Origin of the sequence: Glaciihabitans sp. dw_435, from assembly GCF_018449675.1 — a bacterium.
Classification (GTDB): Bacteria; Actinomycetota; Actinomycetes; order Actinomycetales; family Microbacteriaceae; genus Glaciihabitans.
On record NZ_JAAVUZ010000005.1, the window covers coordinates 1 to 54,297 of the forward strand.

General features: G+C 65.5%; 63 protein-coding genes, 1 tRNA gene and 1 pseudogene (1 of these 65 only partly in view). 41 read left to right on the forward strand and 24 right to left on the reverse strand.

Annotated elements, in window-relative coordinates; translation table 11 throughout:
- Positions 1-58 precede the first annotated feature (58 nt).
- Entirely contained in the window at positions 59-649 is a 591-nt protein-coding gene (locus HB677_RS08490; protein ID WP_213815269.1) for a hypothetical protein, read from the forward strand.
- 426 nt (positions 650-1,075) lie between these two features.
- Here the strand turns inward: HB677_RS08490 and HB677_RS08495 are convergent, their stop codons facing one another.
- The 6 genes from HB677_RS08495 to HB677_RS08520 all read right to left on the reverse strand — a co-directional run bounded on the left by HB677_RS08495 (position 1,076) and on the right by HB677_RS08520 (position 8,733).
- The gene (locus HB677_RS08495; protein WP_213815270.1) at positions 1,076-2,035 is read right to left on the reverse strand and encodes a D-alanine--D-alanine ligase; all 960 of its coding nucleotides are present in this window, start codon (positions 2,033-2,035) and stop codon (positions 1,076-1,078) included.
- A 9-nt stretch (positions 2,036-2,044) separates the two neighbouring features.
- Positions 2,045-3,349, reverse strand: coding sequence for a PLP-dependent aminotransferase family protein (locus HB677_RS08500; protein WP_213815271.1), 1,305 nt, complete (start codon positions 3,347-3,349; stop codon positions 2,045-2,047).
- A 94-nt stretch (positions 3,350-3,443) separates the two neighbouring features.
- Complete coding sequence (trxA, locus tag HB677_RS08505) at positions 3,444-3,770, reverse strand: thioredoxin (RefSeq protein ID WP_213815272.1); 327 nt, start codon at positions 3,768-3,770, stop codon at positions 3,444-3,446.
- Between the two features lie 29 nt (positions 3,771-3,799).
- Entirely contained in the window at positions 3,800-4,765 is a 966-nt protein-coding gene (gene trxB / locus HB677_RS08510) for a thioredoxin-disulfide reductase (protein WP_213815273.1), read from the reverse strand.
- A gap of 151 nt (positions 4,766-4,916) precedes the next feature.
- Positions 4,917-6,575, reverse strand: a complete 1,659-nt coding sequence (gene murJ, locus HB677_RS08515; RefSeq protein ID WP_213815274.1) for a murein biosynthesis integral membrane protein MurJ — start codon at positions 6,573-6,575, stop codon at positions 4,917-4,919.
- Positions 6,568-8,733 (reverse strand): DUF6049 family protein, encoded by a 2,166-nt coding sequence (locus HB677_RS08520; RefSeq protein WP_213815275.1) that lies wholly within the window; start codon positions 8,731-8,733, stop codon positions 6,568-6,570. Before HB677_RS08520 ends, murJ begins: the two co-directional genes overlap by 8 nt.
- 102 nt (positions 8,734-8,835) lie before the next feature.
- On the opposite strand from HB677_RS08520, the gene HB677_RS08525 reads away from it, so the two are divergent.
- The gene (locus HB677_RS08525; RefSeq protein ID WP_213815276.1) at positions 8,836-10,290 is read left to right on the forward strand and encodes a CCA tRNA nucleotidyltransferase; all 1,455 of its coding nucleotides are present in this window, start codon (positions 8,836-8,838) and stop codon (positions 10,288-10,290) included.
- Between the two features lie 75 nt (positions 10,291-10,365).
- On the opposite strand, the gene HB677_RS08530 is transcribed toward HB677_RS08525, so the two are convergent.
- A complete protein-coding gene (locus tag HB677_RS08530; protein ID WP_213815277.1) occupies positions 10,366-11,463 on the reverse strand; it encodes an inositol-3-phosphate synthase in 1,098 nt (365 codons plus the stop codon).
- Between the two features lie 141 nt (positions 11,464-11,604).
- Between HB677_RS08530 and rpsF the strand changes: the two are divergent.
- From rpsF to HB677_RS08565, 7 genes and pseudogenes are all read left to right on the forward strand, one after another.
- Positions 11,605-11,967 (forward strand): annotated as a pseudogene (rpsF, locus tag HB677_RS08535) (30S ribosomal protein S6); the annotation flags it as partial.
- A gap of 93 nt (positions 11,968-12,060) precedes the next feature.
- Positions 12,061-12,573 carry a single-stranded DNA-binding protein gene (locus tag HB677_RS08540; protein WP_213815279.1) on the forward strand — a complete coding sequence of 171 codons (513 nt, stop codon included), beginning with the start codon at positions 12,061-12,063 and terminating at the stop codon, positions 12,571-12,573.
- A gap of 23 nt (positions 12,574-12,596) precedes the next feature.
- Positions 12,597-12,860 carry a 30S ribosomal protein S18 gene (gene rpsR / locus HB677_RS08545; RefSeq protein ID WP_213815280.1) on the forward strand — a complete coding sequence of 88 codons (264 nt, stop codon included), beginning with the start codon at positions 12,597-12,599 and terminating at the stop codon, positions 12,858-12,860.
- An 11-nt stretch (positions 12,861-12,871) separates the two neighbouring features.
- Positions 12,872-13,324 carry a 50S ribosomal protein L9 gene (gene rplI / locus HB677_RS08550; protein WP_213815281.1) on the forward strand — a complete coding sequence of 151 codons (453 nt, stop codon included), beginning with the start codon at positions 12,872-12,874 and terminating at the stop codon, positions 13,322-13,324.
- A gap of 406 nt (positions 13,325-13,730) precedes the next feature.
- Positions 13,731-15,113 (forward strand): replicative DNA helicase, encoded by a 1,383-nt coding sequence (gene dnaB, locus HB677_RS08555; protein WP_213815282.1) that lies wholly within the window; start codon positions 13,731-13,733, stop codon positions 15,111-15,113.
- Positions 15,114-15,174: 61 nt separating this feature from the next.
- Positions 15,175-15,801, forward strand: coding sequence for a DUF308 domain-containing protein (locus HB677_RS08560; RefSeq protein ID WP_213815283.1), 627 nt, complete (start codon positions 15,175-15,177; stop codon positions 15,799-15,801).
- Positions 15,798-16,079, forward strand: a complete 282-nt coding sequence (locus tag HB677_RS08565) for a hypothetical protein (RefSeq protein ID WP_213815284.1) — start codon at positions 15,798-15,800, stop codon at positions 16,077-16,079. The genes HB677_RS08560 and HB677_RS08565 overlap by 4 nt, the downstream gene beginning before the upstream one ends.
- 77 nt (positions 16,080-16,156) lie before the next feature.
- On the opposite strand, the gene purB is transcribed toward HB677_RS08565, so the two are convergent.
- The gene (gene purB / locus HB677_RS08570) at positions 16,157-17,542 is read right to left on the reverse strand and encodes an adenylosuccinate lyase (protein WP_213815285.1); all 1,386 of its coding nucleotides are present in this window, start codon (positions 17,540-17,542) and stop codon (positions 16,157-16,159) included.
- Positions 17,539-18,063, reverse strand: a complete 525-nt coding sequence (locus tag HB677_RS08575) for a low molecular weight protein-tyrosine-phosphatase (RefSeq protein WP_213815286.1) — start codon at positions 18,061-18,063, stop codon at positions 17,539-17,541. The genes purB and HB677_RS08575 overlap by 4 nt, the downstream gene beginning before the upstream one ends.
- A gap of 143 nt (positions 18,064-18,206) precedes the next feature.
- On the opposite strand from HB677_RS08575, the gene HB677_RS08580 reads away from it, so the two are divergent.
- Positions 18,207-18,476, forward strand: coding sequence for a hypothetical protein (locus HB677_RS08580; RefSeq protein ID WP_213815287.1), 270 nt, complete (start codon positions 18,207-18,209; stop codon positions 18,474-18,476).
- Positions 18,466-19,944, forward strand: a complete 1,479-nt coding sequence (locus HB677_RS08585; protein WP_213815288.1) for a hypothetical protein — start codon at positions 18,466-18,468, stop codon at positions 19,942-19,944. Before HB677_RS08580 ends, HB677_RS08585 begins: the two co-directional genes overlap by 11 nt.
- Here the strand turns inward: HB677_RS08585 and HB677_RS08590 are convergent.
- Positions 19,925-20,326: a phage holin family protein gene (locus HB677_RS08590; RefSeq protein WP_213815289.1), complete on the reverse strand. Its 402-nt coding sequence runs from the start codon at positions 20,324-20,326 to the stop codon at positions 19,925-19,927. The two genes, HB677_RS08585 and HB677_RS08590, sit on opposite strands and share 20 nt — an antisense overlap.
- A gap of 50 nt (positions 20,327-20,376) precedes the next feature.
- On the opposite strand from HB677_RS08590, the gene HB677_RS08595 reads away from it, so the two are divergent.
- The 8 genes from HB677_RS08595 (at position 20,377) to HB677_RS08630 (ending at position 28,178) form a co-directional block, all read left to right on the forward strand.
- The gene (locus HB677_RS08595; RefSeq protein ID WP_213815290.1) at positions 20,377-21,468 is read left to right on the forward strand and encodes a histidinol-phosphate transaminase; all 1,092 of its coding nucleotides are present in this window, start codon (positions 20,377-20,379) and stop codon (positions 21,466-21,468) included.
- A gap of 5 nt (positions 21,469-21,473) precedes the next feature.
- Entirely contained in the window at positions 21,474-22,598 is a 1,125-nt protein-coding gene (locus tag HB677_RS08600) for a thiamine pyrophosphate-dependent dehydrogenase E1 component subunit alpha (RefSeq protein WP_213815291.1), read from the forward strand.
- Positions 22,599-22,603: 5 nt separating this feature from the next.
- Entirely contained in the window at positions 22,604-23,578 is a 975-nt protein-coding gene (locus tag HB677_RS08605; RefSeq protein WP_255546453.1) for an alpha-ketoacid dehydrogenase subunit beta, read from the forward strand.
- Positions 23,579-23,592: 14 nt separating this feature from the next.
- Positions 23,593-24,954, forward strand: a complete 1,362-nt coding sequence (locus tag HB677_RS08610; RefSeq protein ID WP_213815292.1) for a dihydrolipoamide acetyltransferase family protein — start codon at positions 23,593-23,595, stop codon at positions 24,952-24,954.
- 104 nt (positions 24,955-25,058) lie between these two features.
- Positions 25,059-25,976: a metal ABC transporter solute-binding protein, Zn/Mn family gene (locus HB677_RS08615; protein WP_213815293.1), complete on the forward strand. Its 918-nt coding sequence runs from the start codon at positions 25,059-25,061 to the stop codon at positions 25,974-25,976.
- Positions 25,977-26,004: 28 nt separating this feature from the next.
- The gene (locus HB677_RS08620) at positions 26,005-26,853 is read left to right on the forward strand and encodes an ATP-binding cassette domain-containing protein (protein ID WP_307852536.1); all 849 of its coding nucleotides are present in this window, start codon (positions 26,005-26,007) and stop codon (positions 26,851-26,853) included.
- An 8-nt stretch (positions 26,854-26,861) separates the two neighbouring features.
- Positions 26,862-27,761: a metal ABC transporter permease gene (locus HB677_RS08625; RefSeq protein WP_213815464.1), complete on the forward strand. Its 900-nt coding sequence runs from the start codon at positions 26,862-26,864 to the stop codon at positions 27,759-27,761.
- Between the two features lie 9 nt (positions 27,762-27,770).
- A complete protein-coding gene (locus HB677_RS08630; RefSeq protein ID WP_213815295.1) occupies positions 27,771-28,178 on the forward strand; it encodes a Fur family transcriptional regulator in 408 nt (135 codons plus the stop codon).
- On the opposite strand, the gene HB677_RS08635 is transcribed toward HB677_RS08630, so the two are convergent.
- Positions 28,175-29,107 carry a cation diffusion facilitator family transporter gene (locus HB677_RS08635; RefSeq protein ID WP_213815296.1) on the reverse strand — a complete coding sequence of 311 codons (933 nt, stop codon included), beginning with the start codon at positions 29,105-29,107 and terminating at the stop codon, positions 28,175-28,177. The genes HB677_RS08630 and HB677_RS08635 overlap by 4 nt on opposite strands.
- 222 nt (positions 29,108-29,329) lie before the next feature.
- Here HB677_RS08635 and rpmB point away from each other — a divergent pair, with 222 nt between their 5' ends.
- From rpmB to HB677_RS08660, 5 genes are all read left to right on the forward strand, one after another.
- On the forward strand, positions 29,330-29,566 hold the full coding sequence (gene rpmB / locus HB677_RS08640) for a 50S ribosomal protein L28 (protein ID WP_213815297.1): 237 nt from the start codon (positions 29,330-29,332) through the stop codon (positions 29,564-29,566).
- Positions 29,566-29,733 (forward strand): 50S ribosomal protein L33, encoded by a 168-nt coding sequence (rpmG, locus tag HB677_RS08645; protein ID WP_213815298.1) that lies wholly within the window; start codon positions 29,566-29,568, stop codon positions 29,731-29,733. The genes rpmB and rpmG overlap by 1 nt, the downstream gene beginning before the upstream one ends.
- A 3-nt stretch (positions 29,734-29,736) precedes the next feature.
- Entirely contained in the window at positions 29,737-30,042 is a 306-nt protein-coding gene (gene rpsN / locus HB677_RS08650; protein WP_213815299.1) for a 30S ribosomal protein S14, read from the forward strand.
- 75 nt (positions 30,043-30,117) lie between these two features.
- Positions 30,118-30,405 carry an HU family DNA-binding protein gene (locus tag HB677_RS08655; RefSeq protein ID WP_213815300.1) on the forward strand — a complete coding sequence of 96 codons (288 nt, stop codon included), beginning with the start codon at positions 30,118-30,120 and terminating at the stop codon, positions 30,403-30,405.
- 169 nt (positions 30,406-30,574) lie between these two features.
- The gene (locus tag HB677_RS08660) at positions 30,575-32,560 is read left to right on the forward strand and encodes a cytochrome c oxidase assembly protein (RefSeq protein WP_213815301.1); all 1,986 of its coding nucleotides are present in this window, start codon (positions 30,575-30,577) and stop codon (positions 32,558-32,560) included.
- A gap of 9 nt (positions 32,561-32,569) precedes the next feature.
- Here HB677_RS08660 and HB677_RS08665 read toward each other — a convergent pair whose 3' ends face one another.
- A complete protein-coding gene (locus HB677_RS08665) occupies positions 32,570-33,541 on the reverse strand; it encodes a hypothetical protein (RefSeq protein WP_213815302.1) in 972 nt (323 codons plus the stop codon).
- 146 nt (positions 33,542-33,687) lie between these two features.
- On the opposite strand from HB677_RS08665, the gene HB677_RS08670 reads away from it, so the two are divergent.
- Entirely contained in the window at positions 33,688-34,974 is a 1,287-nt protein-coding gene (locus tag HB677_RS08670) for an ATP-dependent RecD-like DNA helicase (protein ID WP_213815303.1), read from the forward strand.
- Positions 34,975-35,103: 129 nt separating this feature from the next.
- On the opposite strand, the gene HB677_RS08675 is transcribed toward HB677_RS08670, so the two are convergent.
- Both HB677_RS08675 and HB677_RS08680 read right to left on the reverse strand, forming a co-directional pair.
- Positions 35,104-35,667: a hypothetical protein gene (locus tag HB677_RS08675; protein ID WP_213815304.1), complete on the reverse strand. Its 564-nt coding sequence runs from the start codon at positions 35,665-35,667 to the stop codon at positions 35,104-35,106.
- A gap of 37 nt (positions 35,668-35,704) precedes the next feature.
- Positions 35,705-36,109 carry a DUF4383 domain-containing protein gene (locus tag HB677_RS08680; RefSeq protein ID WP_213815305.1) on the reverse strand — a complete coding sequence of 135 codons (405 nt, stop codon included), beginning with the start codon at positions 36,107-36,109 and terminating at the stop codon, positions 35,705-35,707.
- 213 nt (positions 36,110-36,322) lie between these two features.
- Here HB677_RS08680 and HB677_RS08685 point away from each other — a divergent pair, with 213 nt between their 5' ends.
- Positions 36,323-36,862: a DinB family protein gene (locus HB677_RS08685; protein WP_213815306.1), complete on the forward strand. Its 540-nt coding sequence runs from the start codon at positions 36,323-36,325 to the stop codon at positions 36,860-36,862.
- Here the strand turns inward: HB677_RS08685 and HB677_RS08690 are convergent.
- The gene (locus HB677_RS08690) at positions 36,859-37,506 is read right to left on the reverse strand and encodes a dienelactone hydrolase family protein (RefSeq protein ID WP_213815307.1); all 648 of its coding nucleotides are present in this window, start codon (positions 37,504-37,506) and stop codon (positions 36,859-36,861) included. The two genes, HB677_RS08685 and HB677_RS08690, sit on opposite strands and share 4 nt — an antisense overlap.
- Positions 37,507-37,648: 142 nt before the next feature.
- Positions 37,649-38,014, reverse strand: a complete 366-nt coding sequence (locus tag HB677_RS08695) for a hypothetical protein (protein ID WP_213815308.1) — start codon at positions 38,012-38,014, stop codon at positions 37,649-37,651.
- Positions 38,015-38,220: 206 nt separating this feature from the next.
- On the opposite strand from HB677_RS08695, the gene HB677_RS08700 reads away from it, so the two are divergent.
- The 3 genes from HB677_RS08700 (at position 38,221) to HB677_RS08710 (ending at position 39,016) form a co-directional block, all read left to right on the forward strand.
- On the forward strand, positions 38,221-38,547 hold the full coding sequence (locus HB677_RS08700) for an ATP-dependent DNA ligase (RefSeq protein ID WP_213815309.1): 327 nt from the start codon (positions 38,221-38,223) through the stop codon (positions 38,545-38,547).
- Between the two features lie 2 nt (positions 38,548-38,549).
- Positions 38,550-38,768: a hypothetical protein gene (locus HB677_RS08705; protein ID WP_213815310.1), complete on the forward strand. Its 219-nt coding sequence runs from the start codon at positions 38,550-38,552 to the stop codon at positions 38,766-38,768.
- Between the two features lie 68 nt (positions 38,769-38,836).
- Positions 38,837-39,016, forward strand: coding sequence for a hypothetical protein (locus tag HB677_RS08710; protein WP_213815311.1), 180 nt, complete (start codon positions 38,837-38,839; stop codon positions 39,014-39,016).
- A 16-nt stretch (positions 39,017-39,032) separates the two neighbouring features.
- On the opposite strand, the gene sigK is transcribed toward HB677_RS08710, so the two are convergent.
- The gene (gene sigK, locus HB677_RS08715) at positions 39,033-39,608 is read right to left on the reverse strand and encodes an ECF RNA polymerase sigma factor SigK (protein ID WP_213815312.1); all 576 of its coding nucleotides are present in this window, start codon (positions 39,606-39,608) and stop codon (positions 39,033-39,035) included.
- Between the two features lie 280 nt (positions 39,609-39,888).
- On the opposite strand from sigK, the gene HB677_RS08720 reads away from it, so the two are divergent.
- A complete protein-coding gene (locus HB677_RS08720; RefSeq protein ID WP_213815313.1) occupies positions 39,889-40,050 on the forward strand; it encodes a hypothetical protein in 162 nt (53 codons plus the stop codon).
- Between the two features lie 60 nt (positions 40,051-40,110).
- Here the strand turns inward: HB677_RS08720 and HB677_RS08725 are convergent, their stop codons facing one another.
- Entirely contained in the window at positions 40,111-40,350 is a 240-nt protein-coding gene (locus HB677_RS08725; RefSeq protein ID WP_213815314.1) for a hypothetical protein, read from the reverse strand.
- 99 nt (positions 40,351-40,449) lie between these two features.
- Here HB677_RS08725 and HB677_RS08730 point away from each other — a divergent pair, with 99 nt between their 5' ends.
- Positions 40,450-41,277 (forward strand): LysR family transcriptional regulator, encoded by an 828-nt coding sequence (locus HB677_RS08730; RefSeq protein WP_213815315.1) that lies wholly within the window; start codon positions 40,450-40,452, stop codon positions 41,275-41,277.
- A gap of 185 nt (positions 41,278-41,462) precedes the next feature.
- On the forward strand, positions 41,463-41,600 hold the full coding sequence (locus tag HB677_RS18945) for a hypothetical protein (protein ID WP_374193808.1): 138 nt from the start codon (positions 41,463-41,465) through the stop codon (positions 41,598-41,600).
- An 8-nt stretch (positions 41,601-41,608) separates the two neighbouring features.
- Here the strand turns inward: HB677_RS18945 and HB677_RS08740 are convergent, their stop codons facing one another.
- Positions 41,609-42,886, reverse strand: coding sequence for a hypothetical protein (locus HB677_RS08740; RefSeq protein ID WP_213815317.1), 1,278 nt, complete (start codon positions 42,884-42,886; stop codon positions 41,609-41,611).
- A 109-nt stretch (positions 42,887-42,995) separates the two neighbouring features.
- Positions 42,996-43,069, reverse strand: a tRNA-Gly gene (locus tag HB677_RS08745).
- A gap of 55 nt (positions 43,070-43,124) precedes the next feature.
- Here HB677_RS08745 and dcd point away from each other — a divergent pair.
- On the forward strand, positions 43,125-43,721 hold the full coding sequence (gene dcd / locus HB677_RS08750) for a dCTP deaminase (RefSeq protein ID WP_213815318.1): 597 nt from the start codon (positions 43,125-43,127) through the stop codon (positions 43,719-43,721).
- Positions 43,722-43,917: 196 nt separating this feature from the next.
- Here the strand turns inward: dcd and idi are convergent, their stop codons facing one another.
- Positions 43,918-44,439 carry an isopentenyl-diphosphate Delta-isomerase gene (gene idi, locus HB677_RS08755; RefSeq protein ID WP_213815319.1) on the reverse strand — a complete coding sequence of 174 codons (522 nt, stop codon included), beginning with the start codon at positions 44,437-44,439 and terminating at the stop codon, positions 43,918-43,920.
- Positions 44,440-44,461: 22 nt separating this feature from the next.
- Between idi and HB677_RS08760 the strand changes: the two genes are divergently transcribed.
- The 7 genes from HB677_RS08760 to HB677_RS08790 all read left to right on the forward strand — a co-directional run bounded on the left by HB677_RS08760 (position 44,462) and on the right by HB677_RS08790 (position 50,123).
- The gene (locus tag HB677_RS08760) at positions 44,462-45,532 is read left to right on the forward strand and encodes a polyprenyl synthetase family protein (protein ID WP_307852539.1); all 1,071 of its coding nucleotides are present in this window, start codon (positions 44,462-44,464) and stop codon (positions 45,530-45,532) included.
- Positions 45,529-46,440: a squalene/phytoene synthase family protein gene (locus tag HB677_RS08765; protein ID WP_307852540.1), complete on the forward strand. Its 912-nt coding sequence runs from the start codon at positions 45,529-45,531 to the stop codon at positions 46,438-46,440. The genes HB677_RS08760 and HB677_RS08765 overlap by 4 nt, the downstream gene beginning before the upstream one ends.
- Positions 46,437-48,050, forward strand: coding sequence for a phytoene desaturase family protein (gene crtI, locus HB677_RS08770; protein ID WP_213815321.1), 1,614 nt, complete (start codon positions 46,437-46,439; stop codon positions 48,048-48,050). Before HB677_RS08765 ends, crtI begins: the two co-directional genes overlap by 4 nt.
- Positions 48,050-48,379, forward strand: coding sequence for a lycopene cyclase domain-containing protein (locus HB677_RS08775; RefSeq protein WP_213815322.1), 330 nt, complete (start codon positions 48,050-48,052; stop codon positions 48,377-48,379). The genes crtI and HB677_RS08775 overlap by 1 nt, the downstream gene beginning before the upstream one ends.
- Entirely contained in the window at positions 48,376-48,681 is a 306-nt protein-coding gene (locus HB677_RS08780; protein WP_213815323.1) for a lycopene cyclase domain-containing protein, read from the forward strand. The genes HB677_RS08775 and HB677_RS08780 overlap by 4 nt, the downstream gene beginning before the upstream one ends.
- Positions 48,674-49,615: a prenyltransferase gene (locus tag HB677_RS08785; RefSeq protein WP_218624599.1), complete on the forward strand. Its 942-nt coding sequence runs from the start codon at positions 48,674-48,676 to the stop codon at positions 49,613-49,615. The genes HB677_RS08780 and HB677_RS08785 overlap by 8 nt, the downstream gene beginning before the upstream one ends.
- Positions 49,616-49,709: 94 nt before the next feature.
- Positions 49,710-50,123 (forward strand): VOC family protein, encoded by a 414-nt coding sequence (locus HB677_RS08790; RefSeq protein WP_213815324.1) that lies wholly within the window; start codon positions 49,710-49,712, stop codon positions 50,121-50,123.
- 63 nt (positions 50,124-50,186) lie between these two features.
- Here the strand turns inward: HB677_RS08790 and HB677_RS08795 are convergent, their stop codons facing one another.
- The 3 genes from HB677_RS08795 to HB677_RS08805 form a co-directional block, all read right to left on the reverse strand.
- The gene (locus HB677_RS08795) at positions 50,187-50,627 is read right to left on the reverse strand and encodes a MarR family winged helix-turn-helix transcriptional regulator (protein WP_213815325.1); all 441 of its coding nucleotides are present in this window, start codon (positions 50,625-50,627) and stop codon (positions 50,187-50,189) included.
- A gap of 67 nt (positions 50,628-50,694) precedes the next feature.
- Positions 50,695-51,483 carry an isocitrate lyase/phosphoenolpyruvate mutase family protein gene (locus HB677_RS08800; RefSeq protein WP_213815326.1) on the reverse strand — a complete coding sequence of 263 codons (789 nt, stop codon included), beginning with the start codon at positions 51,481-51,483 and terminating at the stop codon, positions 50,695-50,697.
- Between the two features lie 40 nt (positions 51,484-51,523).
- A complete protein-coding gene (locus HB677_RS08805) occupies positions 51,524-52,873 on the reverse strand; it encodes an MFS transporter (RefSeq protein ID WP_213815327.1) in 1,350 nt (449 codons plus the stop codon).
- A 167-nt stretch (positions 52,874-53,040) separates the two neighbouring features.
- Between HB677_RS08805 and dnaK the strand changes: the two genes are divergently transcribed.
- Positions 53,041-54,297: the 5' portion of a molecular chaperone DnaK gene (gene dnaK, locus HB677_RS08810; protein WP_213815328.1), read on the forward strand. It continues 612 nt past the right edge of the window; 1,257 of the gene's 1,869 nt are visible here — the first part of the coding sequence; it begins with the start codon at positions 53,041-53,043; the stop codon falls past the right edge of the window.

A 54,297-nucleotide genomic window follows, 5' to 3' on the forward strand; every position in this document is an offset into this window, starting at 1 on the left:
CCTAGTTCGCCGTAGAGTGAGTGAAATCCGGTAGCGACGCCGGAGCGAGGCGGGTCTGATGAACGTGCACGCGCGGCAGGTAGTAGCGAGAGTAACGATGGCTGTGTTGGTGGTCGTTCTCGTGGTTGTCTGCTGGCTGCTGCTGGCTTCCCCTGCCGTCGGCAGCGAGTTGCTTGGCAATCTCATTACGGCGGCCTGGGTACTCTTCGCGGTCGCCGTGGTGATCCGGGTGGTTGTAGGCGGGCGCAAGGCGAGTGTGTCTGTCACTGCGCGTGTCGCCGAGCCGATTGAGGACCTGTATTCGGGACGGGTTCGGCAGGAGATTGAGCCTCGAGATCCGGGTGAGTACTCGGCGCACGGTACTCCCCCGCAATCCCACTCGCGCGAAGAACAGTGGCGACCCTGCTGGGGCGATGAGCGGTGGCGACGTGAGGTTGTGGGTTTGGGTCGGAACCCCTTACGGCAAGATCGACGCGGTCTGTGCGTTGGCTCCCCCATCGACATCATCCCCTATTCAATGGATAGGGGGCTTCGTCGCGGCGTGTTTCGGATGGGCTGGTGGGGCTTCATCGAACTTGGTGGCGTCGGTGAGGGATTTCCTGCGGCGGCGCGTGTTGGTGCGCTGAAGGTGGATACCGCGGGTGAGTAACGCTGTTCTGGGGAGTTGCTCTCGGCTGGGTGTCCAGTACGCGGTGCGAACACGTGCGCCGCGCTGGCAACGGTGGCGCGGAGACGACAGATGTTTCACGTGGAACATTGCTGCGGCGTGCTAGTCACGAGCTTTCGTCGGCCGGAGTGACGTCGTTGTACGGCCGCTCTGTGAGCTGGTGCCTATGGATGGGGCATGCCCGAGAGTGCGCGCCGTTGGGTGGCGGCATGGACTCGCGTTGCTGCGGACGAGGCTGGGACCTACGCAGAGTAAGCGCGTCAGAGATGCGAGATGCGAGATGCGAGATGCGAGATGCGTGGGGCGTGGGGCGTGGGGCGGCGAGGGCGTGGGGCGGCGGGGGTCGGTGGAGCGTTGGCCGCACGAATCAGAGGGGATGTTTCACGTGAAACATCCCCGTCAAAGCGGCTACTCGCTCTCGCGCACCGCGGCGTCGGCCAGGGCCGAGTAGACCCACCCGAGGTCGTGGCCTGCGGCTTCGAGTGCCTGCGGCATGAGGGACGTTTCCGTGAGTCCGGGAAGTACGTTGGCTTCCAGGAACCACGGGGTACCGTTCGCGTCGATGATGATGTCAACGCGGGAAAGGTGGCGGAGTCCCAGCGCGTTGTGAACGGTGATGGCCGCCGCTGCAGCCTCATGCGCCTGCTCTTCGGAGATGCGGGCGGGCGTGAAAAAGCGGGTCTCCCCCGCGTTGTAACGCGCTTCGAAGCTGTAGACGCCGGACAGGGGAACGATCTCCACTGCCGGGAGGGCAACAGGGCCATCTCCCGTGTCCAGGACACCCACGGCGATCTCGGTGCCGACGATCTTGCGCTCGATGAGGGCTACGTCCCAGTATGTGTACGCATCGACCATTGCGCGTGGAAGTCCAGCGGCATCCTCGACGAGGGTGACTCCCTGGGCTGACCCACCCTGGGCGGGCTTGACGACAACGGGGAACCCGAGCTCGTCAGCGATGGTAGCGAGAACGCTGCTGGCACCCAGTTCGCGGAAGGCATCGCGTGGAAACGTGATGGAGTGAGGCGTCGCCACGCCCGCGCGTGCGGCGAGCACCTTGGCGGTGGGCTTGTCCCAGGCGAGGCGAGCAGCGTCGGAGCGGGATCCGACGTACGGGATGCGCAGGAAGTCGAGAAGGCCCCGAAGGGCTCCGTCCTCACCGCTGGCGCCGTGCAGAGCTGGCCACACCACGTCGGGACGCGTGTCGCGGAGGTGGTCGAGCAGCGTGGCATCCGGATCCCGTAGTTCTACGGAGATACCGAGTTCGGCGAGGCTGTCGGCGACGCGACGGCCGGACCGGAGGGAGACATCGCGCTCGTGCGAAATGCCGCCGGCGAGGACAACGACTCGGGTGTAGTCGATCGAGTTCATGAGGGGGTCCTAGCCGAGGTTCGCGGGTGGGTTGATGATGTTGTGCTCGGCGCCGCGGAGATTGAGGGGCGCGGTCTGCGAGAAGGTGTTGAGAAGCTCGAGCTCACCATTGATGACGGTCGACAGGCGGCGGATTCCCTCGCGGATGTACGACGGCTCTGGGTAGCAGAAGGCGAGGCGAACCTTGTTGCGTCCTCCCCCATCGGCGTAGAACGCCGTGCCCGGTGTGTAGGCGACGAGCTCCTTCACCGCGCGGGGCAACATCGACTTGCTGTCGATGTTGTCGGGAAGAGTGAGCCAGATGTAGAAGCCGCCGGTGGGGGTCGTCCAGCTGAGATCGGGGAGGTAGTCCTCCAGTGCCCGCAGCATCGCGTCGCGTCGTTCGCGGTAGACGTCGCGGAAGGTGTTGATCTGGCCCTTCCAGTCGGCCGTAGAGAGGTATTCCGAGATGATCATCTGGGTGAACGAGCTTGGCGACAACACGGCCGCCTCATTCGCAAGAATGAGTTTTTCTCGGATAGCATGAGGGGCAAGAGCCCAGCCCACCCGGAAGCCGGGAGCAAGGGTCTTGGAGAAGGTGCCGAGGTAGACGACGCCATCCTCTTCCACCGACCGCATTGCGTGGGGCGGCGCTCCGTCGAAGTAGAGCAGACCGTACGGGTTGTCTTCGAGAACGAGAATGTCGTTCGAGCGCGCGATCTCGAGCACCTCGAGGCGACGCTCCCAGGTGAGGGTCACGCCGGCGGGGTTGCTGAAGGTCGGGATGGAGTACAGGAACTTGATGCGCTTGCCGTCGGCCTTCAGGCGGGCGATCTTCTGGCGCAGTGCCTCGGGCACGAGACCGAACTCATCCATTTCGACGTGCTCGACCTGCGCCTGGAAGGACTTGAACACGACCATTGCGGTGACGTAGCTCGGGCCCTCGGCGAGAACCACGTCTCCCGGGTCGATAAACAGCTTTGTAACGAGCTCCAGGGCGTGCTGGGAGCCCGTGGTGACCACGACGTCATCCACGTTGGCGCGGATGCCTTCCAGGGCCATTACCTCGAGGATCTGCTCGCGCAGGAGCGGCACGCCCTGGCCGGATCCGTACTGCAGAGCCTGCGGTCCCTTGTCGCGGATGACACGTTCCATGACACCCGACACGATGTCGGTGGGAAGCGCGGAAACGAAGGGCATTCCGCCGGCAAGCGAGACAACCTCGGGGCGGGAGGCAACGGCAAACAGGGCCCGGACTTCGGAGGCTGCGAGGCCGGCCGTGCGGTTGGCGTAATGTCCGTACCACTTGTCGAGGTTGTTGCCCTGGTTTGTCATTGGATTCCGTTCCCTATCGTGCGTTCAAGAATATGGGTTTAAAACAAAACGGCCGCCCAGACGAGTGTCTGGGCGGCCGTTTCCTTGTGTCTGATTAGACGAGGAACTCCGCCAGGTCGGCCTCGAGGGCCGGCTTGGGCTTTGCGCCGATAACGGTCTTGACGACCTCGCCGCCGCGGAAGACCTTCATGGCGGGGATCGACGTGATCTGGTACTTCATCGCCATCTCGGGGTTGTCGTCCACGTTGAGCTTGACGATCTTGATCTTGTCGGAGTGCTCGGAAGCAATCGCATCGAGGATCGGGGATACAGCCTTACAGGGGCCACACCACTCGGCCCAGAAGTCGACCATGATCGTGTCGCTGGAGTTGAGTACGTCGTCGACGAACGTGGCGTCGGTTACATCCTTGGCGCTAGACATTTGAATTCCTTTTTCGTTGGGGGGAGAGATTAAGCGGTGACAGAGACGGCTTCGACCAGCTCTGTGAGTTCCTTGGGGAGACCTGCGAGGTAGTGCTCGGCGTCGAGAGCGGCGACCGTTCCGGAACCGGCAGCCGTGACGGCCTGACGGTAGGTGGGGTCGATGACGTCGCCGGCCGCGAACACTCCGGGGAGGTTCGTGCGCGAACTGCGGCCGTCCACAGCGATGGTGCCGAAGCTGGTGAGGTCCAGCTGGCCGTGGACGAGGTGGGTGCGGGGGTCCGCGCCGATCGCGATGAACAGGCCACCGACGTTGAGCGTCGTCTCCGTGCCATCCACCGTGTCAATGAGGCCGAGGCCGTTGACGAGGCCATCTCCGTAGATGTGCTCAACGCGCTTGTTGAACACGAACTCGATTTTCTCGTTGGCGGCGGCGCGGTCAAGCATGACCTTGGAGGCGCGGAAGCTGTCGCTGCGGTGGATCAGGTAGACCTTGTCGGCGAACTTGGTGAGGAAGGTGGCCTCCTCCATCGCGGAGTCGCCACCGCCCACAACGGCGATCGTCTTCTTGCGGAAGAAGAATCCGTCGCACGTGGCACACCACGAGACGCCCTGGCCGCTGAGACGCTCTTCGTCTTCGAGGCCGAGCTTGCGGTACGCGGAACCAGTGGCGAAGATCACGGTGAGAGCCTCGTGAACGTCGCCGTTGCCAAGGGTAACCGTCTTGATGTCACCGGTGAGGTCGAGGGAAACGACGTCGTCGAGAATGATCTCGGTGCCGAACTTCTCGGCTTGCTCCTGCATCTTCATCATGAGGTCGGGGCCCTGGATGCCCTCGGCGAATCCGGGGTAGTTCTCCACCTCGGTCGTCTTCATGAGCTCGCCACCGGCTTCAACGGAACTGGCGATCAAGAGAGGCTTCAGGTTCGCACGCGCGGCGTAGATCGCAGCGGTGTATCCGGCGGGGCCGGAGCCGATAATGATGACTTGACGCACGTCTAACATCTCCTTTTAGAGCTTTTCCTAGGCGGTATAACCAATTGTATGGTCCGGGTATTCCACGCCGTCGGGGGTGCCACAGGTTAGCCGATGGGGATAGGCGCCGGCCGTGAATGCAGGCATTGATTCGGGATGACCCGGGCGCCAGTTATCGCCGGCGCAGGCGTGACGTGAGCGGAAGTATGAGGGCGCGCAGCTCCGGCGGCCGCAGCATGACCAGGACGACGAAGTACACGAGCGCCATGACGATGCCGACCAACGCCATCGAGAAGAGCGCGCCGAAGGTGCTGCCGACTGCGAAGCCGTGTTCGGCGAAACCGCCGAGGGCGGAAATCAGGGCGACGCCGACCGCCGCCGCGGGAACCGTGGCAAGCAGAAAGACGCTGAACTGGCGCACGATGAGGCGCCCGCCGAACCCGCCGATGCGCCGGCGCAGGATGAGCGCGGTGGTGAGTGCCTGCACTGTTCCGGCAATGGTGGTTACCCAGGCGATTCCTGCCGCGATCTGGTCGTGGGGCAGTCCGCTGACGAGTGCCGCACCGATGACGAAGATGACCGACTGCACGACCTGGATGAAGAACGGGGTGCGGGTGTCCTCGAGCGCGTAGAACGCTCGCTGCAGAACGAACAGGACCGTAAAGGGGATCAGCCCGGGGAGAAACGCGATGAGCACCTTCGCCATGGCATCGGTCTCGGTGAAGTCGTGGTTGTTGGCAAACAGAGAGGAGAACGGGAACGCCAGAACGATCAGCCCCACCGCGGCGAACACCATGATCAAACCGATGGTGCGCAGCGACGAGGAGATGTCGCGCTTCATCGACCGCAGGTCGCCGTCTTTGGCGTGGCCACTCATCCGGGTGAAGTAGGCCGTGGCCACCGACACCGTCACGATCGAGTGCGGAAGCATGAAGATCAGCCACGCAAACTTCAGTGCCGCGCTCGACGGATTGTCTGCCCCCGCCGAGGTGGCGACGTAGCTTTGCACCAAACCAGCTAACTGGGTTACAAGGATCATGCCGAAGGTCCAGGCCGCGGCCTTGCCCACCCGGCCGAGCCCCACACCGCGCCACTGGAACTCCGGACGGTACTTGAGCCCAGCGCGGCGCCAGAAGAGGAAGAGCACAAACGCCTGCGCGGCAACCCCGAGGGTGGCGCTGCCAGCAATGACCGTGATCATCCCCGGAGTCCACTGGCCGGCCGCGGCATCCGCGGGATTCATCCCCCCGAACGCGAGGTTGAAGATGAGAAGTCCGGCGATGGCGACGACGTTGTTGACGACGGGCGCCCAGGTGAACGGACCAAAGACCTTGCGGGCGTTCAGCACCTCGCCGAGCAGGCTGTACAGCGCGTAAAAGAGGATCTGCGGCAGGCACCAGTAGGCAAACGCTGTGGTGAGCGCGATTTCCGATGGGGAGTAACCACCTTCGCCGGTTACCGACTGCCGGGCGTACAGGTTCACCAGGAACGGCGCACACACGGTGGCGATGGCGGCGACCGCGACGAAGACGACGGCCCCGAGCGTGACGATGCGGTTGATGAATTTCTGGCCGCCATCGTCATGCATCCCGGCGCGGACGATCTGCGGAACGAGCACCGCGCTGAGCAGTCCCCCGGCGATGATCGCGTAGATGTTGTTCGGCAGCTGGTTGGCAACGGCAAAGGTGTTGGAGCCAACGCCCGAGTTACCCAGCGTCTGCGCGAGAACGTAGGCACTGACGAAGCCGAGCAGGCGGGAGACGAGGGTTCCGCTGGCGAGGAAGAGGCTCGCGCGACCCACGCCCGAGGAGGGAGCCGCCGGGCTACTCATGGGGCGTGGCATCGGTCGTCGCCTCCGGGGCATCCACTGTCCCGGCACGCCGGCGCCGCTTTCGGATCGTACGGATGATTCCGATGCCGAAGATCACGACGACGAACGCGCCGAAGATGACGGTGCCGAGCGACTCCCAGTCGGCGTGCACGTTCATCTTGATCTCGGTCGGTGTGCCGACGATGCGGCCGAGTTCGTCGGCCAGGGACACCGTCAGTTCCACGGTGCCGTTCGACAGCGACTGTACCGGGATCTGCGCCTTGTGCAGCGAACCCGGTTCGATGGTGATCTTGACCGACGGTTCGTCCACGGCGATGAGCGCGGTCTGCGGTCGAACCTGCACGTAGACGGTCACCGGCTGCGTGTAGGAATTGCTCACGCTCACCGGCAACGAGCCGCTCGAGTTGGCGAGCGTCACGGTGCTGCTCTCGGCAATTTTGACGGATGACACCATCGCCTGTGATTCGTCGAGGAAGGCGTCCGTGGCGGCGTCCCAGCCGTCCGGGTCATCCACCCAGGCATTGGACAGCAGCGACATCAACGCGAGCCGGCGCTCGGCCGTAAGCGCCAGCGGGTCTTCGACGATGGCGGAGAACCGGTTCTCGCGAACCTCGGCCGCGCGCATGAGGGTTGCCTGCGAGAGGCGGTCCGCCGTTTCGGGGCGGTCGGCGATGGAACCGGGGGACGATGCGCTGGTGATCGCGGTCTGCAGGCTCGTGCCGACGACCCACGGGTTCGAGTTCAGTGCCGCCAGCGTCTGCTCGAGACGGTAGCCGGTGGTGGGCCAGCTGCGCCCGACGGTGGCGAGCAGCGTGGGTGCTCCGGATCGTGCGACATTGCTGGTGATGGCAACCGCCGCGGAGAGGCGGGCGGTCGCGGCGCTCCAGTCGGCAAGTGAGGGGGCGGTGACCGCGTCGTTGAGAAGACCGGAGAGCGAGTCATCCGCCACCACAACGTTCGCCGTGTCGACGACGGCCGCGGCGTTCGCGAGCGGACTGCGTTGCGTCACGTTGCCGCTGGAGAGGATGACGGTGGATGCCCCGGAGTTGACCAGTGACTCCAGGTTCGACTTCGTGACCGCGTTCGCCGTGGGCCAGGAGACGCTGGGGATCGAGTAGTTCCACGCGAGGGCCTCCTGCAGCGTGGGCACCTGGGGCTGCGTCGGGTCAGCGGGCGCGGCCGGCGCGCTGCCGTCGGTGGGGGTCGGCTCGGGAGTCGCGAAGCGGCCGGCGTCGATGGCGAAGTCGAACGACGTCGGTTCGACGAGGGACTTGCCTCCCGCCTGCAGCATCAGGGTGGCGTCGGCATCCGCGTAGTTAAGGGGGAACGTGTCGTTGCTCACGAACCGGAGGCGCTCGACCCAGTCAAGGGCCGACTGGGGGGCAGCGGTGCCGAGCACCCGGATGGAGGCCAGGATGCGGGGGTCGACGCCGATCGTCACCCCCGAGCGGGCCATCGCGTTGAGCTGCGTCGTCAGCAAGCCATCCGGCGCCGTGTAGGACTCCAGGGTGGCTGCATCGATGAGACCCGACGTTGGAGCGGGTGTTGTGGGATCGACCACGGCGGTGGGCACCACGAGGGGCGCTGCGACGGCGAGTTTGACGACCTTCGAGCCATCCACTTTCCAAACAACCGCCGTGCGGGCCGAGCCGATGACGGCGCCATTGCTGACGACGCCGATGAGAACCGGGTACACACCGGCGGAGGTGAAGCCCAGCGACGATGCGGGCACGGCGAGCTGGATGGTTCGGGTTTCGTTGGGGTTGATCGCCGAAACTGTCTCGCGCGCTATAGAAGAGGGAGCGGAGACGGTGGCGTCCGTGGCGGCGAACCACGTGTCCAGCTGGTTGCGGGTGGTGAGGCGGGCGCGGTTGATCGACGCGGTGACCTCGGCGATCTGGATCGACGACGCCGACGAGTTCGCGATGGTGACGGTGAGGCGCAGCTGGTCGCCATCGGTGAGGGACCCGAGGTTGCCGGGGGTGACATTCACGGCAATGTCGTCACCGGTCGCGGCAGCGAGGGAGGTCGTCGAGGTGGCCGCCGGGAGGGCAGCGGTGGCGAGTGGGCTCGGCGATGCAGAAACGGGACCGGCGATCACTGTGCCGGCAAGGCCGAGCAGCAGGGCAATCGCCGCTCCAAACGGCTTAACGATCACGAGCTGACTCCGCAGAATCCTTCGGCCAGCATGGGGAGAGTCTATGGGCATCGTCCTGAAGGCTCGGTGAGGCCCGCTGCCCCTATGGCAAGCTGTATCACTATGGACAGCGTCGCTTCAGCAATCCAGCGACTGGACGACCTCGCTGAAACTCCGTCGATCGCGCTGCTGGCCTCCGCCTTCTCCGCGGCGGGCTTTGAGCTCGCGCTTGTGGGCGGCCCCGTGCGCGACGCCTTCCTCGGTCGCCCCGTCAACGACTTCGACTTCGCCACCAACGCGAACCCTGACCAGATTCTCGCGATCGTGCGTCCCATCTCCGAGGCGCAGTGGGACATCGGCCGCGACTTCGGCACGATCGGTGCGCAGGTGCAGGGCGAAAAGGTGGAGATCACCACCTACCGCGCGGACCTGTACGACGGCGAGACGCGCAAGCCGATCGTGGCGTTCGGCGACACCCTCGAGGGTGACCTCGTGCGGCGCGACCTCACGATCAACGCGATGGCCTTCCGCCTTCCCGAGCGCGTGCTCGTTGATCCCTACGGTGGATTCGACGACCTGCTCGCCGGACGCATCACCACCCCCGGCCCCGCCCACGTCTCGTTCGGCGATGACCCGCTGCGGATGCTCCGTGCCGCGCGCTTCGCGAGCAAGCTCGGATTCGCCGTCGACGACGAGACCGTTGCGGCGATGCGCGAGCTCGCCGACAAGTTGTCGATCATCAGCGCGGAGCGCATCAGCGACGAGTTCGGCAAGCTTTTGCTGACGGATGCCCCGCGCGCCGGCATCCGGTTGCTGGTCGAGACAGGCCTCGCCGACGTATTCATCCCGGAGATCCCCGCGCTGAAGCTGGAGATCGACGAGCACGCACACCACAAGGACGTCTACGAGCACAGTCTTACCGTGCTGGACCAGGCGATCAGCTACGAGAAGGCCCGCGGCCACTCCCCCGACCTCGTGCTGCGTCTCGCCGCGCTGCTGCACGACATCGGCAAGCCGGCGACGAAGAAGGTGGAAGCCGGCGGAGTCGTCAGTTTCTATCATCACGATGTGGTCGGCTCGAAGCTGGCGGCACGGCGGCTGAAGACGCTGCGGTTCGACAAGGACACCACCGCGGCGGTGGCCCGGCTCATCGAGCTGCACCTGCGCTTCTTCGGGTACACCGAGGGCGCCTGGACAGACTCCGCCGTGCGCCGGTACGTGCGGGACGCCGGCCCGCAGCTCGAGCGTCTCCACATGCTCACGCGGGCGGATGTCACCACCCGTAACCGTCGCAAGTCCGATCAGCTCGCGTTCGCCTACGACAACCTCGAGGAACGTATCGCGGAAATCGCGGAGGCGGAGGGTCTCGCGGCAGTGCGCCCCGACCTCGACGGCGAAGCGATCATGGCCATTCTCGGCATCAGCCCCGGACGCGAGGTCGGCGAGGCATACCGCTTCCTGCTCGACCTGCGCCTGGACGAGGGTCCCCTCGGCGCGGATGAGGCCGAAACGCGCCTGCGCGCCTGGTGGGCGGCCCGTGCGGCGGGAGATAACGCAGGTTCTGGCGGGAGTCGCTAGCAACTGGCGGGAGCTATGACTCCCTCCAGTCGCCAGTTTCTCCCGCCACCCGCTACTGCGGGGCCGGGCGTGGCGCTATGCGGCGGGGGCGTCCGCGTCCGCCACGGTGTTCTCGGCGATGAACGCCTCGAGCAGCTCGCGGGCGATGGGGTCGGGGTACTGCACGGCAGGCGACTTCATAAAGTACGCGGATGCCGCTTCGACCGGGCCACCGTGGCCTGCGGCCAGCGCCATTCCGGCCGCACGAATGGCATCGATGACGACACCTGCGCTGTTGGGCGAGTCCCACACCTCGAGCTTGTACTCGAGGCTGGTGGGAGCGTTGCCGAAGCCGTGTCCCTCGAGCCGAACGAATGCCATCTTGCGGTCGTTCAACCACGGCACGTGGTCGCTCGGGCCGATGTGCACGTTTTCGGGGGCGATGGTGGCGTCGATGTTGCTCGTGACGGCCTGCGTCTTCGAGATCTTCTTCGACTCGAGGCGCTTGCGCTCGAGCATGTTCTTGAAGTCCATGTTGCCGCCGACGTTCAGCTGGTACGTGCGGTCGAGAACAAGGCCGCGCTCCTCAAACAGGCGGGCGAGCACGCGGTGGGTGATGGTGGCGCCGAGCTGGCTCTTGATGTCGTCCCCCACGATCGGGATCCCTGCAACGCGGAACTTCTCCGCCCACACCGGGTCGCTGGCGATGAAGACGGGCAGGGCGTTGACGAACGCCACTCCGGCGTCAATGGCTGCCTGCGCGTAGTAACGGACCGCCTCTTCGGATCCGACGGGGAGGTAGCAGACCAGAACCTGGGCTCCGCTGTCCTTCAGCGCCTGCACGATGTCGACGGCCGGGGCATCCGATTCCTCGACGACCTCGCGGTAGTACTCGCCGAGTCCGTCGAGGGTGTCGCCCCGCTGCACCGTTACACCGGAGGTTGCGACATCCGCGAACTTCCAGGTGTCGTTCTGTCCGGCCCAGATGGCGTCGGCGAGGTCGAGACCCACCTTGGCGGCATCCACGTCGAACGCGGCGACGAACTCGATGTCGCGCACGCGGTACTGCCCGAAGCGTGTGTGCATGAGGCCAGGGACCAGAGCATCGTCGGCGGCGTCGTTGTAAAAGGTGACGCCCTGAATGAGGGAGTTAGCGCAGTTTCCTACGCCGGCGATGGCAACCCGGAGGGTCATGACGAAGTGCTCCTTGATAGGAAGGACGAATAACAACTACACTTGGCAGGTTGTCTCGACCCCCGCGGTCGTTAGACGATACGTCAACACCCTCCTGTCACAGACAGTCTGTGGCCGTTTTAGTCCGAAGGAGGTGGGTTTATGACGCATCAGTATGAACTCATGGTGATCCTCGATCCAGAGATCGATGAGCGCACCGTGGCACCCAGCCTAGACAAGTTCCTCAATGTCATTCGCAACGATGGTGGAACCATCGACAACGTTGACATCTGGGGCCGCCGTCGCCTGGCCTACGAGATCAACAAGAAGACCGAGGGCATCTACGCCGTCGTTCAGCTCACGGCCAACCCGGATGCAACCAAGGAGCTCGACCGCCAGCTGTCACTCAGCGAAGCAGTCATGCGCACCAAGGTTCTCCGTGCAGAAGAGGGCATCGCTCAGGTAGCAGAAGCAGCCAAGGCCGCAGCAGAGAAGGCAGCCCGCAAGGCAGCCGCTCCCGCCAAGCCCGTTGTTGCAGCAGCTCCCGCCGCGCCTGCCGCTGCCGCACCCGCAGCTCCGGCTGCACCCGCCGCTACCGAGACGGCTGCCGAGTAGCTCATGGCTGGAGAAACCGTTATCACCGTGGTGGGAAACCTCACCAGTGACCCCGAACTGCGTTACACGCAGGGCGGTCTTGCGGTTGCAAACTTCACCATTGCTTCCACACCTCGTTCGTTCGACCGCGCAAGCAACGACTGGAAAGACGGAGACGCACTCTTTCTCCGTGCCAGTGTGTGGCGCGAGTTTGCCGAGCACGTTGCAGGTTCCCTGACAAAGGGATCCCGCGTCGTGGCGACCGGTCGACTCAAGCAGCGCTCCTACGAGACCAAGGAAGGCGAGAAGCGCACCAGCATCGAGTTGGAGGTCGACGAGATCGGCCCATCGCTGCGGTACGCCACCGCCCAGGTCACCCGCGCAGCATCGTCCCGCGAAGGCGGCGGCGGTGGACAGCGTGGAGGATCCGCTCCCCAGGTTGCAGACGAGCCGTGGGCCGCAAGCGCACCGGATGCCTCGGCATCGGGTGACGTGTGGAACACGCCAGGCAGCTACAGCGACGAAACCCCCTTCTAAAAAGACTTTAAGGAAAAATAACCATGGCTGGAAAGAGCAGCGGCGACCGCCGCAAGCCGCTCCGCAACGCCAAGGGTGGCAAGAACGCCGCCCCGGCGAAGTCGATTCGCGTTGGCGTCATCGACTACAAGGACGTTGCAACCCTTCGCAAGTTCATCTCGGAGCGTGGAAAGATTCGCGCCCGTCGTATCACCGGTGTCTCCGTTCAGGAGCAGCGCCTCATCGCCCGTGCCGTCAAGAACGCGCGCGAGATGGCACTGCTTCCCTACGCCGGCTCAGGCCGTTAAGGAGCATTGATATGTCTAAGTTGATCCTCACGCACGAGGTCACCGGCCTCGGCGCCCCCGGAGACGTCATCGACGTCAAGAACGGGTTCGCTCGCAACTACCTCATCCCCCAGGGCTTCGCAGTTGCGTGGACCCGCGGTGGCGAGAAGCAGGTCGAATCCATCAAGGCAGCCCGCGTAGCCCGCGAGCACGCCACGATCGAAGAGGCACAGGACCTTCGCGCGAAGCTCCAGGCCGCTACGGTCAAGCTGACCGTCAAGGCTGGCGAAGGCGGACGTCTGTTCGGCTCCGTCAAGACCTCCGACGTCGCTGACGCCGTGGCCGCTGCCGGACTCGGCAGTGTCGACAAGCGCAAGATCGAGATCACCTCTCCGATCAAGCTCACCGGAACCCACGAGGCGAGTGTTCGCCTTCGTGACGACATCGTCGCGACGATCACCCTTCAGGTGGTTGCAGCTAAGTAGTTTCCTCTCAAAGCGGTAGCGTCGGGTCTCCCGGCGCTACCGCTTTTTGCGTTTCCATGTCAAGTTTTTGTACACAGGTTTAACGTAGCGGGACCAACCCTCAACTCACACTCTAAGCATGTTTCTACACACGCAGCCTGAATAGAGTAAATGCTGGTCAGGGGTGGTATTTATTTTCGATTCACCGAGTTGCTAACACCCCTCTCCACAGGTTGCTCACACGGTTTGCGGCGTTTCGCTCTGACTTTCCACAGTTCTATACACAGGGTGAGTTGTGCCCAGATCACCCCAGTTCCTAATGTGTAGCAGCGCCCAAGGCGCAGGCTGAAACACCGGCCGATCTCACCCCGAATGTCGTTGGCCCGGGGTATATCTATGCACAGCGCAAGTCACTGGGAGGTGTCGTTTGTCGATCGCACATCTTGGTCTGGCTGCAGATTCACGTTCGGATTCGCGGGACTCACGTCCGGGAGACCGGGTACCTCCCCACGACCTTCTCGCAGAGCAGAGCGCCATCGGCGGAATGCTGCTCAGCAAGGACGCTGTTGCCGACGTCGTCGAGGCCGTGCGCGGCATCGACTTCTACATCCCGAAGCACGAGATCATCTTCGACGCGATCCTGGGGCTGTACTCCCATGGTGAGCCGACCGACGTCATTGCGGTCACCGACGAGCTGACCAAGTCGGGTGAACTCACGCGCGCCGGCGGTGCCGAGTACCTGCACACACTGACCGGCCTCGTCCCCACCGCGGCCAACGCCGGCTTCTACTCGACGATCGTCGCCGAGAAGGCCGTGCTGCGCCGCCTCGTGGAGGCGGGCACCCGCATCGTGCAAATGGGCTACGCCAGCGAGGGCGAGGTCGTGGACCTCGTCAACAACGCCCAGGCCGAGATCTACGCCGTCACCGGAGGCGTGGAGAGCGAGGACTACGTTCCCCTCGCCGAGGCTGTCACGGCCGCTGTCGACGAGATCGAAGCTGCCGCCGGCCGCGACGGCCAGATGATTGGTGTTCCCACCGGGTTCGCCCAGCTGGACGCGCTCACCAACGGCCTGCACCCCGGCCAGATGATCATCCTCGCCGCGCGCCCCGCCATCGGTAAGTCGACCCTCGCGCTCGACTTCGCCCGCTCGGCCGCCATCCACAACGACATGCCCACCATCGTGTTCTCCCTCGAGATGGGCCGGAGTGAGATCGCGATGCGCTTGCTCTCCGCCGAGGCATCCGTTCCCCTCCAGGCAATGCGTAAGGGAACCGTCGACACCCGCGACTGGACGAAGCTCGCCAGCATCCGCGGGCAGATCGCCGATGCGCCGCTGTACATCGACGACAGCCCGAACATGACGCTGGTCGAGATCCGGGCCAAGTGTCGCCGACTGAAGCAGAAGGTCGGCCTGAAGATGGTCATCATCGACTACCTGCAGCTGATGACCTCGGGCAAGAAGGTCGAATCCCGCCAGCAGGAAGTCTCCGAGTTCTCGCGTGCGCTGAAGCTTCTCGCGAAGGAGATCGGCGTGCCGGTCATCGCGATCAGCCAGCTGAACCGTGGACCCGAGCAGCGTGCGGACAAGAAGCCCGCGCTGTCCGACCTGCGTGAGTCTGGTTCGCTGGAGCAGGACGCCGACATGGTGATCCTGCTGCACCGCGAGAGCGCCTACGAGAAGGACAGCCCGCGCCAGGGTGAGGCCGACCTCATCATCGCGAAGCACCGTAACGGTCCGACGGACACCCTGACGATCGGCTTCCACGGGCATTTCTCCCGTTTCGTCGATCTTCCACCGGGAAGCTAGGGCCGTGGGCCACATCCGGCCCGCAGGTTGGAGCTATCGCGGCAGCGTAAACTGAAGCGTGATGGCGAGCGCAGAGTACACAGCACGGGATACGGCCTATTGGTACGTCCCCATTGTGCGAGCGGTACCCGCAGCATTTGCGGCGATCGTGACCACGTTCGTTGCTGACCACTCCCCCGAGTTGGGATTTCTCACCTTCGGCGTCTTCGCCCTGCTGTCGGGCCTCACCGTCGCGCTGCTCAGCGCACGCACCCTCGACCGGGGCATCCTGCGCGGAATCTTCATCACCCAGGGGGCGGTGAGTTTCATCGCGGGCGCTGTTGCCCTGCTGTGGCCCCACGCCGGCCTCGGCTTCCTCCTGCTGCTCGTGACGTTCTGGGCGGCCGTGACGGGCTTCCTCGAGCTCTACGCGGGTGTTCGGGCTCGCGGCCGGAACGCGTCATCCCGTGACTGGCTCTTTGTTGGCGGACTCACCGCGATCTTCGCCATCGTGATTCTCGTTATGCCGCCGGACTTCGTGCAGCACTTCACCGGCCCCGACAACGTCGTGCGGGTGCTCAGCACATCAGTCGTTGTGGTCGGTGCGCTTGGTGCGTACGGGGCCATCGTGGCGGTGTATCTCGTAATCGCGGGCCTGTCGCTGAAATGGGCACCGAAATCGGCAGTACAGGACGGAACCGCATCATGACCGCGCCAAGCAAGAAGGACCGGTCGCGACCGGTCGAGCTGATAGTGATGTCGGCCATCGTCGCGGTCTTTGTGGGCGTTGTGGTCTTCGCCTCGACCCGCCAGCTGGAGCTCGGCGCCATCTTCGGTGGCATCGGCTTCATCCTCGCGCTACTGACCTTCGCGATGCTCGCGCTGTACGCCAAGCCCGACGGCGCCGAGCGCTATGACATCGACGAGCAGAACCGCATCGCCGGGCCGCCGGATCCCTCCGCGCCCGAGCGCCCGCGCGGTCACTAAGCACCCAGAAAACACCACAGGCCAGTCGCTCGCGCGGCTGGCCTGTTGCGTGGGCGGGAACGTGTCCCGACCGGGAACTACTTGGCGATGAACGCGACCAGGTCGCTCGCCAGGCCGGCGTAGCCCGCCGGGGTGAGGACCCGCAGGCGTGCCTTCGCGTCCTCACCAATGTCGAGGGCGTCGATGAACGCCACCAGATCGGCCTGATCGATGCGCTTGCCACGCGTGAGCTCCTTGAGCATCGCGTACGGGTCGCTGATCGAACTGCGGCCGGCGGTGATCTCCGCACGGATGACGGTCTGGATCGCCTCGCCGAGGATCTCCCAGTTGGAGTCGAGGTCGGACGCGAGCTTGACCAGGTTGACGTCGATCTCCCCGAGGCCCCGCGTGATGTTGTCGAGCGCGAGCATGGAGTGGCCGAGGGCCACGCCGATGTTGCGCTGCGTCGTGGAGTCCGTGAGGTCACGCTGCAGGCGGGATGTCACCAGAGTTGCCGCCAGCGAGTCGAGCAGGGCGCTCGACAGCTCGAGGTTCGCTTCCGCGTTCTCGAAACGAATCGGGTTGATCTTGTGCGGCATGGTGGATGACCCGGTGGCCCCCGCCTGCGGGATCTGGGTGAAGTACCCCATCGAGATGTAGGTCCAGATGTCCGTGCACAGGTTGTGGAGTACCCGGTTGGCGTGACTGATGCGGCCGTACAGCTCCGCCTGCCAGTCGTGGGACTCGATCTGGGTGGTCAGGGGATTCCAGTCCAGCCCAAGCGAGGTGACGAACTCCCGGGAGATCGCCGGCCAGTCCTGGCTGGCGTCGGCCGCGACGTGGGCAGCGAACGTGCCGGTGGCGCCGCTGAACTTGCCCAGGTACTCGGTCGCGTCGATCTGCGAACGGATCCGCTCGAGTCGGTGCACGAAGACCGCGAACTCCTTACCGACGGTGGTCGGGGTCGCCGGCTGGCCGTGGGTATGGGCGAGCATGGGATCGTCGCGATGGGTGAGTGCGCGCTCGCGCAGCTTCTCGATGACGGCGTCGAACTTCGGCAGCCAGATCTCGCGCACAGCGGACCCGATGGTGAGTGCGTACGAGAGGTTGTTGATGTCTTCACTCGTGCAGGCGAAGTGGGTCAACTCCGCGACATCCGTCAATCCCAGCTCGGCAAGCTTGCCGCGCACCAGGTACTCGACCGCCTTGACGTCGTGGCGGGTGGTCGCCTCGAGGCGCGCGAGCTCATCGATTTCGGTCTGGCCGAAGTCGGTGACGAGGGCGCGGAGCTGGCGGGCCTGCTCGAGGGTCATCCGCTTGGAGCCGAAGAGCTCCCGGTCGGTGAGGTAGATCAGCCATTCGACCTCGACGAGCACGCGGGCACGGTTGAGCCCTGCCTCGGACAGGTGCTCACCGAGCCCCGTGACGGCGGCGCGATATCGGCCGTCGAGCGGGCTGATTGGCTGTTCGGGCAGTGGGCTCATGAGACTCCCTGTCGGATTCCTGGTGTTATTTGGTGAAAAAGCGAGGTGGACGCGCGTTCGATCATGCCGAGCACGGTGTCGAACATCTCGGCGTCGGAGTAGTACGGGTCGGGCACGTCGAGTGTGCCTGACTGCTCGGTGTCGAAGCTCAGCAGCAGCTGCACCTTGGAACGGTCGGGCTCGTTGCCGGCCCAGGCCCGCAGGATGCGCTCCTGACCACGGTCGAAGACCACCACGAGGTCGAGGTTCTCGAACCACTCGGGGTCGAACTGCTTTGCGCGGTGAGCGGAGCCGTCGTGGCCGTGCGACTTCAGCGCCGTAACGGTGCGCTCGTCGGAGGGCTCTCCCACGTGCCAGTCTCCGGTGCCCGCGGAGATCACGGCAATGGAGTCGCCGAGTCCGGACTTCCGAATCAAACTCTTGAAGACCGCCTCCGCCATCGGAGAGCGGCAGATGTTGCCCGTACAGACGAAACAGATTCGGAAGAGCGCCGACTCGTCGAGAGTGCGGTCAAAGCTCATTCGACTAGTCTCCCGCAGTTTCTTGTCCTCCACACGACCGCATTCGGCCAGACGTCCCCCAATCCGGTGCATCCGGTGGCCGACACGGTCGGCGGAGTGGACGCTGGAGGGGAATGGATGCCACGACGAGACGGGAGCCCCTGATGACACTCTCCACCACCGACGCCAGGCTGACGTCGGCACTGGGCGATCAGGCCACGACCCTGCGCGGGCTGATCTCGATGCTGGACGACGCGCTGCGCGCCACCGGTCCGGTCGGTGATGCCGGGCGGTGGTCGGGTCCCGCGAGGCGCGCCTACGACGGCGCGCTCGCCGATGTGCGGTCCGCCGTCCGCGGACTGGGCGACTGCCTGCGTTCGGCGGAGGCCGAGACCGCCCGGGCGATGACCAGTGTGGCCGGTCGTGTCCGATGACCTCATGGTGTCCGGCGGGGGCGGCATCGCGATCGCCTCGGACGAATTGCGCGCGCAGGTCCACCGGTTGCACCGGCTGGTCGACGACCTTCACGGGGTGCGACATCAGCTCGCCGGCCTTCGCGCGAGGCTCTCCCCGGCAGATTTGCGGGCAGCGGATGCCCCGATCAGCGCGCTCGCCGCAGAGCAGGAGCTGGAGCGTGCGGCCTCTCTCGTGACATCCGTTGCTCTGCGGACGCACGGTCTCGTGGTCGCCCTGCGCGCCGCCATCACCGCTTACGGCGCGGCCGAGCGCACCGCGGAGAACCTGATGCAACGGGCGTCGGCGGCCATGGGATACGGCATGGGAATACTCGCCCCGCTGGTCATGCTGCAGATGCTTCCGGTGCTGGGGATAACGGCAGCGGCCGCCGTCATCGCCTCCGTGGCGGGCGCCGGGCGGTCCACCGGGTCTGATTCGGACGGCGGGAGCCTGCTCTTGTCGGCACTCGGACTCTGGATCCGGGACAACAATGAGCTGCTCACCAATCCCGCGGTCGTCGCGCTGATCCGTCAGGCGGTCATGAGCAGCGACGATGTCGTTGGCGGCTTGGCGCGGCTGCCACCGGGATTGGCGGAGCTGCTGGGAGACGAGGGACTGCACCTGACGGGGCTCAGCACCACGGCGGCGTTGCTCGCGCTGGTCACGCACGGCTTGTCGACGGCGGACGCAGCCGTGGTTCGCGTCCGCGGCGGGGCCGGCACACGGGGCACACCGGCGATGTCCATCGCCGACCGGGCGGCGAGGATCCCGCGACCGACGGTGGCGGAGCCCCAGCAGATTCGCATCGACAGGTACCACCGACCGGGCCAGAGCGACAGCTTCGAGGTGTACATCGCGGGAACCGTGGACTTCGGGTTGATGGCGGGTGCGGAGCCGTGGGACATGTCGTCCAACGTGGAAGGCCTGTCGGGTCTGCCGGCCGGGTCCTACCTCGCCGTGACGGAGGCCATGCGGGCCGCCGGAGTAACGGCGGACTCCCCCGTTGTGCTGACCGGGTACTCGCAGGGCGGACTGATGGCGGCACTGGTCGCGGCGTCGGGCGACTACCGCGTGGAGCAGGTGGTGACCTTCGGCGCTCCTGCGGGACAGGTGGAAATTCCTCGCCAGGTGCCGCAGCTGGCGATACGCCACAGCGAGGATCTCGTACCCGCCCTCGGTGGGTCCGACATCAGCGACCACACCGTTGTGGTGGAGAGAAGCCTCTTCGACGACCGGCCGGTGCCGTCTACCGAGGTGGTGCCGGCGCACGAGATTCGCTTCTACGAGGAGACGGCCCGGCTCGTCGACGACGCTGACGGTCCGGAGCTGCTCGCCGTCACCGAGCGCCTGCGGGCGTTCAGTGACGGCGCAACCCGGGTGGAGTCGCGCAGCTACGTCGCGTCGCGCGTTCCCGTGGCCGCGCCAGTTAGCGCTGGCGGCCGATGAAGGGACGAAGCAGCACGTTGATGAGCCAACTCAGCAGTCCGAGAACCAGAGCTCCGAGCACTCCCCACCAGAATCCGTCGATGACGAGACCGAAGCCCGCAACATCGGAAAGCCAGGCGACGAGCAGCAGCAGGAGCCCGTTCACGATCAGCGCGATCAGACCGAGGGTGAGGATGTACAACGGGAATGCGACGATACGGATGAAGTTTCCGATCAGCCCATTGACGATGCCGAAGACCAGTGCGACCAGAAGATAGGTCACCACGATCTCGAGAGTGTCCCCGGGGGCGTAGGGAACCACGCGCACGCCCTCCGCCAGGATGAGAGTGGTGAGCCAGAGGGCAACCGCATTGATGATGAGGCGCACGAGGAATCTAGTCATTCGACCACTATGCACGTAGCGCTTCCCGCGCCGCAATTAGGCTGGCGGCTGTGACTTCTCCACGAGTGCGCCTCCGCGCCGAAATCGAAGCCCTGGTCCCATACCGACAGGGCAAGCCCGCTGCCGCCGATGCATTCAAGCTCTCCTCCAACGAAAACCCGTTTGAACCGCTTCCTGCGGTTCTCGAGGCGCTCGCCAGTTCCCCGATCAACCGGTACCCGGACTCGAGCGCGTGGGAACTGCGCCAGCGCCTGGCGTCCATTCACGGCGTCACTCCCGAACAGATTCAGGTGGGTGCGGGATCGGTTGCCGTACTGACGCAGCTGGTGCTGGCCGCCGCCGCACCGGGAGACGAGGTTCTCTACAGCTGGCGCAGCTTCGAGGCCTACCCGGGAATCGTGACCGTGTCGGGCGCCACCAGCGTGCAGGTTCCGAACGACGCGCAGTACCGCCACGACCTCCCGGCCATGGCGGCCGCCGTCACCGATCGCACCCGGGTCATCATCGTGTGCAGCCCTAATAACCCCACGAGCACCATCGTCACGCTCGACGAGTTCGTCGCCTTCATGGCGGCGGTGCCGCAGAGCGTCCTGGTCATTCTCGATGAGGCATATATCGAGTTCGTCAGCGACCCGTCCGCCGTCCGTGGCATCCCGTTGTTGGCCGACTATCCCAACCTGGTGGTGCTCAGGACCTTCTCCAAGGCATACGGGCTGGCCGGCCTTCGCATCGGCTACGCGGTGGGCGCGGAGTACGTGATGGATGCCGCGCGCGCGACATCCATCCCCCTGTCCGTCATCGAGCTGGCCCAGCGCGGAGCCATGGCGTCGCTCGACCACGAGGACGAACTGCTCGAGCGCGTCGCCCGCATCGCGATGCTGCGTGACCAGGTGTGGCAGGCCCTCGTTGACCAGGGATGGGATGTGCCGAAGGCGCACGGCAACTTTGTCTGGCTGCCCACGGGCGAGGCAACCGCCGCAGCGGCGGATGTTTTCACGAGCCACGGCATCGTCACTAGGGCACTGGGCGAGGGCATCCGGGTGAGCATTGGGGAGCCCGCCTCTGTGGACAAACTCCTAAGGGCTTCGGCGGAGGTTGTGCGAAACCTCCGAACGGGCCACTCGACCCCCGGGCTAGATTAGATCCCATGTCTTACACCGAGGCGACGATCCAGATCCTCTCTCCCGAGGGCTCGCTCGTCACCAGTGACGCGTCCGAAGAATATTTGCCCTACATCGACGCGCTGAGCGACGATCAACTGCGCGAGTTCCATCGCCACATGGTGGTGATCCGTGGATTCGACTACGAGGCCGCGAACCTGCAGCGCCAGGGTGAGATGGGACTGTGGGTCCCGAGCGTCGGGCAGGAGGCAGCGCAGGTCGGTTCCGGCTTCGCCGCCAAGCGCCAGGACCACATTTTCCCCGCCTACCGCGAACATGCCATTGCGCGCATTAGAGGCGTCGACCCGATTGACATCGTTCGACTGCTGCGCGGAATCACGCACGGCGGATGGAACCCGGCGGAAAACGGGAACTTCCACCTCTACACACTGGTGATCGGCGCGCATACCCTGCACGCCACCGGGTACGCCATGGGAATCGCGCTGGACGGCAAGTCCGGAACGGGAAACCCCGAGACCGACGAAGCCGTCATCGTGTATTTCGGAGACGGCTCCACGAGCCAGGGTGACGTGAGCGAAGCCATGGTCTTCGCCGCGAGCTTCCAGACGCCCCAGGTCTTCTTCCTGCAGAACAACCACTGGGCAATCTCGGTGCCGGTGAGCACGCAGTCGCGCACGCCCCTGTACCTGCGTCCGTCCGGCTTCGGTATCCCCGGTGTGCAGGTGGACGGCAACGACGTCCTCGCCAGCTACGCCGTCACCGCGAAGAACCTTGACGAGGCACGCTCCGGCGCTGGCCCCCGGTTCATCGAGGCGCTGACGTACCGCATCGGCGCTCACACCTCCAGTGACGACCCCACGAAGTATCGCCTGGACTCCGACCTGCAGACCTGGGTCGCCCGCGACCCGATCGTTCGGTTCGAGACCTACCTGCGCTCGCGTGGCGAGGGCGACGCGTTCTTCGCCGAGGTTCAGCAGGAAGCGGATGATCTCGCCGCCGACATCCGCCGCCGCACCCTGACCCTCGAGAACCCGCCCGCGTCGTTGATGTTCGACCACGTGTACTCCGAACCCCACCCCCTGATGGCCGAAGAAAAGGCGCGACTGACCGCCTACGAGGCATCCTTCGACACGAACGGTGGCCAGGCGTGAGCGACATGAAGACCATGCCCATGGCCAAGGCCATCAATGCGGGACTGCGCAAGGCACTGACCGAGAACGACAAAGTGCTGCTCATGGGCGAGGACATCGGTCCGCTGGGCGGCGTCTTCCGTGTGACCGAGGGCCTGCAGGCCGAGTTCGGCAAGCACCGCGTCATGGATACCCCACTCGCCGAGTCCGGCATCATCGGCACGGCCATCGGTCTGGCGATGCGCGGGTACCGCCCCGTCGCGGAGATCCAGTTCGACGGCTTCATCTTCCCCGGCTTCAACCAGATCACCACCCAGCTGGCGAAGCTCACCAACCGTCACGAGGGGCAGATCACCATGCCCGTCGTCATCCGGGTGCCCTACGGCGGACACATCGGCGCGGTCGAGCACCACCAGGAGAGCCCCGAGGCCCTGTTCGCGCACACCGCAGGCTTGCGCATCGTGAGCCCCTCGACGCCGAACGATGCCTACTGGATGATCCAGGAAGCAATCGCGAGCAACGACCCGGTGATGTTCTTCGAGCCCAAGAGCCGTTACTGGCCCAAGGGCGAAGTTGACCTGTCCGCCAGCTCTGCGCCCCTGCACTCCACCCGGGTCGTGCGCGAGGGCACCGAGGTCACCCTGCTCGGCCACGGCGCCATGCTGAGTGTGCTGCTGGAGGCCGCGGAGATCGCGGCCGAGGAGGGCACGAGCATCGAGGTCGTCGACATCCGCTCGCTCTCCCCCATCGACTACGCACCGATTCTCGACTCGGTGCGCAAAACCGGACGCCTCATCGTCGCCTCCGAGGCCCCCAGCTTCGTCAGCATCAGTTCCGAGATCGCCGCGACCGTCACCGAGCGCGCGTTCTACTCGCTCGAATCCCCCGTACTGAGGGTGAGTGGGTTCAACACCCCGTTCCCCCCAGCCAAGCTCGAAACGATCTATCTGCCGGACGCCGACCGCGTGCTCGAAGCTGTCGACCGCGCCCTGGCGTACTAGGCGAAGGATCACTCATGGCCAATTTTGAATTCAACATGCCCGACGCGGGCGAAGGCCTGACCGAGGCGGAAATCGTCGCCTGGCGCGTCCAGCCCGGCGAAACCGTCGAGATCAACCAGATTCTCGTCGAGATCGAAACCGCCAAGTCGCTCGTGGAGCTTCCCTCGCCGTTTGCCGGGACCGTTTCCCAGCTTCTTGCAGAAGAGGGACAGACGGTGGATGTCGGTACGCCGATCATCGTCGTCTCCAGCGACGGTGCCGCGCCCGTGCAGACGCCCACCCCGCCCGTCGCCGACGCCGAAACGGTGGCGGCCGTCGTCGACACCGCCAGCAGCATCTCGACCGAGGCCGTCGCCGAGGACAAGCCGGGAGCCGTTCTCGTGGGCTACGGCACAAAGGGACACGGCGGATCGCGCCGTCGTGGTGGCGCCGCTCGCGTGCCAGCCCCCGCAGCGGTGACCCCAACACCAGCCCCGGCAGCGCCCCGGCCCTCGTCGGTGCCCGCGGCCGCGGCATCCACCATCATCGCCAAGCCGCCGATTCGCAAGCTTGCCAAGGATCTCGGCGTCGACCTCTCGCTCGTCGAGGCCACCGGCCTCGTTGGTGAGATCACGCGCGACGACGTGGTGCGCCAGGCGACGCAGGCGAGCGTGTTCCGCAACATCGAGACGCCCGAGTGGTCCGATGAGCGCGAGGAGAAGATCCCCGTGAAGGGTGTGCGCAAGGCGATCGCCAAGGCGATGGTCAACAGCGCCTTCACCGCGCCGCACGTCAGCCTGTTTGTGGACGTGGATGCCACGCGCACGATGGAATTCGTCAAGCGCCTCAAGAACTCGACGGACTTCACCGGCGTGCGCGTCTCGCCGCTGCTGATCATGGCCAAGGCAATGATCTGGGCCGTGCGCCGCAACCCGATGGTGAACTCCTCGTGGGGCGACCAGGAGATCTCGGTGCACCACTACGTGAACCTCGGCATCGCCGCGGCAACCCCGCGCGGGCTCGTCGTGCCGAACGTCAAGGAAGCGCAGGCGATGTCCCTGCTCGAGCTCGCCCAGGCACTCGAGCAGCTGACTCTCACCGCGCGTGACGGCAAGACGAGCCCGGCGGAAATGTCGAACGGAACGATCACCATCACCAACATCGGTGTCTTCGGTATGGACACCGGAACGCCGATTCTCAACTCGGGCGAGGCCGCGATCGTGGCCCTCGGCACGATCAAGCAGAAGCCGTGGATCGTCGACGGCGAGGTTCGTCCCCGGTTCGTGACGACCATCGGCGCCAGCTTCGATCACCGGATCGTCGACGGTGACGTGGCCAGCCGCTTCCTCGCCGATGTCGCCAGCATCATCGAGGAGCCCGCGCTGCTCCTCGAGTAGCGGGGCGCCGGCGCCGATTTGGGCGATCAGGCGGTGCATCCGTATAGTTGTTGATAACGAGTCTCATTATGGTTCTCGTCACACGACTTAGAAAGCACCACCCCATGCGTTTGCCCCACTCCCCCCGCATCGCCGTCGCCCTCGCGGGCGTCGCCGTCACCGCCCTTGCCGTGACGGGCTGCTCGACGGCGACCTCGGCCGCCGACGACGGAACCATCCGAATCGTGGCATCCACCAGCGCCTATGGCAGCATCGCCTCGGCGATCGGCGGTGACCTGGTCGACGTGACGTCGATCATGTCCGACCCGTCCCAGGACCCCCATTCGTTCGAAGCCGATGCGCAGGTGCAGCTGTCCCTGTCCAAGGCAGACATCGTGATCGAGAACGGCGGCGGGTACGACGACTTCGTCGACACCCTCCTCACCGGTGCGGGCAATTCCGGCGTCGTGCTCCTCAACGCCGCCGAGATCTCCGGGTACGACCAGAAGCCCGCCGAGGGGGAGTTCAACGAGCACCTCTGGTACGACTTCCCCACCATCGAGAAGGTCGCTGCCCGCATCACCGCGGAGCTGACGACCCTCGACTCCGCGGCCGCGGACACCTTCCGGGCGAACGCCGCCGCATTCACCACCCAGCTGCAGGCGCTCGAGGCGAAGGAAGCCACCATCAAGTCGACCTCCGCGGGCGCCGGTGTAGCAATCACCGAGCCCGTGCCGCTGTACATGCTCGAGGCGGCCGGCCTTGTCAACAAAACTCCCGAGGCCTTCAGCGAGGCGATAGAAGAGGGGTCGGATGTCTCGCCCGCGGTGCTCCGCGACACGCTTGCCCTCTTCTCCGACCACACCGTGAAGCTTCTGGCCTACAACGAGCAGACCACGGGCGCGGAGACCGAAGCCGTGCTGACGGCGGCCAAGGATGCTGGCATCGCCATCGTTCCGGTCACCGAGACGCTCCCCAAGGGGGTCGACTACATCCAGTGGCAGTCGGACAACCTCGACGCCCTCGCCGCGGCCCTCGGCTAGGCTTCAACCCACTATTCGCGAGGACCCTGTGACTGACGAACGCCCACCGGCCGTACTGAGCCTGCGTTCGGCGACCCTGGCGTTCGGGCAGCGCACCCTCTGGTCGGGACTCGATCTCGACGTCGCGCCCGGCGAGTTTCTCGCGGTGCTCGGCCCCAACGGAACGGGAAAGACGAGCCTGCTCCGGGTCATCCTGGGGCAGCAACGCCTCACGGGCGGGTCCATCTCCCTGATGGGACACGAGGTGCACGATGGCAGCCGCGAGATCGGCTACATCCCGCAGCAGAAACCGCTGGACCCGGGCAGCCCCCTGCGCGCCCGCGACCTCGTGGGCTTTGGCCTCGACGGGCACCGGTGGGGACTGCCGCTGACGAACCCGGGCAACCGCGCCCGCGTCGACGCCGCGATCGCGGCCGTCGGTGCCACTGCCTACGCGAACACACCGGTCGCTACCCTCTCGGGCGGCGAGCAGCAGCGCGTGCGCGTCGGTCAGTCCATCGTCGGGGACCCGAAGCTTCTGCTCTGCGATGAGCCGCTGCTCTCGCTCGACATGGCGCACCAGCGCGGTGTGAGCGAGCTGATCAACGAGCAGCGCACCCGTCTGAACACCGCGGTCGTGTTCGTCACCCACGACGTGAACCCGATCCTCGGCATGGTCGACCGGGTGCTGTACCTCGCGGGCGGCCAGTTCCGCATCGGCACGCCCGATGAGGTGCTGCGCTCCGAGGTGCTCACCGAGATGTACGGAACACCCGTCGACGTGATCCGCAGCCGCGGACGCATCGTCGTCGTGGGTGCGCCCGAGCACGGTCTCACCCACCACGTGGAACCCCGTGCCCCGCACGGCCCGATCTCCCCCGCGGGCGGCGCACTGTGATGCACACGATGATCGCGCTGGCGACGGATGACCCGTCGGTGTGGTCCCAGATCTTCGGATTCCAGAACTACGGCGAGCTGCTCGCACTGGTCAAGAACTCCATCATCGCCGGCGCGGTGCTGGGCATCCTCGGCGGCCTGATCGGGCCCTTCGTCGTGAAGCGTGACCTCGCGTTCGCGGTGCACGGCATCAGCGAGTTGTCATTTGCCGGGGCATCCGCTGCCCTGCTCATCGGGGCAAATGTGGTGACGGGCTCCATGGCGGGATCGCTGCTCGCCGCGTTGCTCATCGGCGTGCTCGGGTCACGTGCCCGTGACCGCAATTCGATCATCGCGGTGCTCATGCCGTTCGGCCTGGGCCTCGGGATTCTGTTCCTCGCGCTGTACAAGGGCAGGAGCGCCAACAAGTTTGGGTTGCTGACCGGGCAGATCGTGTCGGTGGACAACCCGCAGCTCACCCTGCTGCTGGTGATCTCCGCGATCGTGATCGTCGGGTTGCTCGTGGTGTGGCGTCCCCTCACCTTCGCGAGTGTCGACGCCGATGTCGCCCGGGCGCGCGGGCTTCCGGTGCGTACCCTCGCGATCGTGTTCATGATCCTGCTGGGGCTCGCCACCGCGGTCTCCATTCAGGTGGTTGGCGCGCTGCTGGTGCTGTCGCTGCTCGTGACGCCCGCGGCCGCGGCCATGCGGGTCACGTCGTCGACGCTGTGGACGCCCGTGCTCAGCGTCATTTTCGCCGTCACGTCGGTGGTCGGTGGCATTCTGCTGGCGTTGGGCGGCGGCCTGCCGATCAGCCCGTACGTCACCACGATCTCGTTCACCATCTACGTGATCTGTCGCATCGTCGGGTGGCGGCGCTCCAAGCGCGGGGCCTACGACCGCCGGACGCTCGTGAGGGTTGGTCGATAGAATTTGGTTGTGAAGCGAAACACCTGGCAGCGCGAGGCAGTGCGGGAAGCGCTGGGTACCTCCGAGGGATTTGTGAGTGCGCAGGCGCTGCATTCGTCCCTGCGCGAATCCGGGTCGCCGATCGGGCTTGCCACCGTGTACCGCGCGCTCGCCGACCTCGCGATCGAGGGCGACGCCGACTCACTGCAGCAGGAGGGCGAGAGCCTCTACCGCGCCTGCACTCCCGGCAGCCACCACCACCACCTGATCTGCCGCAACTGCGGGCTCACGGTGGAAATCGAGGCCGATGCGGTCGAGAGCTGGGCCGCCCAGGTGGCAGGCCAGCACGGGTTCACCCAGCCGAGTCACGTCGTGGACGTGTTCGGCCTCTGCGCTGACTGCACAAAGCTCGCCGCGGCAGGCAAGATCTCCGTCTAAGCGTGCGTTTCGTGCTCGTGGGCGCTGTGCACGGCCCGCTCGAGCTGGAACGTCGAGTGCTCGATTTGCACCGAGAAGTGGGATGCCACGCACTCCTGCAGGTCGTCCAGCATTGATGACGCGTGGCCGTCGTAGAAGCAGCTGTCGTCGACCACGACGTGAGCGGTGAGTACCGGCAGCCCCGTGGCGATCTGGGTCGCGTGCAGGTCGTGTACCGCCACGACGTGCGGCACCTCCAGCAGGTGCGCACGCACAGAGTCGAGGTCGAGCCCGCGGGGTGTCGACTCGAGCAGCACGTCCACGGTCTCCCGCAGCAGGATGAAGCTGCGGGGAAGGATCAACGCGCCCACGAGGAGTGCTGCGACGGCGTCGGCACGGGTCCAGCCGGTGGTTGCGATGACGATGGCCGCCACGATGACCGCGAGCGAGCCGAGCGCGTCATTGACCACCTCGAGGAACGCCGCGCGCAGGTTGAAGTTGGACTTGCGGCTGCTGGCCAGCACCAGGATCGAGGCGATGTTTCCCGCAAGGCCGATGATGCCGAAGACGAGCAGTCCGTTTGCGGCGATTTCGGGCGGATGAACCAACCGCTGGATTCCCTCGACCACGACGAACACGCCTACCGCGAGCAGGACGCCGGCCTGTGCGGTGGCCGCGAGCACCTCGGCGCGTCCGTAGCCCCACGTGCGCCGGGCGCTCGCCGCGCGGGTGGCGAGATTGGCGGCGAAGAGGGCGAGGAGGAGTCCGCCGGCATCGGTGAGCATGTGGCCGGCGTCGACGAGGAGCGCGAGGCTGCCCGTGATCGCGGCCCCAACGACCTCGGCGAGGAGGATGACCGCCGTAATGACAAAAGCGATCGTCAGACGGGTGCGCGAGGAGTCACCGGGGGTGTGGGAGTGCCCGCTCGTGTGCCCGTGATCGCTGCTCATAGCCCCGACAGTACAACGCGCGGCTCTGCAGGTGGTGACTGGATATCATTATCAGCTTGCGCGACACGCCCGGAACCCCGTAGTCTTGGACGCTGGCTGGGTGGTATCCACACCCGCATGTACGCCAATCCTCAATTCCTCCGGGAATCAGGGGATTTTGCGCGTGCCGACAAGAGACCTTGGGTAGGGCACTTCGCTCTACGGTATTGAAGGAGTAGACACATGGCAGCTGTATGCCAAGTGACTGGAGCCATTCCCGGCTTCGGACACAACATCTCGCATTCGCACCGGCGCACCAAGCGCCGTTTCGACCCGAACGTGCAGAAGAAGACGTACTACGTCCCCTCGCTGCGCCGTAAGGTCACCCTGACGCTCAGCGTCAAGGGCATCAAGACCATCGACGCTCGTGGCATCGAGTCCGTCGTCAAGGACATTCTGGCTCGTGGGGTGAAGATCTAGTGGCAAAGCACCAGGACGTACGTCCGATCATCAAGCTCCGCTCCACCGCGGGAACCGGGTACACCTACGTGACCCGCAAGAACCGCCGCAACGACCCTGACCGTCTCGTGTTGAAGAAGTACGACCCCGTCGTACGCCAGCACGTCGAATTCCGCGAGGAGCGCTAACACATGGCCAAGAAGAGCAAGATTGCCAAGAACGAACAGCGCAAGGTCATCGTCGCGCGTTACGCGACGAAGCGCCTCGAGCTGAAGAAGGCCCTCGTTGACCCGGCCGGAACGGACGCTTCTCGCGAAGCCGCCCGCGTCGGTCTCCAGAAGCTTCCGCGCAATGCTTCGCCGATCCGCGTACGCGGTCGCGACGCCATCGATGGTCGCCCCCGTGGTTACCTGAGCCAGTTCGGTGTTTCCCGTGTTCGCTTCCGCGACATGGCGCACCGGGGCGAATTGCCCGGAATCACCAAGTCAAGCTGGTAAGTTCGATCCGGTTCCACAGCGCCTCGGCCTGAATGGACCGGTCTCTAATTACAAATGGTCCGAGGAGGACAACTCATGGCTGACAAGTCACTGAACCGCACTGAGCTCGTCGCAGCTGTCGCTGCAGAGTCTGGCCAGAGCCAGGCCACCGTCAACGGAATTCTTGACGCGCTTTTCTCGACCCTCGCGACTTCGGTCAACGAGGGCACCAAGGTAACGATCCCGGGCTGGCTCGCGGTTGAGCGCACGCACCGTGCCGCTCGTGCCGGTCGCAACCCGCAGACCGGTGAGGCTATCCAGATTCAGGCTAGCTTCGGTGTCAAGATCAGCGCCGGCAGCAAGCTGAAGGCTGCAGCTAAGTAGCATTCGCTCCACGTACCACCAGCTTTAGCCAGAGGGACGACGACCGCGAGGTCGCCGTCCCTCTGTCGTTAACGCGGTCGTTCGTCGCTACCGCACGTGACGGCCCGGGATTGTGGGAGCACTCACGGCTGGACCCGTCGTTTGACACCTCCGCCTCGAATAAGCTTTCATGGTGCCTCGCCTTGCCCGTATTACGGGTCCCGCTGTTCTGCTCGTAGTCGCCTTCGCGGCGCTGCTGGCCTCTTTGGCGTACGGCGGGGGAGCGGCAGCCCCCATCGCCATCGACCCGGGTGTCGTGGTGCGGTACGGACTCCCCATGGCGAAGATGCTCGTCAACCTCGGTGCTGCCGGCGCGATCGGTGCCCTCCTCCTGACCGCGTTCGCGCTCTCCTCCAACAAGCCGGAATACAACAGGGCATTGGATGTCGCGGCGGCGTCGTCTGCGGTCTGGGCCGTCGCCTCGGCCGTCGTTGCCATCCTCACGTTCCTCAGCGTCTACAACCAGCCGATCAGCCTCGACAACCGCTTTGGCGACCTGCTCGCGAGCTTCATGACCTCCAACGAGCTCGGACAAGCGTGGTTGGCCACCACCCTCATCTCCGCCGCCCTCACCGTGCTGTGCTTTGCCGTCCGCAACCAGACCGCCCTCGTCTTCGTGCTGATCTTCGCCGTCGTGGGCATCGTTCCCATGTCGCTGCAGGGCCACGCGGGTGACCAGGCGAGCCACGACTCGGCAATCACCGCCATCTGGCTGCACGTGCTGTTTGCGGCAATCTGGCTCGGCGGACTTCTCACCATCATCATTTCGCGCGACGTGCTCGGCACGAAGCGCCTCGCCAAGGTCCTGGAGCGGTACTCAACGCTCGCGCTGATCTCGTTCGTAGTTGTGGCCGCATCGGGGTATGTCAGCGCGGAGATCCGCGTGGGGACGTTCGCCAACCTGCTGACTCCGTACGGGATCCTCGTGCTGGTCAAGATCTTTGTGCTGGGCGCGCTCGGTCTGTTCGGAGTTGTGCAGCGTCGATTCGTCATCGACCGCATGGTGAAGTCGCCCACCGGCGGCAAGGGATACTTCTGGTGGCTTGTGACCGCCGAACTCGCGTTCATGGGTCTCGCCTCCGGTGTGGCGGTCGCCCTGTCCCGCACGGCTACGCCCCAGGTGGAGACGACGACGTCGACCCTGACGAGTCCGACGCCGGCCGAGGTACTGACCAACAGCGTGCTGCCGGCCCCACCCACATTCCTGCGGTACCTCACGACCTGGAACTTCGACCTGCTCTGGATCCTCATCACCGGATTCGCGATCTTCTTCTACATCGCCGGTGTCGTGCGTCTGCGGCGCCGAGGCGACTCGTGGCCGATCTTCCGCACCATCTCGTGGGTCGCCGGCATGCTGCTGCTGTTCTGGATCACCAACGGCGGTGTGAACGCGTACGAGAAGTACCTCTTCAGCTCGCACATGCTCGCCCACATGGTGATCGGCATGATGGTGCCCGTGCTGCTCGTTCCGGGTGCCCCCATCACGCTGGCGCTTCGCACCATCCGGAAGCGATCCGACAACAGTCGTGGCGCACGCGAGTGGATCATGATCACCGTGCACTCGCGGTACTTCCGGTTCCTCGCGAACCCGATCGTGGCGGCCCTGCTGTTCGCCGCATCGCTGTGGTTGTTTTACTACACCCCGCTCTTCCGCTGGTCCACGACCGATCACATCGGCCACGAGTGGATGATCTTCCACTTCCTGCTGACCGGCTACATCTTCGTGCAATCGCTCGTCGGCATCGATCCCGTTCCCTACCGCCCGCCGTACCCGCTGCGTCTCGTCATCCTGCTGGCGACGATGGCCTTCCACGCGTTCTTCGGGCTCACCCTCATGAGCGGCACCGGACTGCTGCTTGCCGACTGGTACGGAGCCATGGGATGGACCACGGGCGTCTCGGCCATCACCGACCAGCAAACCGGCGGAGGCATCGCTTGGGGAGTGGGCGAGTTCCCCACCATCGCCCTCGCGATCGCGGTCGCCGTGATGTGGGGACGCAGCGACACCCGCGAATCCAAGCGGTATGACCGCAAGGCGGACCGTGACGGCGACGCCGAGCTCGAGGCCTACAACGACATGCTCGCCAAGCGCGCGACCACCGACGCGCGGTCCTGACCCTCGGGGCTAGTCGCCCAGCGAGTTGATCGTCAGTTCATCCTTGTCGGTGATGGTGATGCCGTACGACACCGAGAACGACACGTCCTTGTCGTACTTGGAGATGCTTCCGTCGTAGAGGGACTGCACGTTGACCTTCAGGTGCGCCGCGGCATCCGTCTCCGGCATCAACCAGCTGCCGACCTTGGAGCCGGGGATGATCTGCACGGCCGGGTACTCGGCAATGGTCCACTTGGGAGTGCTGTCAACGCGGTTGTCGAAACTCTTGCCGAAGGGGCAGCCGGTCGGAAGCAGCACCTCCTGCTTGGCGCAGGTCGCGAGGTAGTCCTTGAGCTCGGTGCTGACCTGCGTCACGAAGAGCGGGTTTGCCTGCACGTTCACCTGCACTGCCGTCACGCTGCCGGGCTCGGTCACCGCGGCCGGTACCGGGTCGGCCTCGAGGAACGTCGACTTGTGGTCAAACGTGTACAGCCCCGGCGCGAAGACGAGGTAGCTGGCGGACGCACCCTTGGCAGCCGTGCTGGTGAGGGCGACGTCGTTCGCGCGGAATCGCTGGTCGTGCAGCACAGTCACCGAGACGGTGGCGAGGGGGGATGTCGCGAAGGACCAGGTGTGAAACAGCCCGAAGATCGCGCCCGTCTGCTTCACCTGGAAGTCGGTCTCCGACACCTGGCCGTTAAGGCTGTACTCGTAGGTGACGGTGTGGGTGCCATCGCTGCCGGCGACATCGCGCACCTGCCTGATTTTCGAGAGGGCGCCGAGGGCATCGTCGGTGAGCAGGTCGGCGGCGGCATCCGGGCTCGCGACAACACCGGGCATCTCGCGTGCCGTGGTCGCATCCTGGCGCGACAGCGCGTCCAGGTAGCTGTTGACGAAGCCGCCCGCGCTGTAGACCGTGCCGTTGAGCATCACAATCGTGACCACGAACGCACCGATGAGGAGCGCGAGCGCGATCAACCAGGAGATGAGAGCGCGGCGCATCCCCACATCCTAAGGTCGCGAGATGGATGAACCGTGTCCACAGGCCGCGCATGGCCGCAACCTCAGCACAATACCGCGGGTACCCTAGATCCATACCGATCGAGTTTCACGACGGCAGACAAAGATAATCCCGGGAGTGTGTTGCCGTGTCCGAGCTGAAGCTCTCCGCCGAGCAGCAGGCGGTCTTCGATCGCATCGAGACGACGCGCGAGAACCTGTTTGTCACCGGCCGTGCCGGTACAGGTAAGTCGACACTGCTCAATCACCTCTCGTGGAACACCTCTAAGCAGGTCGTCATCTGTGCTCCCACGGGCGTCGCCGCGCTGAACGTGGGCGGCCAGACGATCCACTCCCTGTTCCGCCTGCCGATCGGGGTCATCGCCGACCACGCGATCGAGCACACCGCAGAACTCCGCAAGCTTCTCAACACCATCGACACCCTCGTCATCGATGAGGTCTCGATGGTCAACGCCGATCTGCTTGATGCCGTCGACCGCAGCCTGCGTCAGGCTCGCCAACGCCCGAACGAGGCGTTCGGGGGAGTGCAGGTCGTGTTGTTCGGTGATCCGTACCAGCTGGCTCCCGTCCCCGGCGATTCGGACGAGCGCGCCTACTTCGAAGACCAGTACCGCTCGATGTGGTTCTTCGATGCGAAGGTGTGGAATGACACCGACCTGCGGATCTATGAGCTCACGGTCATCCATCGCCAGCACGAAGACGAATTCAAGTACATGCTGAACGCCGTGCGCCACGGGATGGTGACCGCGGAGATCGCCGGACGGCTGAACACCATGGGTGCGCGGCCCGCCCCCACCGACGGCGCGATCACGCTCGCGACCACCAACAGCACTGTGACCCGCATCAACGCCACGGCACTCGCCCGGCTTCCCGGCAAGGCGAAGACCGCCAAGGCGGAGCTCTCCGGTGAGTTCGGGGGCAGGTCTTACCCGGCGGACGAAGCGCTGGAGCTGAAGGTCGGGGCGCAGGTGATGTTCCTGCGCAATGATGCGGAGCAGCGGTGGGTCAACGGAAGCATCGGCACCGTCACCCGCATGGACAGCACCGTCTGGGTGGAGATCGACGGCGAGACGCACCAGGTGCAGCCGGCGATCTGGGAGAAGTACCGCTACACGTACTCCGCGATGACCAAGTCGCTCAAGAAAGACATCGTGGCCGAGTTCACGCAGTTCCCGCTGCGGCTGGCATGGGCCGTCACTATCCACAAGTCCCAGGGAAAGACGTACGAGCGCGCCATCGTGGATCTCGGTACGCGGTCATTTGCCCCGGGCCAGACGTATGTGGCCCTCAGCCGCATCACGGCGCTCGATGGGCTGTACCTGTCCCGTCCGCTGCGCCCCTCCGACATCATCGTCGACGAGAACGTGCGCCGGTTCATGTCGCGCGCGGGTGCGATCCCCGGCATCGAGGCCTGACGCCCTCACCGCCGACGGCCGTCCGGGCGCATAAAGCACCGGCCGTACCACGCTGGGATGGGTACGGCCGGCACACTTGTGGGCGCTGACGTGATGCAGCGGACCGGGTCATCCGGTCGGCTCCATCGCTCAGTGCTGGTGCGTGGGCACCGTGAAGTTGAACTCGCTGGTCTGCTTGGGTGTAAAGCCCAGGGTGTGCTCGCCGTGGGGCTGGGCGTAGGCGCCTGCCTCGGTGGCGGCAAGGGCCGGCGTTGTCGCGGCGGCCACGATGAGCCCTCCGACGAACAGGCCGAGCAGGTACCGTCCGGCGGCCGGGGTGCGCGATGGCACCGAGAAGTCGGTCTTGCGTCGCAACTGGAAGGCGATGACGACGGCGACGAAGAGTTCGAGCAGGGACGCGATGCCCAGGGCCGTGAAGCCGAGGGTGGACGCCAGTCCCGGCTGCTCGAGGAGTCCGGCCACCACCATCAGGAGTGACCAGAGCAGGATCGGCAGCAGCGCCCCGAAGAGCACCAGCTTGGGATACGCGATGCGGTCCCGGATGAAGGTCATGATGCCCCAGGCGAATTCGATCGCCCCGAGGATGACGAGCACCACCGCAATCGGAAGAGGAGAGCTGATAACCAGCGCCAGATGAATCATGCCGATGCCGATGGCGGCAAATGCCAGCCACGTGCGCGTGATTGTTGACACGGGTGCTCTCCTCTTCTCGATTACGGGTGGATGGTGACTATGCGGTGCGGCGCGTGGCCTTTTCGGCGCCGAGGCCGACCGCGAGCAGCACTGCAGCGGACGCGAAGTGGAGCACGTTGTCCGCAGCGTTGATGGCCAGGATGTTGGCCGAGGATCCGACGAGGAAAAGTCCGACGATTCCGAGGAGCAGGTACGCAGCACCGATCGTGGTGTTGACGCCCTTGGCGGCGGGAACGCTGGACAGGCCGGCGATCAGCAGAGCCGCACCAATGAGGAGGTGGGCAACGTTGTGCAGGATGTTGACCTCGAAGATACCGAGGAGCAGTCCACCCGAGGTGTCGAAGAAGCCAACACCGGACGTGGCCGTGAAGCCAAGGATTCCGACAAGGATGTAAACCGCGCCGAAGACAGTGGCCAGCAGGCGGTTGGGGGAGTTGGTCATTCTGGTTCCTCCTGTTTGATGACGAACCGAGCGCCCGTCTGTACAAACTCATTCGTACCCCTGCGCAGATTGGATTGGTATGCATCCCGACACGGGTGTTTTCAGCGAAATTTCAGCGAATACGCGGGTCGCGTACTGGCTGGACTACCGGGACTACTGAGATTGGCCGCATATATACGGTGATGGCAGACGCGTCCCGGGATTCTTGGGGCTATGCCAATCACTCCCGACACCAAGAACTGGACCTGGGTCATCGCACGTCGGTGCCCGGAATGTGGTTTTGACGCCTCGACCCTTGACGTGGTGACCCTTCCCGCGCTGATCCGCCGCAACGCGTCGGTGTGGACCACCGTGCTGGCGGGCGCTGGTGTGGCGAACCGGCCGGACGACTCCACCTGGTCGCACCTGGAGTACGCGGCGCACGTGCGCGACGTGCTGCGCGTGTACCGCGCCCGGGTTGCGCTGATGATGACCGAGGACGACCCGCTCTATCAAAACTGGGATCAGGATGCCACGGCGGTCGACGACAACTACGGCGCCCAGAACCCCGCGGTCGTTGCGGAGGAGTTGACCGTCGCCGCGGAGGCGCTCGCCGCGGACTTCGCACGCCTGCGGGGAGATGACTGGAACCGCCCCGGACGACGCAGCGACGGGGCGCAGTTCACGATCGCGACGCTGGGCGCCTACTTCGCCCACGACATCGAGCACCACCTGGTGGACGTCGGCCGCGAGCTGGTGCAATCGACGAGCTAGTCCAATAGATAGGAACGCAGAAACATTTCGGTGTGGTGAAACGCGAGCTGCGCCGCGGGTGCCTCGAGCCTGTCGGCGATGGTCGCGTTGGCAAAGCCGTGCTGGGTGCCTGGATGCACGTGTTCGGTGACCGGGGTCCCGTGGTCGGCGAGACGACTGATGAAGTCGCTCGGTTCCTCACCGGCACCCCATTCGTCGAATTCGGCGAACTCCAGCAGCACCGGGCAGGGGATCACCCCGTGGTTTTCCACGCCGAGGGTGGCGTAATAAGCGACCACGGCGTCGGTCGCACCACCCTGCGCATGCAGCAGCGCGAGCCATCCGCCAATCGAAAATCCCACCGTGGCGATCCTCGACGAGCCCTGCGCGCGTGCCTCGGCGATGACCTCGTCGATCTCGGCGAGGGCCGTCCCGATGTCCATGGCGATCATGAGGCGCTCGGCGTCCTCCGTGTCGTCGGTGGCCACGCCGCCGTACAGGTCGACGACCGCGACCCGGAACCCGTGCCGCGACAGGGCCTCGGCATACGGCGAGAGCCAGGGGAGCCTGCCGTACCAATCGTGAATCAGCACGACGAGGGGCCCACCAACCTGTCCCCACCAGAGCGGAACGCCGGGGGAGGGAATGGGGATCAACTCAGGCACGGCAAGGTCCCATCAATCGTGGTGACGCTTCAGATTGACGGATGCCCCGCGGCGGGGTTAGTGCGGAAACAACTGCCGGTCATTCGCCAGAATCAGGATATAGCGCGGCCTTGATTCACGCAGGAGGCGAGTTGGTGGTGGTTCAGCTTCCGGCTTCGAAGTCCTTGATGACCTCGTCGTTCTCGTTTTCGATGACCGGGGCAGCCTGGGGGTGTGAATTGGCAAGCGCGGCGGTGTCACGCTGCAGGCGTTCGACCAGGTCCTCATCGAGGATCTCGCCGCCCGGTACATCCGTCTCCTCGGTGACGTCCGCGGGCACGGCCGTGAGTTGGCTCGCCGGGCCGATCAGCACACTGGCCATCGCGATATTCCCGTTGCGCATCCGCACGGGAATGGAGATGGCCGCCGAGGTCTCCCGGCGCGCGAGAGCCTCTGCGTACCCCACCAACGCCTCGGCGATGGCGTCTCCCGTGGTCAGGGCGTCTCCTGCGTAGTGAATGACCTTCATGCGATCAACACTAGAACTCTGCACCCCAAGTAGCCGGAGGGCTAGTCAGCGGTCGATTGGTATGCAAGGGCACCGGTGGCGGGCGCCCGTGCGGGAGGCATGCACATCTGAGCCTGTTATACGAGGGTCCCCGGTCTCGCGCGCGGGTGGATGTAACGTGTGCAGGTGGTCGTGATGGCCAATTGGTACGCCAGGCAGGGAGTCTCGTGGGTAATTTGTCGTACGCGGCGGAGTTCATCGTTGATTTCGACGATCGAACTCTCGCCCATCTGCAAATCGTGATTGGTACAAAGCTGCGCAGGGGTGAGGCGTTTTACCTGTCCTGGAAGGACGACACCCGCATCGGCAATGGCCGCACCACCATCTGGCTGCACCCGTCGATTCCGCTTGTCTACAAGTACTTCGGCAGCAAGATGCCGGTGCTGAACCGCAACTGGCTCGACGAGCTGACGGTCTCTGCGAACACGCCCGGTGGGCTCCAGGTGCTGCCCGAGCCGACCGCTCCGGTGGCGCCCCCGACGGACGGAAAGTAGCCATGAAGCGCATCAACATCTCCTACGACGGCGGTCACTACACGATCGGCAATCGCGAACTGTCCGCGGTGCAGGCAGAGATCGAGGCGGCGATCGTCTCGGGCAAGCCCCACTGGCTGCGGGTGAACCACGGCGAGGGGTCATTCCAGGATGCCGACCTGCTGATCACGCCGAGCACCCACATCGTCCTCATGGGCATTGAAGAGCCCTCCGAGGACTAGTTCGGCGTCGGCGACGTGATTCTGTCAACCCGTACGCGAATTCACGTGCGCGGTCGTACGGTGATGGCATGACAACCGACAGCACAGAACCGACCGACAACACTTCGTCCGAGTCATCCACTGATCCGACCGAGGCCGAAGAGAGCACGCTCAACAGCACGCCGGATGGTTCCGGCACCGATACAAGCCCGGGCGACCCCGAGCAGGACACCACCTCGGGTGGCGCTCCGCAGGAGCCCAGCAAGTAACAGCCCAACCGGGCGGCTACGCGGCGGCCTCCAGTTCCTTTCGCAGGCGCAGGAGACCGTCGCGTAGTCGTGTCTTGACCGTGGCGATTGGTACGCCGAGTCGCGCGGCTATCTCGGCCTGCGTGTAGCCGTCGAGATACGCGAGGTCGATCGCCTCCCGTTGCAGGGCGGTGAGTTTGGCCATGGCCCGTTCCACCCTGACGTGCTCGAGAGAGATCTCGACCGACTCCGACACGTGGTCGTGAAGAATCGCGAAGTCACGGATGCCCGTCCGCACATCCCGCGTGCGACTTGCCTGGGATGCGCGCACGCGGTCGATGGCCCGCCGGTGCGCAATCGTCAGGATCCACGCGATGGCCTGCCCGCGCGATGGGTCGAAGCGGCTTGCGCACTGCCAGACCTCGAGGAAGACCTCCTGGGTCACTTCCTCGGATTGGGCCACATCGATTAGGCAGCGGCGGACCACGCCAAACACGTGTGCCGCCGCGTGTTCGTACAGGCGGGCAAAGGCATCTTCGCTGCCCGAGGCAACCCGCACCAACAGGTCGCTGTCGCCCCGCACCCGCGGACTTTCGACTGACGATCCGCCCATATCTACCACCCCAGCTTATGCTCACCTCCGCAGAGGTGCTGCCGGGGTCCTGGGCAGATCTTGATCATTGCGTGCTCTCGAATCGGGAGAACTTATGAACGACAGCGTACCGAAAGGTACAGGTTGTGCATGTCCCCGCTTCGGGGGACTGGCGCAATCCATTGAACACCCCTATTCGGGGGCGCATAGTCCAGCGCGAACATCAAAAGCAACCCCCAATTGCCGTGAAGTCCATGGATGTAGCTTGAATCGTTCATCCAACCAAAGCGAAGGAAAAACAATGAACCTGCTCTTTATCATTCTTGCCGTCGTTGCCGTTGTACTTCTTTTCACTGGTGGTTTCGTTCACGCGCTGAACTTCCTCCTGTGGATCGGTGTGATCCTGCTGGTCGTCGCGATCATCGCGTTCATCTTCCGTGCAATCTCGGGTCGCCGCGTTTAGCCTGCGATTCCCGAAAGAGGCGGACAGCATTGCTGTCCGCCTCTTTTTTGTCGCCCGGAGCTACCGACCGCCCTCCCTCGCGTGCCCCGTCGGGTCGTAGTCGGCCGGCACTTCCTCGTCGCCCACGTCGTCAGGCCCGCCCGTGCCGGGCAATACCTTCACTTCGGCGGGGTCGATGGAGCCGTCCGCGAACGCCTCGCTGTCCGAGACATCCTGCGTCTGCTTCGAGTGGATGTCCCGCTCATTCGTGTCTTCGTACCCATCGCCGGGCACCTGGGCCGATCCATCGTGGTTGCTCATGGCCCGACCGTAGGCGCCCGCCGACGCCACGCGTAGCTCTTGCGGGATTCCCTCCTTACTACTAGTGCGCAGGGCACTCCCGATTGATACCCTGAGAGCATGGATCTCGATCTGCGCAAACTTCGCTACTTCGCGGCCGTCGCCGACCTCGGCCACTTCGGTCGCGCAGCCGAGCAGCTCTACATCGCCCAGCCGGTGCTGAGCCGTCAGATCCGTGCACTCGAGACGGAGATGGGCTGCGACCTCTTCCTGCGCACCACCCGCAGTGTCGAGCTGACGGCGGCCGGGCGCCAGCTGCGGCACGAGGCATCCATCATTCTGGGAACGGTGGATGCGGCGACGCGACGCGTCCTCGAAGTAGACCGCGGAATCGCCCGGCTCGTCATCGGCTTTGCGCCGGGCCTGCACGTCTCGGAGGCAGTGCGTCAGTTCAGCGACTCGCACCCGGCCGTGGAGATCGAGATGCTGCACCTGAAGTGGTGGGAACAGGATGCCCCGCTGCGCGACGGTCGCGTGCACGTCGGGTTCCTGCGCCGCCCGTTCGATGACACCGGGCTGCGGGTCATCCCGATCGGGGAAGAGGCAAAGGTGGTGTGCCTGCCCGCGACACACCCGCTAGCGCTGCAGGAGACGGTGTCCTCCCAGGACCTGGTGGGGGAGCCGATTCTCGATGCGTTGGCGCGCAAGACCTCGTCGGTCGAGGAAAAGTTCGAGCTCGTGGCATCCGGTCATGGCATCGCACTCGTGCCGGTGAGCGTCGCGCGCTCGTACCAGCGCCTCGACCTCGTCTACCGACCGTGGTCGGACGGCGCTCCCGTGGAGACGTGCCTGGCCATCCTCGGCGACCAGCGGGATGCCGGCGCGCTGGAGTTCATGACCATCGCGGCGGAGTCACTGCGCGAGACGGCGACGCGTCCGGCACAGTGACCCGCGGCCCCGTTCGGCTAGGCGACGGGGACCGTGACGGCCTTGGCCGCGTCGATGATGACGCGGCTGACCTTCAGGGGTTCGGCGAGCATGGACAGGTGAGGAGAGTGGCCCTTGACGACGGTGGCCAGTTCGTCTACCCGCAGTTCCGCAAGCAGGGCGTCGCCACCGCGCTCATCCGCCGGGTGCTCGACACCCTCCGCACGCAGGGCAAGACCGTGACCGTGGTGTGCCCGATCGTGCGGACCTTCATCACGAGTCATCCCGAATATGAAGACCTGGTCGACGCCGGGCGTCCCGGGCTGAAGCACTCGCGGGGCTGACTCGGGCGTCAGTGCGTCGAGCGGTTTCCCCTACGCCGAGAGACGAGAAACACGACTGCGCCGACGGCGATCGCCACTGCCGCAATCAGCAGGGGAGCGAGTGCCGCAACACCCGTGGGGGCGAGTTCGCCGTCCGCGGAGGAGGTCGCATCGCTGGGATCCACTGCCCCGCTGGGCGTCGGTGACGCGCTGGGCGCCGGCGATGCGCTGGGTGTTGGCGACGCGGTGGGCGTGGGTGACGGGCTCGCGGTGGGGGTAGCGGTGGGCGTCGGCGAGGGCAGGGGTGCTGCGCTCACCAGCGAGGTTGTCAGGCCCGGGGCATCCGCTTGCCGCAAGTCGAAGGTGACCGGAGCGGCTGGTTCCGTGGGCGGTGCGGGCTCCGACGGAGTGCCGACCGGTTCTATCTCGACGGAGTAGCCGGCATCGGCGACGAGGGCGGGGACCGTCCAGCTGCCGTTGGTGGCGGTCTGGGTGGTGGCGACGATGACGTCGCTGCGGTCGTGAATCTCGACCGCGGCTTCTGCGAGCGGGGCTCCGTCGAGGGTCGCGACGCCGGAGGCTGAGCGCGTTTTGTCGACGAACCAGGTCTGGTAGATCGGGGCACCCGACTGCCATCGGAACGACAACGTCAGTGTTCGCAGCGGCACGGTGGGGCTGAACCAGCCGGCGGCGCCGTTGGTGTCCACGAAGTTTCCGGTGAGGGTGTCGCTTGTGCCGGTGGTCGACCACACAGGCACGTCGTTGAGGTTGGCGGCGTCACAGGATGGGCCGCCGGTCTGGTGACAGTAGTTAAAGACGCTGCGGAATCCGAGCCCGGCCGAGCCCACCGGCAGTCCGTCGACGCCGGTGGCGGATACCGTGACGAGGTCTGCGTCGATGTCTCCCAGCACGAACGACCAGCCCGCCGCGGGGGTGGGGGACGCGAACGCGTAGGTGGTGATGGACGGCGATGACGCGTTGACGGCGGCCGGCGTCAGGTTGAGGTACTCGTGGTTGCGGCTTGTTCCGTAGATCGCGCCGACGGGCGTGGAGGGCACGAGCCAGGTGGATGCGCCCGAGACGCGGGTGGCGGCGCTCGCCGTCGAGGTAAACGTGGTTGCCGGAAAACCGCCGGCCAGCGTGACGGAGCCGCTGAATGGGGTGCCGGCGGCGGAGACGGTGATCGCGGACCACGTGTTGGTCTCGGCGGCGGCCGCGGGCGACGCCAGCGCCAGACCGAGCGCGCCAACCCCCATCGCGATGACGCCGACCCGAAGCGCCGATAGTCGAGCGGTTGGCCGAGTCATGGAGTGCCACCTGTGCTCATGCGGAGCACTGAGCGACCGCGACGTCTACTCAGCTTGCAGGATGGCAGAATTCAGCACCAGTAATACTTGGTGTGCTTTATTCATCATTTGGAGCGAGCGACGGGAATCGAACCCGCACTACCTGCTTGGGAAGCAGGAGTTCTGCCATTGAACTACGCTCGCGCGGCTGCCGGCAGGCAGCGACTCAATGGTACCCGGCTCCGGTAGTCTCATGGCCATGCTTCTCAGTGACCGGGACATCAAGACGGAACTCGCCTCGGGGCGTATCGCCCTCTCACCGCTGGACCTGGGGATGGTGCAACCCTCCAGCGTCGACGTACGGCTCGACCGCTTCTTCCGGTTGTTCGACAACCACAAGTACCCCTTCATCGACCCCGCCGTGGACCAGCCCGATCTCACCCGGCTCGTCGAGGCGAAACAGGATGAACCGTTCATCCTGCATCCCGGTGAGTTCGTGCTCGGCTCCACCTACGAACTGGTAACCCTGCCCGATGACATCGCGGCACGCCTCGAGGGCAAGAGCTCACTCGGACGCCTCGGGCTGCTGACCCACTCGACCGCCGGCTTCGTCGACCCCGGGTTCACCGGTCACGTCACCCTCGAGCTCAGCAACGTGGCAACGCTGCCGATCAAGCTCTGGCCCGGTATGAAGATCGGCCAGCTCTGCTTCATGCGGCTGACGTCGCCCGCCGAGGTTCCGTACGGCGCCAGCTCGACGAGCTCGCGCTACCAGGGACAGCGCGGACCGACGGCATCGCGCTCGTTCATGAACTTCCACCGCACCGACGTCACCGACTCCGACAACCTGGACTAGGTCGGGTCAGCGCCTCAAGCGACTCAAGCGGCATCGAAAGGGTAAAAATCGCCGATTTTCGGGCTGAAAGGTCACGTTTTTACCCTTTCGACGACGCCCGCGCAGAGTGAGGTCACCCGGGGCAAGAAGAGGTAACCCCCGGGCGGGGAGAGGTCACCCCGGGGCGCGAAGAGGTCCCCCCGGGCGTGGAAAGTGGTTAGACGGCCCAGCCCTCGAGCTGCCAGACGAGCCACGGGCTGAACGCGAAGGGTGCTGCCGTCGCGGCGTCGCGCAGCGTGTTCGGTTCGATCCACTGCCACTCGGCGACCTCGTCGGGGCTCGGGTTAATGTCGTCGGTTGTGATCGCGCGGTAGACGGGGCAGATCTCGTTCTCGACGATGCCCGAGGCATCAACGGCGCGGTACCGGAAGTCCGGCAGCACGAGCTCGAGATCGTGCACGGTGATGCCGAGTTCGCGCTGGGCGCGACGGGCGATCGCCGACTCCTGCGACTCGCCGGGGGCGGGGTGACCGCAGAAGGAATTGGTCCAGACTCCTGGCCAGGTCAGCTTCGAGAGAGCACGGCGGGTCACGAGCATCCGCCCGTCCGCATCGAACACATGGCACGAGAACGCCAGGTGCAGCGCGGTGTCGGTCGTGTGGACGGCGAGTTTATCCGCCACACCGATGGGAGCGCCACCCTCATCGACTAGCACGACCTGCTCAGTTTGATTCGTCATGTTTCGGGTTAGTCTGCCTACTGTGGATGGATCTGGCCTGCTGACGGTCGCCCAACAGAGGCAGGCGCAAGTCGATGGTGTGCTCGAGCGCTTCTTCAGCCTAGCCAAGAACCGTGCGGTTCCCTTTGGTCCCGAATACGTGGAATTGTGGTCTACCCTCGAAGCCAACACGACGGGCGGCAAGCGGTTCAGGCCGCGCATGGTCTTCAGCGCCTATCAGGCACTCGGCGGCACCGACCTCGAAGCCGCCGCATACGTCGGCGCCGCCTTCGAGCTGCTGCACACCGCCCTGATCGTGCACGATGACGTCATCGACAGGGATTTCACCCGCCGTGGCATCCCGAACATCTCCGGTACCTATCGCGACCGAGCCTCGCGCGCGGGAGCCAACGACTCGGACGCCGAGCACAAGGGCATCTCCGCGGCCGTCATCGCTGGCGACCTCGCCCTGTTCAACGCGTACCGGCTCATCGATCGAAGCGGAGTGGCGGATGTCACGCGCCAGCGTCTCATCGAAGTGATGGATGACGCGCTCTTCGCCAGCGCCGCGGGCGAACTGATTGACGTCGACTTCTCGCTGCTCGTGGAGATGCCGCGCGTGGATGACATCCTCATGATGGAGCGTCTCAAGACCGCCGTGTACTCGTTCGAGTGCCCGCTGCAGGCCGGGGCGATTCTCGCCGGCGCCTCCGAGGAGGTCGTGGCGACGCTCGCCGACTTTGGCCGGGAGATCGGCATCGCCTACCAGATCGTCGACGACCTGCTCGGGGTGTTCGGTGCGGAGGCCGAGACCGGCAAGACCACCATTGGCGACCTGCGCGAGGGCAAGCGCACCGTGCTGATCGCCTACGCCACGAGCACGGCGGAGTGGCCGCTCATCGAGCCGCTGCTCGGCCGCCCCGACCTCACCGAGGCGCAGGCCGAGAGCATCCGTGCCGTGCTGGTCTCCAGCGGCGCCCAGAACTTCGCCCAGGGTCTCGCGCGCTACTACGCGAACCGCGCCCTTGCCCGCCTCGCGGAGCCGCACATCCCGCCCGCGCTGCGCGTCGAGCTGCACCCTGTCGCGGACGCCGTTCTTGGGCGGGTCAAGTGAGTCGTTCCGCCGCGCTCGGGTCGGCGGCATCCCGACCGACGCGCCCCCGCCCCGCCCTGTATGACCGGGTCGCGGAAGAGACCGCGAGCATCGTCATTCGCCGGTACTCCACCTCCTTCGGGCTGGCGTCGCGCCTGCTCGAACCGGAGGTGCGCCAGCACGTCGAGAACATTTACGCCCTCGTGCGCGTTGCCGATGAGATCGTCGACGGCAGCGCAACAGACGCCGGGCTCGACACCGTCGGAGCTGCCCGCCAGCTCAACGAGCTCGAGCGCGAGACCGAATACGCGATGGAGAACGGTTTCAGCGCCAACCTCGTTGTGCACGCCTTCGGCCTGACCGCCCGCGAGACCGGATTCTCGGCCGAGCTCACCCAGCCGTTCTTCGAGTCGATGCGCACGGACCTCAGCGAGACCGAGCACGACCAGGAGAGCTTCGACCGCTACGTGTACGGCTCCGCCGAGGTCATTGGGCTCATGTGCCTGCGCGCGTTCCTTCTGCACACCCAGACGACTCCGGATGACACGGAGCGGTTCGAAACCGGAGCGCGAAGTCTCGGCGCCGCATTCCAGAAGGTCAACTTCCTGCGCGACCTGTCCGCGGACTTCGAGTCGCTCGGACGCAGCTACTTTCCCGGCGTCAGTGTGAGCTCGTTCACCGAGGATGACAAGGTGCGGCTGCTCGATGACATCGACGCCGACCTCAAGGTCTCGGCAGCCGTCATCCCGAGCCTGCCCTCCGGCAGCCGTCGTGCCGTTGCTCTCGCACAGGCACTCTTCACCGATCTCGCCGTGCGGTTGCGTGCAACCCCGGCCAACCAGCTCGTCACCTCCCGTGTGCGCGTGCCAAATCCCGTCAAGCTGCGCATCGCGGCGGCCGCGGCCATGGGAAGGACCCCGCGCGCATGAGTCGTGTCATTGTTATCGGCGGCGGCATCAGCGGCCTCGCCTCTGCCGCGCTGCTCGCCCGCGACGGGCACACCGTCACCCTGCTGGAGGCGCGCTCCGACCTCGGCGGGCGCGCGGGCAGCTGGGAGGCCGAGGGCTTCCGCTTCGACACCGGCCCGTCGTGGTACCTCATGCCGGAGGTCTTCGATCACTTCTACAAGCTCATGGGCACCAGTGCCGCCGAGCAGCTCGACCTGGTAACCCTCGATCCCGGTTACCGGGTGTTCTTCGAGGGTGAGAGCGAACCGCTCGAGGTCGCGCTCAACCGTGACGACAACATCGCGATGTTCGAGCGGGTGGAACCGGGCGCCGGCGCGAAGCTCGACACGTACCTCGAGTCCGCGCGCGAGACGTACGAAATGGCCAAGGCCAAGTTCCTCTACACGAGCTTCCAGGACCTGCGCCCGATCGCCACGAAAGACGTGCTGAAGCAGACGGCGAAGCTCGGACGACTGCTGCTCGAGCCGCTGTCCAAGCTCGCCGCGCGCACGGTGAAGGATGACCGTCTGCAGAAGATCCTCGGATACCCCGCCGTCTTCCTCGGCTCGTCGCCCTACATCGCGCCGAGCATGTACCACCTGATGAGCCACCTCGACATGGCGGACGGCGTCATGTACCCCATGGGTGGCTTCACCACGATCATCGATTCGATCGCCGCGCTCGCCCGCGCCGAGGGGGTATCCATCGTCACGGGTGCCTCCGTCGGCAGGATCACCGTTGTCGATGGTGTCGCGACCGGGGTGGAGTACGTCGACGAGGGAGGGCAGGCCCGCACGCTGGAGGCCGACATCGTCGTGTCATCCGCCGACCTGCACCACACCGAGACGCGCATGCTCGACCGTGCGCACCAGACCTATCCCGAGGAGTACTGGGCCAAGGCGACTCCGGGCCCCAGCGCCCTGCTGCTCTACCTGGGTGTCGACGGCGAGGTGCCCGAGCTCGAGCACCACACCCTGCTCTTCACCAAGGAGTGGCAGACCGGGTTCGAGGCGATCTTCGGCAAGAACTCGCGGATGCCGTCGCCGGCGTCGCTCTACGTGTGCAAGCCGAGCGGGGTCGACAAATCCACCGCGCCGGCCGGTCACACAAACCTGTTTGTGCTCGTGCCGATTCCAGCAGACCCGAGCATCGGTCGCGGCGGAGAGTACGGCGACGGTGACGCCCGCATCGAGGCGCTCGCGGACACGGTCATCGCGCAGATCGCGCAGTGGACGGGCATCCCGAACCTCGCGGAGCGCATCAGCGTTCGGCGCACCGTCGGCCCCGGCGACTTCGTGGACGACCTCAACTCCTGGCGGGGCACGGCCCTCGGGCCCGCCCACATCCTCAAGCAGAGCGCGTTCTTCCGTGCCGGCAACATCTCCAAGAAGGTGAAAGGCCTGTACTACGCGGGCGGCTCGACGATCCCGGGTATCGGTCTGCCGATGTGCCTGATCAGCGCCGAGATTCTCATCAAGCGTCTGCGGGGGGATGTCACGACGGGTCCCATGCCGGAACCGCTGCTGCCGACCGTGGCTCCCGCCGCGCCGAGTCCTGCCCCCGCGGCACCCGGGACGGGCACCGCCGGCTGATGCCCGTTCTGTACCTGGTCGCGCTCGCGATCGCGCTCACCGGGATGGTGATGCTCGACCGCCGCTTCCGCCTGTTCTTCTGGCGTGACGCCCGGCGCGCGACCATCGTGCTGGTGGCCGGCGTGGTGTTCTTCCTCGTCTGGGATCTGCTCGGCATCGGCCTCGGCATCTTCTTCCGCGGGGAGACGGCCTTCATGACGGGCCTGCAGCTGGCACCCGAGCTGCCGCTCGAGGAAATCTTCTTCCTCGCACTCCTCTGCTACCTCACCATGAACGTCTACGGCTTCGGGATGACCCTGCTCTCCCGTCACCGGAGCGTGCCGCGATGACGTACTGGGCCCTCAACGCGATCTTCCTCGGGGCGACGGCGGTCGTGGCGCTCGCCGCGGTCTTCTCCCGCCGCGCACCCCGGTGGGGCGCCGTGGCGTTATGCCTTGGCGTCCTCCTGGTGATGACGGCGGTCTTCGACAACGTCATGATCGGCATCGGGCTGGTTGACTACAACCACGCGCTCATCAGCGGGGCCTTCATTGGCGTGGCACCGCTGGAGGATTTCGCGTATGCGGTGGCGGGGGTCATCCTGTTGCCATCCCTGTGGACTTTGATCGGATCCCGACGTGACCCTGCCTGACGACGTGCCCGGCCAGCCCGCCCCCACCGCGCCCGCCCGTAAGGGGCGCACCCAGACGAGCGTTCTGCGCGCGCTGTTCGTGTCGTCCCGGCCGCTGAGCTGGATCAACACGGCCTTTCCGTTTGCCGCCGGCTACCTGATGACCACCCGCGAGGTCGATGTGACATTCGTCATCGGCACGCTGTACTTCCTCATCCCATACAACCTCGCGATGTACGGCATCAACGACGTGTTCGACTACGAGTCCGACCTGCGTAACCCCCGCAAGGGCGGCGTAGAGGGCGCGCTGCTGGACCGGCGGATGCACCGGCCGACGCTGATCGCGGCCGCCGCGACCAACATTCCGTTCCTGGTATATCTCGTGATCGTGGGATCACCGCTGTCGTGGCTCGTGCTGGCCATCAGCGTATTCGCCGTCATCGCCTACTCGGCCCCCGTGCTGCGTTTCAAGGAACGCCCGGTCGTGGACTCGGTGACGTCGAGTACCCACTTCGTCTCGCCGGCGATCTACGGGCTCGTGCTCGCCGGGGCGATCTTCACGCCGCAGCTGTGGCTGGTGCTCGCCGCCTTCTTCCTCTGGGGCCTCGCGTCGCACGCGTTCGGTGCAGTGCAAGACATCGTGGCCGACCGCGAGGGGGGCATCGGCTCCATCGCCACCGCGTTCGGCGGAGCCGTAACGGTGCGGCTGTCCGTCATCTCCTACCTGCTCGCCGGAGTGCTGTTGCTGTTCACCGCGTGGCCGGGGCCGATCGCTGCAATTCTCGCGCTGCCCTACGCCGCCAGTTGCGCGCCGTTCTGGTCGGTGACGGATGCCTCGGCCGAGACCGCCAACCGCGGATGGAAGCGATTCCTGCTCTTCAACTTCATCAGCGGCTTTATCGTCACTCTGCTGTTCATCGCCTACTGGATCGGGCACCCCGCCGCCGGCGCCTGAGCGACCCCGCCTCACCATTGCCCCTTGTGGACGCCTTGTGCCCGATCCGACGCCGAGGCCACAATGCCAGAAGGACAACAAGGAGGTCGTACCCATGGCAACCACGCTCAACCCCTACATCAACTTCCGCGACAGCGCCCGGGAAGCGGGGGAGTTCTACCACTCCGTGTTTGGCGGGGAACTGACCGTCAGCACCTTCGGCGAGTTCCACGCGAGCGAGGATCCGGCCGAGGCCGACAAGGTCATGCACTCGCAACTGACGAACCCTAACGGGCTCATCTTCATGATTGCCGACACTCCCAACTCCATGGAGTACACGCCCGGCAACAACATCTCGGTTTCCCTCAGTGGCGAGGATGAAACCGAGTTGACGGGTTACTGGGAGGGGTTGAGTGACGGGGCGACCGTCGCGCAGCCGCTCACCGAGGCACCGTGGGGTGACAAGTTCGGCATGCTCGTCGACAAGTTCGGCATCAACTGGTTGGTCAACATCGCAGGAAAGAAGTAAGAAACCCCGTCGGATGTCGCGGCGATCGACCCCTGCGGATCATCGCGGCGCTCCGGGCTGGCGTCAGTTGTCCGCCCAGCCGAGGTTGCGGGCGATGCGCTCCATCGTGTCGATCATCGCGCTGTACTCGCCGGTGGTGAGTCCCTCCGTCGCGATCTCCCGGTTGGCGGCGACCACGTCCGCGAGCCGACGGTAGGCGACCGATCCCCGCTCGGTTACCTCATACCCGGCGGGAGTCGCGTCGACCCACCCGCTCTCGATCAGTTCACTGAGGTGCTCGACGGATGACTCGGGCTCGATGTCCGCGCGCGGGTTCGGCGCCGCGAGGAACGGCGCGATCGCGACATCCAGTTGCTCCACCGTCGCCCCTCCCGTGGAGAGGACGCTGAGCAGCTGCCACTGCCGGCGGGTGACGCCGTGCTCCTCCAGGGTGGACGCGAATCGCTCGTCGATCATGCGGTCGAGGAGCTTGAGCCAGAAGCCGAGGGGGCGTTGTTCCGTCATACCCTCAACGGTAGGCACGCGGCGGGCAAAACTGAAGGCACTTGCGGTCGCCCCCTCGGGCGCTGGTCTAGTACTTAAAGGCGAGCTCGGCGGGGTAGTCGCCGAGGGCCGTGAGCTGTTCGACGGCCGTGGTGAGGTGCGCGAGCGTGAGGCCGAGGATGCCGGGACCGAAGCTCACGCGGGAGACCCCGAGTTCCGCGAGCTTCTTCAGTGGCACGGAGGAGGGGTTCGAGATGACCGAGATCTTGCCGTCGATCTCGTCGAGGGCGCGCTTGACGAGATCCTCGGTGCCGAGGCCCAGGACGAACGCGACGTCGGCGCCGGCGGCAAGGTAGGCGTTGGCGCGCGTGACGGCGTCGGACCACTCGCCACCACCGGCGAGGGTATCGACACGGGCGTTGATCACGAGGGGAACGCCCGTCTTGTCCGCGGCGGCGCGCGCGGCGGCAACCCGCGCGACAGCGGTGTCGAGGTCGAAGAGGGGTGCCTTGGGCGCTCCGACACTGTCTTCGATGTTGATGCCGGCTGCACCGGCCGCGATGAGCTGTTCGACGTTGTGCTGTACGCCCGAGGCATCCGCCGCGTATCCCTTCTCGAAGTCGATCGAGACGGGGAGGTCGACGGCGTCGATGATGACGCGGGCGGCCGCGATGGCCTGGTCGACGGTGAGGCCCTCGCCATCCTCGACGCCGTGGGCGAAGGAGACGGCGTGGCTAGCGGACGCGAGCGCGCGAACGCCCGGGGTGCCGGCGACGATGCGGGCGGTGACGGCATCCCAGACGTTGGTAACGATGAGGGGAGTGCCGGGCACGTGAAGTGAGCGGAGGAGTTCGGCCTTGTCAGCGGTGGTTGTCATGCCTCAAGCATGGTGCGGGAAGCCTGAGCGCGCGATGAAATTACGCCGCGTTGCGGCCCTGCGCCTTGACCGGGATGAGCAGCACGAGCCCGACGGCGAGAACAAGGACGATACCGAGGATGCCCCAGATCTGACCGTTGAACAGGGTGACGGCCAGCGCGAACAGCGAGGGCGCGAGGAACGTGGCCGCCTTGCCCGTGGTGGCGTACAGACCGAACACCTCGCCCTCCCGACCGGCCGGGATGACCCGGGCGAGGAACGTGCGGCTCGCCGACTGGGCCGGGCCGACGAAGATGCACATCAGCAGGCCGAAGATCCAGAAGACGCCGGTGCCGCCACCGCTGAAGATGAGGAGGGCGAGGCCGGCGACGATGGCGCCCGAGATGGAGAACACCATGACGAACTTTGCGCCGAGGCGGTCGTCGAGACGGCCGATCAGCAGGGTCGAGACGCCGGCGATGAGGTTGGCCACGATGGCGAAGACGATGACGTCGCCGCTGGAGAAGCCAAAGCTGCCGGCGGCAAGCACGCCGCCGAAGGTGAAGACACCGGTGAGGCCGTCGCGGAAGATCGCGCTGGAAATCAGGAAGATGACCGTTTGGCGGTTGGTGCGCCACAGGGCGGCGATGTCGCGGAAGAGCACTCCGTAGGAGCGGAAGAACCCGACGCGCGGAAGGGTGGCGGCGCTCTTCGGGAACTCCGGCACCGTGAAGAATATGGGGAGGGAGAAGATCGTGAACCAGAGGGCGGCGAGCAGCATGGAGACCCGCACCGAGAGCCCGTTGGCGTCGGTGACGCCGAACAGTCCCACATCGGGGTGGATGAAGCCGAAGTAGAGGATGAGTAGCAGCACGATGCCGCCGAAGTACCCCATTGACCAGCCGAAGCCGCTGATCTTGCCGATCGTGCTCGGTGTTGAGACCTGGGCCAGCATCGCGTTGTAGTTGACGCTCGCGAGCTCGAAGAAGATGGTGCCGGCGGCGATGAGGAACAGTCCGAGCACGAGGAGCTCAGCCCGGGGCTCAACGAAGAACAGCAGGGCGCTGGTGACAATGACGGCGGCGGTGTTGACGGCGAGCCAGAGTTTGCGGCGCCCCGAGCCATCCGATCGCTGTCCCGTTACCGGCGCGAGCACGGCGATGATAAGGCCGGCGCCCGCGGTCGCCCAGCCGAGCATTGCGGTGACGTAGGTCGTGCCGCCGAACGCGGGGGTGTCGGTGAGGTAGACGGAGAACACAAACGTGACGATGACCGCGTTGAAGGCGGCTCCGCCCCAGTCCCAGAACGCCCACGCCGCAATGTGGGACCGCGGGATCGTCTTTCCGGCCTGGCTGTCGAGGCCCGGGGCGGGAAGGGGATGTGCAGAACCCACCAGGTTCGTTTCCGTCATGCGCACAGGGTAGTCGGCGCCGGGGACGCGCGGGTAAACACGTGAGGTTGAGTCACTCCCACTCAACTTTCAGCTGACTGACTTGACACGGATAGATTGCGTTGGGAAACTTGATACAGCGAGGCTCAAGTCCTCGCATAAGCATTCTCGTAGAGGAGTAAGAGCACATGGCTCGAGCAGTAGGAATTGACCTCGGTACCACCAACTCAGTGGTCGCGGTCCTTGAGGGTGGAGAACCCACCGTCATCGCCAACGCCGAAGGCTTCCGTACGACCCCCTCGGTCGTAGCCTTCACCAAGGATGGCGAAGTACTGGTTGGCGAGACCGCCAAGCGCCAGAACGTCACCAACGTTGACCGCACCATTTCGTCCGTCAAGCGCCACATCGGCACCGACTGGACCACAGACATCGATGGCAAGAAGTACACGCCGCAGGAGATCTCCGCGCGTATTCTCGCCAAGCTCAAGCGTGACGCCGAGCAGTACCTGGGTGAGCCCGTGACCGACGCCGTCGTCACCGTCCCCGCGTACTTCAACGACGCCGAGCGCCAGGCAACGAAGGACGCCGGCGAGATCGCCGGACTCAACGTCCTCCGCATCATCAACGAGCCGACCGCGGCAGCACTCGCGTACGGCCTCGACAAGGGCAAGGAAGACGAGCTCATCCTGGTCTTCGACCTCGGTGGTGGAACGTTCGACGTTTCCCTGCTCGAAGTCGGCAAGGACGATGACTTCTCGACCATCCAGGTTCGCTCGACCGCCGGTGACAACCGCCTCGGTGGAGACGACTGGGACCAGCGCGTTGTCGACTACCTGATCACCCGCTTCAAGGAGACCACGGGCGTTGACGTGTCCGGCGACAAGATCGCCAAGCAGCGCCTCAAGGAAGCAGCCGAGCAGGCCAAGAAGGAGCTGTCGTCCTCGACGAGCACCAGCATCCAGCTTCCCTACCTCTCCCTCACCGAGAACGGCCCCGCCAACCTCGACGAGACCCTCACGCGCGCCAAGTTCGAGGACCTGACCAAGGACCTGCTCGAGCGCACCCGCAAGCCGTTCGAGGACGTCATCAAGGAGGCCGGAGTCAAGGTCGCCGACGTTGCCCACGTGGTTCTCGTTGGTGGTTCGACGCGTATGCCGGCCGTGCAGGAACTCGTCAAGACGATGACCGGTGGCAAGGAGCCCAACAAGGGCGTCAACCCTGATGAGGTCGTCGCCGTCGGCGCCGCACTCCAGGCCGGCGTGCTGAAGGGCGAGCGCAAGGACGTTCTGCTCATCGACGTCACCCCCCTGAGCCTCGGTATCGAGACCAAGGGCGGCATCATGACCAAGCTCATCGAGCGCAACACGGCCATCCCGACCAAGCGCAGCGAGACCTTCACGACCGCAGACGACAACCAGCCGTCCGTCGCCATCCAGGTCTTCCAG

What these genes read in the sequence shown, in the direction of transcription:
- HB677_RS08490 (WP_213815269.1), top strand. Translation starts at nt 59, where the DNA reads ATGAACGTGCACGCGCGGCAGGTAGTAGCGAGAGTAACGATGGCTGTG.
- HB677_RS08495 (WP_213815270.1), bottom strand. Translation starts at nt 2,035, where the DNA reads ATGAACTCGATCGACTACACCCGAGTCGTTGTCCTCGCCGGCGGCATT.
- HB677_RS08500 (WP_213815271.1), bottom strand. Translation starts at nt 3,349, where the DNA reads ATGACAAACCAGGGCAACAACCTCGACAAGTGGTACGGACATTACGCC.
- trxA (WP_213815272.1), bottom strand. Translation starts at nt 3,770, where the DNA reads ATGTCTAGCGCCAAGGATGTAACCGACGCCACGTTCGTCGACGACGTA.
- murJ (WP_213815274.1), bottom strand. Translation starts at nt 6,575, where the DNA reads ATGAGTAGCCCGGCGGCTCCCTCCTCGGGCGTGGGTCGCGCGAGCCTC.
- HB677_RS08525 (WP_213815276.1), top strand. Translation starts at nt 8,836, where the DNA reads ATGGACAGCGTCGCTTCAGCAATCCAGCGACTGGACGACCTCGCTGAA.
- HB677_RS08530 (WP_213815277.1), bottom strand. Translation starts at nt 11,463, where the DNA reads ATGACCCTCCGGGTTGCCATCGCCGGCGTAGGAAACTGCGCTAACTCC.
- HB677_RS08540 (WP_213815279.1), top strand. Translation starts at nt 12,061, where the DNA reads ATGGCTGGAGAAACCGTTATCACCGTGGTGGGAAACCTCACCAGTGAC.
- rpsR (WP_213815280.1), top strand. Translation starts at nt 12,597, where the DNA reads ATGGCTGGAAAGAGCAGCGGCGACCGCCGCAAGCCGCTCCGCAACGCC.
- rplI (WP_213815281.1), top strand. Translation starts at nt 12,872, where the DNA reads ATGTCTAAGTTGATCCTCACGCACGAGGTCACCGGCCTCGGCGCCCCC.
- HB677_RS08560 (WP_213815283.1), top strand. Translation starts at nt 15,175, where the DNA reads ATGGCGAGCGCAGAGTACACAGCACGGGATACGGCCTATTGGTACGTC.
- HB677_RS08565 (WP_213815284.1), top strand. Translation starts at nt 15,798, where the DNA reads ATGACCGCGCCAAGCAAGAAGGACCGGTCGCGACCGGTCGAGCTGATA.
- purB (WP_213815285.1), bottom strand. Translation starts at nt 17,542, where the DNA reads ATGAGCCCACTGCCCGAACAGCCAATCAGCCCGCTCGACGGCCGATAT.
- HB677_RS08575 (WP_213815286.1), bottom strand. Translation starts at nt 18,063, where the DNA reads ATGAGCTTTGACCGCACTCTCGACGAGTCGGCGCTCTTCCGAATCTGT.
- HB677_RS08580 (WP_213815287.1), top strand. Translation starts at nt 18,207, where the DNA reads ATGACACTCTCCACCACCGACGCCAGGCTGACGTCGGCACTGGGCGAT.
- HB677_RS08590 (WP_213815289.1), bottom strand. Translation starts at nt 20,326, where the DNA reads ATGACTAGATTCCTCGTGCGCCTCATCATCAATGCGGTTGCCCTCTGG.
- HB677_RS08600 (WP_213815291.1), top strand. Translation starts at nt 21,474, where the DNA reads ATGTCTTACACCGAGGCGACGATCCAGATCCTCTCTCCCGAGGGCTCG.
- HB677_RS08605 (WP_255546453.1), top strand. Translation starts at nt 22,604, where the DNA reads ATGAAGACCATGCCCATGGCCAAGGCCATCAATGCGGGACTGCGCAAG.
- HB677_RS08610 (WP_213815292.1), top strand. Translation starts at nt 23,593, where the DNA reads ATGGCCAATTTTGAATTCAACATGCCCGACGCGGGCGAAGGCCTGACC.
- HB677_RS08615 (WP_213815293.1), top strand. Translation starts at nt 25,059, where the DNA reads ATGCGTTTGCCCCACTCCCCCCGCATCGCCGTCGCCCTCGCGGGCGTC.
- HB677_RS08625 (WP_213815464.1), top strand. Translation starts at nt 26,862, where the DNA reads ATGATCGCGCTGGCGACGGATGACCCGTCGGTGTGGTCCCAGATCTTC.
- HB677_RS08635 (WP_213815296.1), bottom strand. Translation starts at nt 29,107, where the DNA reads ATGAGCAGCGATCACGGGCACACGAGCGGGCACTCCCACACCCCCGGT.
- rpmB (WP_213815297.1), top strand. Translation starts at nt 29,330, where the DNA reads ATGGCAGCTGTATGCCAAGTGACTGGAGCCATTCCCGGCTTCGGACAC.
- rpsN (WP_213815299.1), top strand. Translation starts at nt 29,737, where the DNA reads ATGGCCAAGAAGAGCAAGATTGCCAAGAACGAACAGCGCAAGGTCATC.
- HB677_RS08655 (WP_213815300.1), top strand. Translation starts at nt 30,118, where the DNA reads ATGGCTGACAAGTCACTGAACCGCACTGAGCTCGTCGCAGCTGTCGCT.
- HB677_RS08660 (WP_213815301.1), top strand. Translation starts at nt 30,575, where the DNA reads ATGGTGCCTCGCCTTGCCCGTATTACGGGTCCCGCTGTTCTGCTCGTA.
- HB677_RS08665 (WP_213815302.1), bottom strand. Translation starts at nt 33,541, where the DNA reads ATGCGCCGCGCTCTCATCTCCTGGTTGATCGCGCTCGCGCTCCTCATC.
- HB677_RS08680 (WP_213815305.1), bottom strand. Translation starts at nt 36,109, where the DNA reads ATGACCAACTCCCCCAACCGCCTGCTGGCCACTGTCTTCGGCGCGGTT.
- HB677_RS08685 (WP_213815306.1), top strand. Translation starts at nt 36,323, where the DNA reads ATGCCAATCACTCCCGACACCAAGAACTGGACCTGGGTCATCGCACGT.
- HB677_RS08695 (WP_213815308.1), bottom strand. Translation starts at nt 38,014, where the DNA reads ATGAAGGTCATTCACTACGCAGGAGACGCCCTGACCACGGGAGACGCC.
- HB677_RS08705 (WP_213815310.1), top strand. Translation starts at nt 38,550, where the DNA reads ATGAAGCGCATCAACATCTCCTACGACGGCGGTCACTACACGATCGGC.
- HB677_RS08710 (WP_213815311.1), top strand. Translation starts at nt 38,837, where the DNA reads ATGACAACCGACAGCACAGAACCGACCGACAACACTTCGTCCGAGTCA.
- sigK (WP_213815312.1), bottom strand. Translation starts at nt 39,608, where the DNA reads ATGGGCGGATCGTCAGTCGAAAGTCCGCGGGTGCGGGGCGACAGCGAC.
- HB677_RS08720 (WP_213815313.1), top strand. Translation starts at nt 39,889, where the DNA reads ATGAACCTGCTCTTTATCATTCTTGCCGTCGTTGCCGTTGTACTTCTT.
- HB677_RS08725 (WP_213815314.1), bottom strand. Translation starts at nt 40,350, where the DNA reads ATGAGCAACCACGATGGATCGGCCCAGGTGCCCGGCGATGGGTACGAA.
- HB677_RS08730 (WP_213815315.1), top strand. Translation starts at nt 40,450, where the DNA reads ATGGATCTCGATCTGCGCAAACTTCGCTACTTCGCGGCCGTCGCCGAC.
- HB677_RS08740 (WP_213815317.1), bottom strand. Translation starts at nt 42,886, where the DNA reads ATGACTCGGCCAACCGCTCGACTATCGGCGCTTCGGGTCGGCGTCATC.
- dcd (WP_213815318.1), top strand. Translation starts at nt 43,125, where the DNA reads ATGCTTCTCAGTGACCGGGACATCAAGACGGAACTCGCCTCGGGGCGT.
- idi (WP_213815319.1), bottom strand. Translation starts at nt 44,439, where the DNA reads ATGACGAATCAAACTGAGCAGGTCGTGCTAGTCGATGAGGGTGGCGCT.
- crtI (WP_213815321.1), top strand. Translation starts at nt 46,437, where the DNA reads ATGAGTCGTGTCATTGTTATCGGCGGCGGCATCAGCGGCCTCGCCTCT.
- HB677_RS08775 (WP_213815322.1), top strand. Translation starts at nt 48,050, where the DNA reads ATGCCCGTTCTGTACCTGGTCGCGCTCGCGATCGCGCTCACCGGGATG.
- HB677_RS08780 (WP_213815323.1), top strand. Translation starts at nt 48,376, where the DNA reads ATGACGTACTGGGCCCTCAACGCGATCTTCCTCGGGGCGACGGCGGTC.
- HB677_RS08790 (WP_213815324.1), top strand. Translation starts at nt 49,710, where the DNA reads ATGGCAACCACGCTCAACCCCTACATCAACTTCCGCGACAGCGCCCGG.
- HB677_RS08795 (WP_213815325.1), bottom strand. Translation starts at nt 50,627, where the DNA reads ATGACGGAACAACGCCCCCTCGGCTTCTGGCTCAAGCTCCTCGACCGC.
- HB677_RS08800 (WP_213815326.1), bottom strand. Translation starts at nt 51,483, where the DNA reads ATGACAACCACCGCTGACAAGGCCGAACTCCTCCGCTCACTTCACGTG.
- HB677_RS08805 (WP_213815327.1), bottom strand. Translation starts at nt 52,873, where the DNA reads ATGACGGAAACGAACCTGGTGGGTTCTGCACATCCCCTTCCCGCCCCG.